This window comes from Streptomyces sp. NPDC087270, from assembly GCF_044744625.1.
GTDB lineage: Bacteria > Actinomycetota > Actinomycetes > Streptomycetales > Streptomycetaceae > Actinacidiphila.
In genome coordinates, this window is sequence record NZ_JBIUYR010000027.1 from 56750 (window position 1) to 114278 (window position 57529).

At 72.1% G+C, this 57529-nt stretch carries 39 protein-coding genes and 1 pseudogene (1 of these 40 only partly in view); 15 read left to right on the plus strand and 25 right to left on the minus strand.

From position 1 onward, the window contains the following. Positions 1 to 112, minus strand: partial view of a sensor histidine kinase gene (locus tag ACIPAE_RS36565; RefSeq protein ID WP_402451297.1) — the start only. Its footprint begins 1187 nt before the window's first position; the window shows 112 of its 1299 coding nt (coding positions 1–112); the start codon lies at positions 110 to 112; its stop codon lies beyond the left edge, outside the window. 258 nt (positions 113 to 370) lie between these two features. On the opposite strand from ACIPAE_RS36565, the gene ACIPAE_RS36570 reads away from it, so the two are divergent. The 3 genes from ACIPAE_RS36570 to ACIPAE_RS36580 all read left to right on the plus strand — a co-directional run bounded on the left by ACIPAE_RS36570 (position 371) and on the right by ACIPAE_RS36580 (position 4528). Further along, positions 371 to 1108, plus strand: coding sequence for an ABC transporter ATP-binding protein (locus ACIPAE_RS36570; RefSeq protein WP_366412780.1), 738 nt, complete (start codon positions 371 to 373; stop codon positions 1106 to 1108). Then, the gene (locus ACIPAE_RS36575; RefSeq protein WP_402451299.1) at positions 1102 to 3684 is read left to right on the plus strand and encodes an FtsX-like permease family protein; all 2583 of its coding nucleotides are present in this window, start codon (positions 1102 to 1104) and stop codon (positions 3682 to 3684) included. The genes ACIPAE_RS36570 and ACIPAE_RS36575 overlap by 7 nt, the downstream gene beginning before the upstream one ends. A 166-nt stretch (positions 3685 to 3850) precedes the next feature. Next, positions 3851 to 4528 carry a GPP34 family phosphoprotein gene (locus tag ACIPAE_RS36580; RefSeq protein ID WP_402451302.1) on the plus strand — a complete coding sequence of 226 codons (678 nt, stop codon included), beginning with the start codon at positions 3851 to 3853 and terminating at the stop codon, positions 4526 to 4528. A 19-nt stretch (positions 4529 to 4547) separates the two neighbouring features. Here ACIPAE_RS36580 and ACIPAE_RS36585 read toward each other — a convergent pair whose 3' ends face one another. After that, on the minus strand, positions 4548 to 5963 hold the full coding sequence (locus ACIPAE_RS36585; RefSeq protein WP_329368003.1) for an MFS transporter: 1416 nt from the start codon (positions 5961 to 5963) through the stop codon (positions 4548 to 4550). A gap of 433 nt (positions 5964 to 6396) precedes the next feature. Here ACIPAE_RS36585 and ACIPAE_RS36590 point away from each other — a divergent pair, with 433 nt between their 5' ends. After that, on the plus strand, positions 6397 to 7125 hold the full coding sequence (locus ACIPAE_RS36590; RefSeq protein WP_329368001.1) for a GntR family transcriptional regulator: 729 nt from the start codon (positions 6397 to 6399) through the stop codon (positions 7123 to 7125). 60 nt (positions 7126 to 7185) lie between these two features. Here ACIPAE_RS36590 and ACIPAE_RS36595 read toward each other — a convergent pair whose 3' ends face one another. Next, positions 7186 to 8244, minus strand: a complete 1059-nt coding sequence (locus ACIPAE_RS36595) for a zinc-binding dehydrogenase (RefSeq protein WP_402451305.1) — start codon at positions 8242 to 8244, stop codon at positions 7186 to 7188. 350 nt (positions 8245 to 8594) lie between these two features. Here ACIPAE_RS36595 and ACIPAE_RS36600 point away from each other — a divergent pair, with 350 nt between their 5' ends. Then, positions 8595 to 11000 carry a phosphocholine-specific phospholipase C gene (locus tag ACIPAE_RS36600; protein ID WP_402451307.1) on the plus strand — a complete coding sequence of 802 codons (2406 nt, stop codon included), beginning with the start codon at positions 8595 to 8597 and terminating at the stop codon, positions 10998 to 11000. Between the two features lie 147 nt (positions 11001 to 11147). On the opposite strand, the gene ACIPAE_RS36605 is transcribed toward ACIPAE_RS36600, so the two are convergent. Together ACIPAE_RS36605 and ACIPAE_RS36610 are read right to left on the minus strand one after the other, a co-directional pair. Beyond that, positions 11148 to 13028 carry a protein kinase gene (locus ACIPAE_RS36605; protein ID WP_402451309.1) on the minus strand — a complete coding sequence of 627 codons (1881 nt, stop codon included), beginning with the start codon at positions 13026 to 13028 and terminating at the stop codon, positions 11148 to 11150. Between the two features lie 230 nt (positions 13029 to 13258). After that, positions 13259 to 14575: an MFS transporter gene (locus ACIPAE_RS36610; protein ID WP_402451312.1), complete on the minus strand. Its 1317-nt coding sequence runs from the start codon at positions 14573 to 14575 to the stop codon at positions 13259 to 13261. A 115-nt stretch (positions 14576 to 14690) separates the two neighbouring features. Here ACIPAE_RS36610 and ACIPAE_RS36615 point away from each other — a divergent pair, with 115 nt between their 5' ends. After that, positions 14691 to 15608: a LysR substrate-binding domain-containing protein gene (locus ACIPAE_RS36615; protein WP_366412773.1), complete on the plus strand. Its 918-nt coding sequence runs from the start codon at positions 14691 to 14693 to the stop codon at positions 15606 to 15608. Between the two features lie 90 nt (positions 15609 to 15698). Here the strand turns inward: ACIPAE_RS36615 and ACIPAE_RS36620 are convergent, their stop codons facing one another. The 5 genes from ACIPAE_RS36620 to ACIPAE_RS36640 form a co-directional block, all read right to left on the minus strand. Continuing rightward, the gene (locus tag ACIPAE_RS36620) at positions 15699 to 16271 is read right to left on the minus strand and encodes an adenylate kinase (RefSeq protein ID WP_402451315.1); all 573 of its coding nucleotides are present in this window, start codon (positions 16269 to 16271) and stop codon (positions 15699 to 15701) included. Positions 16272 to 16376: 105 nt separating this feature from the next. Continuing rightward, positions 16377 to 17606, minus strand: coding sequence for a hypothetical protein (locus ACIPAE_RS36625; RefSeq protein WP_402451317.1), 1230 nt, complete (start codon positions 17604 to 17606; stop codon positions 16377 to 16379). A gap of 64 nt (positions 17607 to 17670) precedes the next feature. Next, complete coding sequence (locus ACIPAE_RS36630; protein ID WP_402451319.1) at positions 17671 to 19356, minus strand: serine/threonine-protein kinase; 1686 nt, start codon at positions 19354 to 19356, stop codon at positions 17671 to 17673. Positions 19357 to 19562: 206 nt separating this feature from the next. Continuing rightward, on the minus strand, positions 19563 to 22277 hold the full coding sequence (locus ACIPAE_RS36635; RefSeq protein WP_366412769.1) for a glycosyl hydrolase family 95 catalytic domain-containing protein: 2715 nt from the start codon (positions 22275 to 22277) through the stop codon (positions 19563 to 19565). 69 nt (positions 22278 to 22346) lie between these two features. After that, the gene (locus tag ACIPAE_RS36640; protein WP_329367982.1) at positions 22347 to 22499 is read right to left on the minus strand and encodes a hypothetical protein; all 153 of its coding nucleotides are present in this window, start codon (positions 22497 to 22499) and stop codon (positions 22347 to 22349) included. A gap of 371 nt (positions 22500 to 22870) precedes the next feature. Here ACIPAE_RS36640 and ACIPAE_RS36645 point away from each other — a divergent pair. Together ACIPAE_RS36645 and ACIPAE_RS36650 are read left to right on the plus strand one after the other, a co-directional pair. Beyond that, positions 22871 to 23044, plus strand: a pseudogene (locus ACIPAE_RS36645) (VapC toxin family PIN domain ribonuclease); the annotation flags it as partial. Between the two features lie 70 nt (positions 23045 to 23114). Continuing rightward, the gene (locus ACIPAE_RS36650) at positions 23115 to 24353 is read left to right on the plus strand and encodes a damage-control phosphatase ARMT1 family protein (RefSeq protein ID WP_402451321.1); all 1239 of its coding nucleotides are present in this window, start codon (positions 23115 to 23117) and stop codon (positions 24351 to 24353) included. A 128-nt stretch (positions 24354 to 24481) separates the two neighbouring features. Here ACIPAE_RS36650 and ACIPAE_RS36655 read toward each other — a convergent pair whose 3' ends face one another. From ACIPAE_RS36655 to ACIPAE_RS36700, 10 genes are all read right to left on the minus strand, one after another. Further along, the gene (locus tag ACIPAE_RS36655) at positions 24482 to 25756 is read right to left on the minus strand and encodes an alpha/beta fold hydrolase (RefSeq protein ID WP_402451323.1); all 1275 of its coding nucleotides are present in this window, start codon (positions 25754 to 25756) and stop codon (positions 24482 to 24484) included. Positions 25757 to 25889: 133 nt separating this feature from the next. Beyond that, positions 25890 to 26546 (minus strand): response regulator, encoded by a 657-nt coding sequence (locus ACIPAE_RS36660; RefSeq protein WP_402451361.1) that lies wholly within the window; start codon positions 26544 to 26546, stop codon positions 25890 to 25892. After that, entirely contained in the window at positions 26531 to 28537 is a 2007-nt protein-coding gene (locus ACIPAE_RS36665) for a sensor histidine kinase (protein ID WP_402451325.1), read from the minus strand. Before ACIPAE_RS36665 ends, ACIPAE_RS36660 begins: the two co-directional genes overlap by 16 nt. 154 nt (positions 28538 to 28691) lie before the next feature. Next, positions 28692 to 28889 (minus strand): hypothetical protein, encoded by a 198-nt coding sequence (locus ACIPAE_RS36670; RefSeq protein WP_328465455.1) that lies wholly within the window; start codon positions 28887 to 28889, stop codon positions 28692 to 28694. Between the two features lie 53 nt (positions 28890 to 28942). After that, positions 28943 to 31039 (minus strand): radical SAM protein, encoded by a 2097-nt coding sequence (locus ACIPAE_RS36675; protein ID WP_402451327.1) that lies wholly within the window; start codon positions 31037 to 31039, stop codon positions 28943 to 28945. A gap of 115 nt (positions 31040 to 31154) precedes the next feature. After that, positions 31155 to 31514, minus strand: coding sequence for a hypothetical protein (locus ACIPAE_RS36680; protein ID WP_329367969.1), 360 nt, complete (start codon positions 31512 to 31514; stop codon positions 31155 to 31157). A 127-nt stretch (positions 31515 to 31641) separates the two neighbouring features. After that, a complete protein-coding gene (locus ACIPAE_RS36685) occupies positions 31642 to 32616 on the minus strand; it encodes a hypothetical protein (RefSeq protein ID WP_366412762.1) in 975 nt (324 codons plus the stop codon). A 32-nt stretch (positions 32617 to 32648) separates the two neighbouring features. Beyond that, on the minus strand, positions 32649 to 33509 hold the full coding sequence (locus ACIPAE_RS36690; RefSeq protein WP_402451330.1) for an ABC transporter permease: 861 nt from the start codon (positions 33507 to 33509) through the stop codon (positions 32649 to 32651). Further along, on the minus strand, positions 33506 to 34471 hold the full coding sequence (locus tag ACIPAE_RS36695; RefSeq protein WP_402451332.1) for an ABC transporter ATP-binding protein: 966 nt from the start codon (positions 34469 to 34471) through the stop codon (positions 33506 to 33508). The genes ACIPAE_RS36690 and ACIPAE_RS36695 overlap by 4 nt, the downstream gene beginning before the upstream one ends. 145 nt (positions 34472 to 34616) lie before the next feature. After that, positions 34617 to 34979 (minus strand): hypothetical protein, encoded by a 363-nt coding sequence (locus ACIPAE_RS36700; protein WP_328465467.1) that lies wholly within the window; start codon positions 34977 to 34979, stop codon positions 34617 to 34619. 358 nt (positions 34980 to 35337) lie between these two features. On the opposite strand from ACIPAE_RS36700, the gene ACIPAE_RS36705 reads away from it, so the two are divergent. From ACIPAE_RS36705 to ACIPAE_RS36735, 7 genes are all read left to right on the plus strand, one after another. After that, entirely contained in the window at positions 35338 to 37611 is a 2274-nt protein-coding gene (locus ACIPAE_RS36705; protein WP_329367960.1) for a TOMM precursor leader peptide-binding protein, read from the plus strand. A gap of 223 nt (positions 37612 to 37834) precedes the next feature. Continuing rightward, complete coding sequence (locus tag ACIPAE_RS36710; protein WP_402451336.1) at positions 37835 to 39337, plus strand: SagB family peptide dehydrogenase; 1503 nt, start codon at positions 37835 to 37837, stop codon at positions 39335 to 39337. Beyond that, the gene (locus tag ACIPAE_RS36715) at positions 39321 to 40136 is read left to right on the plus strand and encodes an HlyD family efflux transporter periplasmic adaptor subunit (RefSeq protein WP_329367956.1); all 816 of its coding nucleotides are present in this window, start codon (positions 39321 to 39323) and stop codon (positions 40134 to 40136) included. Before ACIPAE_RS36710 ends, ACIPAE_RS36715 begins: the two co-directional genes overlap by 17 nt. Further along, on the plus strand, positions 40133 to 42505 hold the full coding sequence (locus ACIPAE_RS36720; protein ID WP_402451339.1) for an NHLP family bacteriocin export ABC transporter peptidase/permease/ATPase subunit: 2373 nt from the start codon (positions 40133 to 40135) through the stop codon (positions 42503 to 42505). Before ACIPAE_RS36715 ends, ACIPAE_RS36720 begins: the two co-directional genes overlap by 4 nt. A gap of 4 nt (positions 42506 to 42509) precedes the next feature. Continuing rightward, positions 42510 to 45626 (plus strand): NHLP bacteriocin export ABC transporter permease/ATPase subunit, encoded by a 3117-nt coding sequence (locus ACIPAE_RS36725; protein WP_402451341.1) that lies wholly within the window; start codon positions 42510 to 42512, stop codon positions 45624 to 45626. A 169-nt stretch (positions 45627 to 45795) separates the two neighbouring features. Continuing rightward, positions 45796 to 47181 carry a cytochrome P450 gene (locus ACIPAE_RS36730; protein WP_366412758.1) on the plus strand — a complete coding sequence of 462 codons (1386 nt, stop codon included), beginning with the start codon at positions 45796 to 45798 and terminating at the stop codon, positions 47179 to 47181. Next, the gene (locus ACIPAE_RS36735; protein ID WP_402451344.1) at positions 47174 to 48007 is read left to right on the plus strand and encodes a methyltransferase domain-containing protein; all 834 of its coding nucleotides are present in this window, start codon (positions 47174 to 47176) and stop codon (positions 48005 to 48007) included. The genes ACIPAE_RS36730 and ACIPAE_RS36735 overlap by 8 nt, the downstream gene beginning before the upstream one ends. Positions 48008 to 48311: 304 nt before the next feature. Here the strand turns inward: ACIPAE_RS36735 and ACIPAE_RS36740 are convergent, their stop codons facing one another. From ACIPAE_RS36740 to ACIPAE_RS36760, 5 genes are all read right to left on the minus strand, one after another. Then, on the minus strand, positions 48312 to 51128 hold the full coding sequence (locus ACIPAE_RS36740; RefSeq protein WP_402451346.1) for an AAA family ATPase: 2817 nt from the start codon (positions 51126 to 51128) through the stop codon (positions 48312 to 48314). Positions 51129 to 51622: 494 nt separating this feature from the next. Next, positions 51623 to 53491, minus strand: coding sequence for a MinD/ParA family protein (locus ACIPAE_RS36745; RefSeq protein WP_402451348.1), 1869 nt, complete (start codon positions 53489 to 53491; stop codon positions 51623 to 51625). 1004 nt (positions 53492 to 54495) lie between these two features. Next, positions 54496 to 56004, minus strand: a complete 1509-nt coding sequence (locus tag ACIPAE_RS36750) for a DEAD/DEAH box helicase (protein ID WP_402451351.1) — start codon at positions 56002 to 56004, stop codon at positions 54496 to 54498. Positions 56005 to 56345: 341 nt separating this feature from the next. Then, positions 56346 to 56549 (minus strand): cold-shock protein, encoded by a 204-nt coding sequence (locus tag ACIPAE_RS36755; RefSeq protein WP_366412347.1) that lies wholly within the window; start codon positions 56547 to 56549, stop codon positions 56346 to 56348. Positions 56550 to 57268: 719 nt separating this feature from the next. Beyond that, the coding region (locus tag ACIPAE_RS36760; protein WP_402451353.1) for a MerR family transcriptional regulator at positions 57269 to 57529 on the minus strand (261 nt) is incomplete at its 5' end.

Here is a 57529-nt window from a genome sequence, read left to right on the forward strand (position 1 = left end):
CGGCCAGCCCCACCGGAGCGCTGCTCAGCAGGTAGCCCGCCGCCCGCCAGGGCCACGAGGTCAGCAGGTAGTCGGGCCGGGCCAGGGCCTGCCAGACGTTGCGGGAGCGCATCCGCCCACCGTAGAAGAGCGGTTCGGGGCCAGGCGATCCCGCTGGACCGAACTCCGGGGTAGTGCCTGCCCTACCCCGAACCCGTCCCGCCCGCACGCCGCGTGGCCGCCGTGACCGTCAACTTCCCCTTGTTCAGGGCATGTCCGGCCCCCCAGCCGTACTACCAGCCGTACGGCCGTGTCCGGTGGGTCTGGGCCCACCCCAGGACTCGGTCCTGCCCTCCTGCGCCCCGCCGCGCCCGGCGCTTGGGTGGGAGGCATGGCGAACGAAGCGGTCCAACTGCGCGCGGTGAGCAGGACATACGGGTCGAGGGACGCACGGGTCACCGCGCTCGACGACGTGACACTGGGCTTTCCGGCCGGAACCTTCACCGCGGTGATGGGCCCGTCGGGGTCGGGCAAGTCGACGCTGCTGCAGTGCGCGGCGGGGCTCGACCGGCCGACGTCCGGGGCGGTGCTGCTCGGCGGTACCGACCTGACCGGGCTGAGCGAGACGGAGTTGACGCTGCTGCGCCGCCGGCGGGTCGGCTTCGTCTTCCAGTCGTTCAACCTGCTGCCCGCGCTGACCGCGGAGCAGAACGTCGCGCTGCCGCTGCGGCTTTCCGGGCGGCGCCCGGCGAAGGGCGCCGTGCCGGAGGCGCTGGCCCGGGTCGGCCTCGCCGAGCGGGCCCGGCACCGCCCGGCCGAGCTGTCCGGCGGCCAGCAGCAACGGGTCGCGCTGGCACGGGCGTTGATCACCCGGCCCGAGGTGCTGTTCGGCGACGAGCCGACCGGCGCGCTGGACTCGGCGGCGAGCCGCCAGGTGCTGGCCATGCTGCGGGCCATGGTCGACGACGACGGCCGGACCGTCGTCATGGTCACCCACGACCCGGTCGCGGCCTCCTTCGCGGACCGGGTGCTGTTCCTCACCGACGGCCGGCCGAGCGGCGAACTGGACTCCCCCACCGCCGAGTCGGTCGCCGCCCGCATGGCCCGGCTGGAGGCGGCGGCGTGTTGAGCAGCGCGCTGCGGACCCTGCGGGCCCGCTGGGCCACCTTCGCCGGCAGTTTCGTCGCCCTCGCAATCGGGGTGGGCCTGATCACGACGACGGGCCTGGCGCTCGCGTCCGGTGCGCACGCCCCGCGCCGCGGCCCGGAGCGGTTCGCGTCCCCCTCGGCGCCGGTGGTCGTGCACGGCGCCGACACCCTGCGGGTGCCGACGCCGATCGGGGTGCGGACCGCGGAACTGTCACAGCCCCGGCCGGTGCCGCCCGGCCTGGTCGCCGCGCTGGCGAAGCTCGGCAGGGTCACCGCGGACCGGTCGTTCGCGGTGAGCGCCGCGCGCGGCCGGGCCGGCGCCGACCGCCTCGTCCTCCCCGACGACTCCGGCAGCCCCGACAGCGCGGGCGGCGCTGACGGCGCTGACGGCGCTGACGGCGCTGACGGCCCGACCGAACTGACCGGCCACCCCTGGGCCTCCGCCGGCTTCGCCGGTTACCGGCTCACCGCGGGCCGCGCGCCGGCCGCGCCGGACGAGGTCGTCGTCTCCGGCGCCTGGGCCCGCCCGGGGCAGCGGATCGCGATACGCGCGGCCGGGAGCGTACGGACCAGGACCGTGGTCGGCACGGTCGCCGCTCTTCCCTTCGAGCGGGCGGTGTTCTTCACCGGCGCCGAGGCGGCCCGGCTCTCGCCGCGCGTCCACGACGTGGTGGTGGCGGCGCCCGCCCGCGCGGTGGCCTCCGCGGTCGCCGCGGACCCGGCGGCCGCCGGCGTCCAGGTGCTGACCGGCGACCGGCGGCGGCTGGCCGACCCCGACCGGGACGGCGACCACGAGGCGATGGTCGCCGTCTACGCCCTGCTCGGCACCGCGGGCGGGGTCACCGGCTTCGTGTCGGTGTTCGTGGTGGCGTCGACGTTCGCGTTCTCCGTCGCCCTGCGCAGGCGGGAGTTCGGCCTGCTGCGGACCGCGGGGGCGACCCCGCGGCAGGTCCGGCGGATGGTGTGCGCCGAGGCGTTCGCGGTCGGGGTGCCGGCGTCGGCGGCGGGCTGCGTGCTCGGCGGATACGGCGCTCCGTGGCTGGCCCGGACGCTGGTGACGCAGCGGGTCGCGCCGCGGTGGTTCGCGATCGGCGGGGCCGCCTGGCCGTACGGGGCGGCGTTCGGCACCGGTCTGCTGGTCGTCCTGGCGGGGGTGTGGGCGGCCGGCCGGCGGGCGGGACGGGTCGCGCCCACCGAGGCGCTGCGGGACGCGGCCCTGGACCACCGGGTCATGGCGCCCGGCCGCCTGGTGGCGGGCGGCGCGATGCTGCTGGGCGGCGGCTGGCTCCTGGTGTCGGGCCTGGTGGCCGACCCGGGCGGGGCGCTGCACCGCAAGGCGTACACCGTGCAGCCGATGGTGCTGATCACCGCGGTCGCGCTGCTCGCGCCGGCGGTGGTGCGACCGCTGGTCCGGCTGCTGGCGTGGCTGCCGGCCAGGCTGCCCGGCGCGACCTGGATGCTCGCCGGGGAGAGCGCCGCGGCGGCCGTCCGCCGCAGCGCGGCCCTCGCGGCGCCGGTGCTGATGTCGGTGGCGCTGGCCGGGTCGCTGCTGGGCGCGGCCGCGACCGTCGACGCGGCCAAGGCGGCGGAGGCGCGCGGGCAGAGCGCCGCCGACTTCGTGGTCACCGCCGCCGACGGCGCGGGGTTCGCCCCGGCGACCGTCGCCCGGGTCGCCGCGGTGCCCGGCGCCGACACGGCCGCGTTCGCCCCGTCCACCGTGCACACCCTGGAGGACGGGGTGGCCCTGGTCGCGGACCAGGCCGAGGCGGTCTCCCCGGCGGGGCTGGCGGCGGTGGCGCGTCCGCCCGTCGTCGCGGGCCGGTTGGCGGCGCTCGACGACGACTCGATCGTCGTCAACCAGGAGTGGGCCGACCACACGGTGGGTCACCGCGTGCGGGTGTGGCTGGGCGACGGCACGCGCAGGTCGCTGCGGATCGCGGCGGTGCTGCGGCAGGGCACCGGCGACAACGGCGTGTACGTCACGCCCGCGAACGGTGCGGGCTCCGCCGTGCGGCGGATCGACGTGCGGCTGCGGCCCGGCGCGGACCGCGCCACCGTCGTGACGGCGCTGCGGGACGCGGTGGCGCCGGCCGGCGGGCTGGTACGGACGGCGGACCGGTGGACGTCGGCGCGGTACCCGCGGACCGGCCGGCAGACCCTGACCGGCTTCTGGCTGGTGCTCGGCATCGCCCTGCTCTACACCGGCATCGCGCTGGCGAACACGACGGTGATGGCGACCGCCGACCGCTTCCGCGACCTCGCGGCGCTGCGGCTCGCGGGCGCGACCGTACGGCAGGTGCTGTGGCTTCTGGCCGCGGAGTCGCTGCTGGTGGTCGCCGTCGGCGTGCTGCTGGGCGGCCTGGTGACGGGCCTGGACCTCGCCGGTGTCCGGGTGGCCCTCGCGCTGCTGTCGGTACGGTCCGCCGTGGTGGTGCCGTGGGGCACGGTCGGCGCGGTGGCCGGGGCGTGCGCGGTGCTCGCCGTGGGGTCCGCGCTGGTCCCGGCGGCGGTCCTGCTGCGCCGCGGCCCGGTCGGGGCGGCCGGGACCCGCGAGTGATCCGGCGCGGGTCCGCGGGGCCTCGCGGGGGCCGAAGCGGGTGCGGTGTACCGGGTGCCGGTGCCGGGTACGCCGGATACGCCGGGTACGGCGAAACGGGTGCCGCGCGCGGCGAACCGGGCGCCCCGCGGACGGCGTCCAAGCTATTCCAGGGGAGGCGGAACAGATGGAACTGACCTTGCCGGAAGAGCTGTTGCTCCTCTCCAGGAACGAGCAGTCCGGTCGGCTCGCCGCCGGCGAGGCGGTGTCGTTCGGCGTGGCGGGGGCCGTGCTGATGGAGCTGGCGCTGGACGGGCGGATCGGGGTGCGCGACAACCGGCTGGTCGCGCTCGACGGCGGGTCCGGCGCGCTCGCCGTACGTCAGGCCGGGCCGGCCGCGGAGGAGTTGTGGAAGCGCATCCGCGAGCAGCGGCGCCCGCGGCGGGCCGCACGGTGGGTGGGCTCCGCCAGGAACGACAAGGCGTACCAGAAAGTGCGGACCGGGCTCCGCGACCGCGGCATCGTGCACGCCGAACGCCACCGCGTCCTCGGCCTGTTCCCCGCCACGCGCTGGACCGAGGCGGACCCCGTGCCCGGCGTCGAGATCCGCGACCGCGTCGCCCGGGCGGTGAGCGGCGGCGACGCCGACGAACGCACCGTCGCCCTCGTCCTGCTCGTCGACGCCTCCGAACTGTCCACGCGGGTCTTCCCGCGGATCGACCGGCGCACCCGCAAGGACCGGTTGCGGAAGTTCGCCGCGGGTCCCTGGGCGAGCGAACCGGTCGGGGAGGCCGTCCGGGCGGTCACCAAGGGCGTCACCGGCGCCCTCTCCTCGGCCCGCGCCGCCCAGGCGGCGAACAACTGACGTGCGCCGGCCGCCCGGCTCAGCTCGGTACGGGCTCGGGTTCGGGACGGCCCGAGGGCGTCTCGTCGAGGTCGCTGAGGGCCAGGTCCTTCGATTCGCGCAGCACCAGGGTGGTCGCGATGCCGAGGACGAAGCAGATGCCGGCGATCAGGGTGACCACCCGCAGCCCGTAGTGGTCGAGTGCGATCGGGGTGATGAGCGCGCCCAGGAACGCGCCGATCTTGGCGATGCCCGCGGACAGGCCGTGGCCGGTGGAGCGGACGGCGGTGGGGTAGGTCTCGGCGGCGAGCAGCATGGTGGTGTAGTTCGGGCCGAGCGCGATGCCGAACAGGGAGATCCCGAAGACGAGGGCGAACGGGACGACGGTGTGGGTGAGCCCGCCGATGGCGGAGATCAGCAGCATCGACAGGGCGCTGCATCCGAAACCGATGATCTGGAGCCGGCGCCGGGGTATCCGGTCGAGCAGCGCGAGGCCGACGATCGCGGCGGTGAGGCTGAAGCAGACCACGAGGACCGCGTTGATGGCGATGTTGCGGATGGTGGTGGCCTGCGGCGTGATGCTGGCGATCAGCAGCGGCTGGCTGACCGAGTTGCCGTAGACGGCCACGTTGAAGAAGAACCAGGCGCCGGCGGTGCCGAGCAGGGCGAGCAGGAAGCGCCGGCCGCGCAGTACCGAGGTCAGGGACGGGCGCGGCGTGCCGGAGTTCCGGGTCTCGCGGGCCACGGTGTGCCCGGAGTAGTCGGCGAGGTCGTCGGCGGCCCGCGCCGCGTCGCCGGCCACGTTCAGGGTCCAGCGGGGCGACTCGGGCATGTGCCTGCGGTTCCACAGGACGAAGAGCGAGGGCAGCGCGCCCAGCCCCAGCACGATCCGCCAGGCCATGTGGTCGGGGGTGCCGACCGCGAGGATCAGCAGCGCCACCAGGTAGGCGGCGACCTGGCCGAGCACGTAGAACAGGAAGGTCGTGCCGACCAGCCGGCCCCGGTTGCGGCGGTTGGCGAACTCGGTCATGATCACGCCGCTCGCGGGATAGTCGCCGCCGATGCCCAGGCCGAGGATCAGCCGTCCGGCCAGCAGGATCGCGAAGTTCGGGGCGAACGCCGACACCAGGGCGCCGACGATCATCAGCACCGCTTCGAGCCCGTAGATCCGGCGCCGGCCGAGGAGGTCGCCGAGGCGGCCGAAGACGAGGGCGCCGACCGCGACCGCCAGCAGGGTGGAGCTGGTGACCAGCGAGACCTGGCCGGAGTCGAGCCCGAACTGCGGCTTGACCAGCAACATCACGGTGCCGATCACGTTCAGGTCGTAGGAGTCGGTGAAGAAGCCGGCGCCGGCGACGACGGCGGCCTTCAGGTGGAACGTGCTGAGCGGGGCGTCGTCCAGGGTCTTCTGGACGCCGGCGGGGCGGGCGATGGTCGTGGTGGCGGCGGCGGTCACAGCGTGTCCCCCAGGTCATGAGCGTCCATGAGCGCGGGCAGGGCCGCCACGCTGTCGCGGAGGTGGGTGCGGGTGCGGTCGGGGCAGGCCGATGGGAGCGGAGTTCGCACAGTCGTCCTTCGTGGTGGTGTGCGCGAGGTGGTGGGTTCGCGTGCGGAGGCCGCGGACTGCGGGCGGGGACGGTCACGGGGTGCGCCGGCTCGCGGTTGAGTAGGACTGTCGCAGCGGCCCAGAAGGGCGTCAACGGCTTGTACTTACAAGTCATCGACTGTTCACCTGGAACCAACGCGATGAATCCGGACCAATCGACCCCATCGGCCCCTTGGATCACACCGATCGCACACGACGCCTCGCCCTATGATGACAAGATCGGTTACCCCGGCGATCCGGGGCCACGGATCGGGAGAATTCGCCCGCCTGTAGGGTCAGGCGTGTGAAGGAGTCTCTGCACAGCGCCATGGCAGCCGAGTTGCGTCGGCGCATCCGAAGCGGCGAGATCGGGGTCGGGGAGTCACTGCCCTCGGAGGCCGACCTCTGCGAGGAGTTCTCCGCCTCGCGCACCCCGGTACGGCAGGCGCTGGCGACGCTGCGCGAGGAGGGCCTGATCAGCGGCGGCCAGGGGAAGCGCTCCATGGTCCTGGACGCCGTGCCGTCCCAGCCGTTCGGGTCGTTCCTGTCCTTCACCATGCGCGCCGAGCTGACCGGACACGTCCCGGGCCAGCGCCTCCAGGAGATCGCCCTGCGCCGCCCCGACCCGGCGGTGGCCGCCGCCCTCCAGATCGGCGCCGACGACCTGGTGGTCCAGCTCCTGCGGCTGCGCCTGCTCAACGGCCGCCCGGCCATGCTGGAGCGGATGACCTACACCGAGTCGGTCGGACGGCCGCTGATGAGCGCCGACCTCGACGCGGGCTCGATCTACGCGCTGCTCACCGAACTGGGTACGGATCTCGCCTCGGCCCGGCACACCTTCGACGCGGTGGCCGCCGACGCCACCGACGCCGAACTGCTCGACGTGGCACCGGGGTCGGCGCTGCTGCGGGAGCGGCGTCTGACCACCGACTCCCAGGGCGTGCCGATCGAGTGGTCCGACGACCGCTACCGGCCGGACGTGGCCACCGTGACGGTGACCAACACCCGTAGTACGCGCACCGCGAGGCTCTGACCGCGCGGGTCCCCGGCTTCGGCGCCGGGGCCCCGGTTCACCGGCAAGGCGCGAACCGCCTCAAAGGCGCGGCGCCACGGCCTGCCGCGGCGCCGCGGCGCCGCGGGCGGCCGCGAGCGCGGCGTCCATCCGGTCCAGCCCGTACGTTCCCCCCACCAGGTCGGCGAACGGATAGCCGCGGTGGTGTGCGGCGAGGAACCGTACGGCGGCCGCGAGGTCCACCGGGCGGTAGTTGTGCACGCCGACCACGGTGTGCAGCCCGCGGACCACCCGCTCGGGGTCGAGCGCCACGGTCGCGCCCGGTGACACCGAACCGACCAGCACCGCCGTACCGCCCACCGCGAGGGCGTCCAAACACCGCTGCACCGCGGTCGAATGGCCGGAGAACTCCATCGCGACGTCGGCCTCCCCCGGGGTGGACGAGCCGTCGTGCACCTCGGCCGCGCCGAAGGTGAGGGCCTGGTCGCGCCGGGCCGGATCGGGGTCCACCGCGGCCACCCGCGCGCCCGCCGTGGTGGCCATGGCCACCGCCGTCAGACCGAGCATCCCGGCTCCCGTCACCAGCACCCGCCGGCCCTCCAGCGGACCCGCGGCGGCGATCGCCGCGGCGACGGTCGCGGTCGCGCAGGACGCCGGACTGGCCACCTCGTCCGGCAGGTCGGCGGGCACCGCGACGACCGCCGTGCCCGGCAGCACGACGCAGTGGGTGGCGAACCCGCCGGTCAACGGCGCGCTCTCGACCAGCGGTTCGTGCCCGTATTTCCGCAGACCCAGGCACTTGTGCGGCAGTCCCCGCGCGCAGCGTTCGCAACTGCCGCAGGACGCGGTGACCGACCAGACCACCCGCGTGCCGGGCGTCACCGGCGACCCGTCCACGCAGCGCACGCCGCCCGCGCCCACCCCGAGCACCGTGCCCACCTGCTCGTGGCCGAGCAGCGCGGGCACCGGGGAGGGACGCCGGCCCGACACCGTATGGAGGTCGCTGCCGCAGACCGTGGCCAGGTCGATCCGCACCAGCAGCTCTCCGGACCCCGGAACGACGGAGGTGCGGTCCGAGACCACGGAGAACGGGCTCCCCACCCCGTCCCAGCGGGCATAGCGGACCGGGACGGTATCCATCGAAGACGTCATGGACTGAACTTGTCATGACGGCAGGCAGAAATCAAAGACCTATAGCTACAGCTTGGCTTATTGTTCACCCTGTCAGCACCGGACCGCCTCGATCCCCCGCTCGCCCACCATGCGCCGCCATGCACCGCCGAGCCCCCGCCGCACCGCGCCCTATGGGGGAAAACCGTGCTCAGCAACGGAATTGACGCCGATCGTGGCGGCCATCCGCTCGACAGCCGTTCACCTGCCGGACAGCAAATGTGTCATGACAGGTGAAGGTGTGATGCGCCAAGTTCTGCATAGCCAGATCCCAGCAGCCGCGGGACCCCACCCCGCGCTGCCCGACGAAAGGTCTGTCCATGTCCCCGATCACCCGCAGAACCCTGCTCGGCTCGGCCGCCGCCGTCGGCGCGGGCACCGCGCTGGGCGGGCTGCCCCTCGGCGTCCAGAAGGCCATGGCGGCCTCCACCGGATCGGGTTCGCTCTCCTCGGTCGAGCACGTCGTGATCCTGATGCAGGAGAACCGCTCGTTCGACCACTACTACGGAACCCTCCGAGGCGTACGCGGCTTCGGCGACACCTCGCCGCTGCGCTTCCCGAGCGGCTCGAACGTCTGGAACCAGGACACCAAGGGCTCGGCGGGCGGCGGCGGCATCCTCCAGCCCTGGCACCTCGACACCTCGGTCTGCGACGCCCAGCAGGTCAAGGACCTCGACCACTCCTGGTCCGGCACCCACGCGGCCTGGAACAACGGCCTGAACAACAACTGGGTCCCGAACAAGTCCGGTTACGCCATGGGCTACTACACCCGCGCCGACGTGCCCTTCCACCACGCGCTGGCCGACGCCTTCACCATCTGCGACCAGTACTTCTGCTCGGTCCAGGGCCCCACCCACCCCAACCGGCTCTACCTGTGGACCGGGATGATCGACCCGGCGGGCACGGCCGGCGGCCCGGTCACCGTCAACGTCGAGAGCGGCTGCTCCTGGACCACCTACCCGGAGATGCTCCAGGACGCCGGCGTCTCCTGGCGGGTCTACCAGGAGGCGGACAACTACGACTGCAACCCGCTCGCCTGGTTCACCCAGTTCGTGAACGCCCCCACCACCTCCCCGCTGTACACCCGCGGCATGGCCCGGGTCGCGAGCATCACCTCCGCGATCAGCGCCGACATCGCGGCCGGCACCTTCCCCACCGTCTCCTGGGTGGTCGCCCCCACCGCCAAGTCCGAACACCCCGCCTACCGCCCGGCCGACGGCGCCGACTTCGTCAGCGGCGTGCTCTCCGCCATCGCCGCCGACCAGGCCACCTGGGACTCCACCGTCGTCTTCTACAACTACGACGAGAACGACGGCTTCTTCGACCACGTCGCGCCGCCCGTCCCCGCCCCCGGCACCGCCGCGGAGTTCGTCGGCAGCACCCCGATCGGGATGGGCCCGCGCGTCCCGATGACCGTCATCTCCCCCTGGTCCACCGGCGGCCGGGTCTGCTCCCAGGTGTTCGACCACACCTCCCCCGTGCGGTTCGCCGAACTGGTCACCGGCGTGCGCTGCGTCAACATCTCCGACTGGCGGCGCTCGGTCAGCGGCGACCTCACCAGCGCCTTCACCTTCGGCACCGGTCCCGTCGCGTTCCCGACCGACCTGCCCGACACCGCGGCCCTGGTCGCCGCCGCCGACCGGCAGAAGTCGCTGCCGGCCCCCACGCTGCCCGCCACGGGCGCGCTGCCCGCGCAGGAGTCCGGCGACCGCCCCGCGCAGCCGCTGGGCTACGTCTTCGACACCGCGTCCTGGACCGACACCTCGACGAACCGCGTCTGGTTCGAGACCGACAACGCGGGCACCCTGGCCGGGAGTTTCACGGCCTACACGGTCAACCACCGCACCTTCCAGGCGTGGAACCTGAACTGCCCGGTCGGCGGGAGCCTCACCGACTACTTCTCCGCGAAGACCTACGGCGGCGGCCCCTACGACATCGACCTGCACGGCCCCGACGGCTACCTCCGCGGTTTCCAGGGCAACGTCCTGACCTGGACGGACACCACCAAGGCCCACCCCGAGGCCCGCGTCGTCGACAACCAGGACGGCGCCACGCTGACCCTGACCGTCAGCAACGCCGGTTCGGTCCCCACCGACTTCACCGTCCAGCCCAACGCCGCCTACCTCGCCCCTGCCGGCGCCGCCGCCACCACCCTCACCGTGGCGGCCGGCGGAAGCTCCCGGACCACGCTGAAGGCCACCTCGGCCGGCCGTTACGACTACACCGTCACCGCCTCCACCGGCGACGGCTTCGCCCGCCGGTTCGCCGGCCGCCTCTACGCGACGTCGGGATCACCCGCCCCCGCCGCCACCCATGTGCTGGTCAACCGCAACAGCGGCCTGGCCATCGACGACCCCTCCGCCTCCAAGGCCGCCGGCACCGCGCTCATCCAGTGGCCGGTCGACGGCGGCGCGAACCAGAGCTGGAGGTTCGTCCCGCTGCCCGGCGGCGTCCACAACCTCGTCAACGTGTCCTCCGGCCTCGGCATGAACGTCGCCGGTGGCAGCAGGTCGCCCGGTGCCGCGATCATCCAGTACCCGCTCCAGGGCAGCACCAACGAGCAGTGGACCACCGCCCCCGTGGGCAACGGCTACGTCACCCTCACCAGCGTCAGAAGCGGCCTCGTCCTCGGCGTCACCGGCGCCTCCACCAGCCGGAGCGCCACGCTCCAGCAGCAGAGCAACACCGGGAGCACCTCGCAGCAGTGGCTGCTGTCACCCGTGTAGGCCCCACCTCGGCGGCGCGGAACGCACGCACGCCGTTCCGTTCGCGTTCCCGTCGCCATCGCCGCCCGCCGTGCGGTCGGGCTCCGAGGGCGGCGGGGCGTTCGGGCGGGGGGGGTTCGGGCGGGGCGGTGGCGCGGGGGCGGACGGTCAGTCGTTGGACCAGAGGAGGTCAGCGGAGCTGCCGCAGGCGGTGGTGGTCGCGTACGCGCCGACGGTGGTGTCGTTCTGCAGGCACTGGCCGGCCGAGACGTTCTGGAGGGTGGTGCCGGAGGAGGTCGAGTGGCCGAGCTTCCACCGGTCGGCGTCGGAACTGCCGCAGGAGACCACGTAGCTGAAGTTGTCCCCGCTGCCGGCAAGGCAGTTGCCGCTGCCGGCGTTCCGCAGTTCGAAGGTGCCGCCGGACACCGCGGCGTAGGTCCACTTGAAGGGGCCGCTGGAGCCGCAGCTCGCCAGGTAGGCGGAGGTGCTGTGGTTGACGTCGTAGGCGAGGCAGTGCCCGTCCAGGGCGGACACCAGCCGGTGGGTGCCGCTCGCGGTGATGGTGGAGCCCGAGCCGGACGAGCCGGTGGAACCCGAGGAAGCGCCAGCCGAACCGCCGGAGCTGCCCGAGGTCTTCGAGCCGCCGGACCCGCCCGAGCCCGACGAGGACCCGCCGGTACGGCCGGCCGAACCCGAGCCGGCCCGCGAGCCCGAGGTCCCGGTGCCGGCCGCGCCGGCGTGCGTGCCGCCCGAGGGGGACATCGCGCCCTTGGAGGGCGAAGGCCCCCTCCTGTCAGCGGAGTTGGACGCGGAGGGCGTCGCGGAGCCGGTCGACGTGCCGGTGCTGGGCAGGGCGGCCGCCGTGCCGCCGCCACCGGACGGTGAGTGCGCGTCGTGGTCCTTCGGCGTGAGCAGGTAAGGGGTGAGCGCCACCGCACCGCCGGTCGCGACGACCACCAGGGGAATCACCAGGACGCGCGGCAGCCGCGACCTGCGCCGCTCGGGCTGGGGCGCGGGCACGGGCGCGAGTTCGGGCGCGGGCTCCGGATCAGGCTGGGGTCCGGGCTTCGGGCCCGACGGGCCGGGTCCGGGCTCGGAACCCGGGGGCAGTTCAACGGCGGCCTCCGTCGCCCGCTCCCCCGCCTCCGGTTCGGGTACCCGCTTCGCCGACTCGCGGCGCGTGGCCAGCAGTTCGCGCACGCGCGGCGGCCAGGGCGGCAGGCCGGCGGCGACGTGCGACGCGGCCCGCGCCGCCAACTCTGCTGCGGTGGGCCGGTCTTGAGGCTCGCGCGCGAGGCAGTCGGCGACCACCGCCGCCAGTTCCGCGTCGACCGCACGAAGCGGCGCGAGGTCCGGCTCCTCGTGGATGATGCGGTAGAGCATCTGCACGCCGCCGCCGTCCCCGTACGGCGGCTGCCCGGTCGCCGCGTACCCCAGCAGGCAGCCCAGGGCGAACACGTCCGTGGCACTCGTCAAGTCCCGTTGGCTGGACGCCTGTTCCGGCGACATGTACGCGGGGGTGCCGATCACCATCCCGGACTGGGTCAACCGGCTCTGCTCCAGCGCCATCGCCACCCCGAAGTCGATCAGGGTGAGCCCGTCCGCGCGCAGCATCACGTTCGACGGCTTGAGATCCCGGTGCACGATGCCGACCTCGTTCACCACCGCCAGGCCCGCCGCGGCCTCCCGCAGCAGCAGCCAGACGTCCGCGACGGGCATCGGCCCGCCGTTCACCCGCAGCGCCTCGTCCAGGGTGATACCGGGAATGTGCGCGGTGGCCAGCCAGGGTGGCCGCGACTCCCGGTCGCTGTCCAGGAGTTCGGCGCTGACCCCCGCGGGCAGGCGGGCCAGGTTGTCGAGTTCGTGGCCGAAGCGCCGCCGGAACCCCTCGTCGTCGGTCAGATGCGGGTGCACCTGCTTGACCGCGGCGAACCGCCCGCCGGCCAGGCCCAGGTAGACCCGCCCCATCCCGCCCGACCCGAGCCGGCCCAGCAGCGTGAAGGGGCCGATCCGGCTCGGGTCGTTCTCCGCGAGTGGCTCGGCTCCCATCCCACTCGGACCACTTCCGTCTCCCCCGTACGCAGTCATGCGCAGCAGGCTAGTCAAGCCCGTACGCCGTGTCATGCCGGAGCCGGTGGGGCGCGGCCCCATGTCTCGTACGGCCCGGGCGCGTTCGCCGTGCGCTCGGACCGCTCCGGGACGAACGTGATCGGGACGCCCGGGCTCCCGCGTACGGCGGCGGCTCAGGCGGCCGGTCAGGCGGCGGGTCAGGCGGCCGGTCAGGCGCCCGCGGCGGTACGGCGGGCCGTACCGGCCAGGGCGGCGGCCCCGGTCATGACGGCCAGGAGCGCACCGGTGAACCAGAGCATCGCCGTGGTGACCGGCAGGGAGCGGGTCGCGACGCCGAGGCCGACGACGGGGACGATCAGCCCGAGGTAGGCGATCAGGAAGAGCCCGGCCAGGGCGGAACCGCGCTGCGCGGGAGCGGCCTTGGCGATCACGGTCCCGATCGCGGACTTGAAGAGCACACCCGCGCCCGCGCCGGCCAGCGCGCCGCCGGCCAGGAACGCGGCGAGGTCGGCCCGCTCCATGCCGGCGGCCAGGACGACCAGCCCGGCGGCCTCGCCGAGGAGGCCGACGGCCAGCCGTATGCCCGCCGTCATACGGGTGGTGGCGGACTGGGCGAGCGCCGCGGTGCCGAAGACCATGAAGACGACGACCCCGGCGAGCAGGCGGCTGGGGTGATGCAGCGGGCCGGCGACGAAGGCCGGGGCGAGCGAGGAGAACATGCCGAACACCGCGAAGGCGCTGAACGCGGAGACGACGGCGGCGAGATAGCCGGTCCGGCCGCCGGACGGGACCGAGACGGTCTGCGGCCGCCAGGCCGGCCGCTGCGGCAACTCCTCGACGGTCTCGGGGGCGGCGGCCACGGCGACGATGCCCAGGAGCAGCAGGATCGCGAAGACCAGGTACGGCGTGCGGAGCGGCTCGGTGACGAACTGGGCGAGGAAGCCGGCCACCAGCGGGCCGACCCCGAGACCGCCGATGTTCGCGGCCGTCGAGACCACCTCGAAGCGCCCGCGGCCGGCACCGGGACGGCCGGCCGCGTGCAGTTCGTGCAGGTGGGCGGTGGCCGTGGCGGTGATCATGCCGACGCCCAGTCCGGTGACGAACCGCGCCACGATCAGGCCGGGCAGCGCCGGCCAGGACAGGAACAGCACGGCGGCGACGGCTTCGAGGGCCAGCGCCGGGATCAGCACCCTTTTGCGGCCCACCCAGTCCGAGATGTGCCCGGCCAGCATCAGGCTCGCGACCACACCGACCGCGTAGACCGCGAACACGACGGTGATCGTGAAGGTCGAGAAGCCGTCGCGCCGCTGGTAGAGCGGGTAGAGCGGGGTCGGCACCGTCGAGAAGGCCATCGAGGTCAGGAACACGGCGGCGATGAGCCAGAAGCCGACGGAGTGCCGGCGGGAGCCGCGGCCGGCCGGATCGGCTTCGGGGTACGCCTCCGGTGAGGGGGCGGGCCCGGGCGCCTTGCCGGTCGTACGGGTCTTCGTCTCGGGTGCCGTCTGGGGTGCCGTCTCGGTCGTCATGTCTGTCCTCCGTGGCTCGACGACACCACGGTGCGCCTCGCGGGTCCATCACGTCCAACAATCGTTTCTGCTGGCAATCAGCATGCTGGACGATGGATATGAGAGGATCGCGGCCATGGAGCTCAGGCATCTGGAGTACTTCGTGGCCGTCGCGGAGGAGCTCAGCTTCACCCGGGCCGCCGAGCGCCTGCACGTGGTGCAGTCCGGGGTGTCCGCGACCGTGAAGGCACTGGAGAGGGAACTCGGCGTCCCGCTGCTCGACCGCACCTCGCGGCGGGTGGAGCTGACTGACGCCGGGACCGCGCTCCTGCCCAAGGCCCGGGCCGCGCTCGACGCCGTCGAGGACGCCCGCGACACCGTGGGCGAGGTGACCGGGGGCCTGCGCGGCACCGTGCGGATCGGCACGCTGACATCCGTCGCGCTGATCGACCTGCCCGGCCTGCTCGGGCAGTTCCACCGCCGCCACCCGGACGTGGCACTGCGGCTGACGGCGGCCCCGACCGGCTCGGGCGGTCTGGTCGCCTCGCTCGCCGAAGGAGCCCTCGACCTCGCCTTCGTCTCCCTGCCCGGGCCGCCCCCGGCGGGCGTGCGCCTGCACGAACTGACCTTCGCCCCGCTGGACCTGGTCGTGCCGGCCGGGCACCGGCTCGCCGAGCGGGCGTCGGTGGCGATGGCCGAACTGGCCGACGAGCGGTTCGTGGACTTCCCCCTCGGCTACGGCAACCGCAGCGTCACCGACCGGGCGTTCGCCACCGCCGGGCTGAGCCGGCAGGTGGCCATCGAGATCACCGACATCTCCACCGGCGCGGCCTTCGTCCGGCAGGGCCTGGGCATCGCCCTGCTGCCGCGGTTCGTCATCCCCGCGCGCGACGACATACGGCAGCTGGCGGTCACGGACGCCGACCTGCGCTGGCCGGTGTCGCTGGCCGTCTCCGACACCCGCCGGCTCGGGTCCGCCGCTCGGGCCCTGGCCGCGATGGCGACCGTAGCCGCCGCGGTGGACCCGCCGCCGCGGCGCCCGTCAGCCGGCTGAGCGGGCGGCGGGCGGCTCCGTTCGGACGGCCGCCTCGACGATCGAGAAGACGGTCGAGAGGACGATCGGGGTGGGGGCACCTCAACCCGCCTACGGCACGCGCCCGTTGCCTTCCGCCGGTCCGCCGCGTGAGGCGCCGCCCGGTCGGGGCGACGCCAGCCAGGCCGCGGTGTCCTTGGGGTGGCCGAGGCGAATGACGTCGAGAGGCGCGAAACGGGGATCGCGGGCACGGCGCCCGATCTCGCGCCGCCGGGGCGCGTGTTGGGACCACGCCCACCACGCCGGGTGCTCCCGGCTCAACCAGCCCGCCCACGTCTCCCTGTTGCCGCCGAAGAGCACCTCGCGCGTGACCGTACGCCGCAACGAACGCCACAGGACGCGGGGCATGACGACCCGCCGGGGATAGTCCAGCCACACCACGGTGCCGGCCCGGTCCCACAGCAGATCGCGGACCTCCGGATAGCCGAGCGAGTCGAAGACCCAGCCCGGCTCGGCGACAAGGCTCGACACGTCCTCGGCCAACCTGCCGTTGACCGCCCAGCCGGGTCCGTTGAAGTACAGCGCGTCCATCTCGTGGCAGGGCAGCCCGAGTCGGCCGCCCAGAGCCCGCGCGAGCGTCGTCTTCCCGGCACCGGTGACCCCCACCACCAAGATCCGCCTCACGACGCCACCGTCCCCCTTCTCCCCGAAGGCTTCGCGCCGGTAGCCGCGTTGACCAACCCGTTCCTCAACTCGGCACCCTGAAGCGGCACTCCCGGGTCCCGCGGGTCATCCGGGGACGACGGGCGTGGCGAGTTCCGGGCAGCAGAGGTGGACCGTGCCGGCGGGACGGGCCGGGAAGGAGTGGTCGAGCCGCCATCCCTGCTCCGCCGCCACGCGCAGGACGGCGTGCGCGCCCGCGCCGCGGAAGTGCCAGGGGCGTACCGCGATCCGGCGCAGGACGCGGCCGGACTCGTCGGCCTGGTAGCCCCTGGCGGGGTTCCTCTCGGTCTCGGTGCGGATCTGCTCGGGCAGGTACGCCCGCAGGTGGGCGAGGTAGGCGTCGGCGCTGCCCCGCAGTTCCAGGGCGCGCAGCCGCGGCAGGAAGACGAAGGTGAGCAGCGGCATCGCGAACCGGCGCGGCAGCGGCCCCCACGGCGTTCCCGGGTACGGCGCGGGCCCGTACGGGTCCGGCACACCGGTGTGCTGCGGTGGCGGGATCAGCCGGAAGAAGTGCACCGCCTCGGCCGGCTTCCTGGTGGCGTCCCAGTCCATCGACCAGCCGCGTCGCCGGGCGAGTTGGTCGAGCGCGGCCGAGTCCAGGCCGCGGTAGTGCTCCACCGGCAGTTCGCACTTCGCGCGCCGTACGCCGCTGGGCGGGAGTTCGGAGACGGCCCAGCCGCTGCTCTTCTCCGCCTTCGTGAAGCGCTCCGCGAGGCGGGAGTCGGTGAACGGCGCCCAGCTCTCGGCCCGGCCGCTCCACTCCGCGCGCAGCCGCCGCCAGGAGATCCCGGCCTTCGTGAAACCGAACACCCCTTCCGACAGGCCGACGTTGGCGCTGGAGCCGGTGTCGATCCAGATCACCAGGGCAAGCAGGGCGAGCGCGATCAGCGCCCACACCGGTATGTAGAGGAACTGGAACACGAACTGGGCCACCAGCCCGAACCGCGAGCGGCGCGGCGCGGCGTCGAACTGCCGTATGGCGGGCGGCTCTTGCTTGCGGTACGCCTCGGCGCCGCGCGGCTGCCAGCCACCGCTCCCGGGTGTACGGCCGTCGTCCTGCGGAAGCGCCCCGCCCTGCCCCGGCCCCGGCCCCGGCCCCTGGGGCGGGTATCCGGTGGTAGGCGGCGGCCCGTACCCGCCGGGTTGGGCGCCATACCCGCCCGGTGGGGCACCGTATCCACCGGACTGGGGCCCGTAGCCGCCGGGTTGGGGCCCGTAGCCGCCGGCGACTCGGGGGTCGGCTCCGGCGCCTCCGGGGTTGCCGTAGGGGCCCGGTCCTCCGGGAGGTGTGGTCATGACTCTCCTTCTCGCCTGCCGGGACGATCCTTCGGTGCGCGGCCGCCACGGGCGACGGGCGCACTCACAAGGTGTGGATCGTCAGATGCTTCTTGACCTGGTCGAAGATGCGCTGGCCCTGCGCGGACTGGGTGGCGGCCGCCGGCATCACCACATCCAGCGTGTACAGGTCGCCGTCCCCGCTGACCACGTCCAGTTCGAGTTCGCGCGCGGCCGTGTGCGCGTCGACCGACAGGTCGGTGTAGTGGACGTCGAGCCGGGCCGCGGCCTGGCCCTGCTGCGTCGCCTCGACGACCCGGCCGTCGGCGTCCTGCACCGTGTCGGAGTACTTGATCTGGCCGCCGTCCTTGTACCACTGCAGGTTGGCGTTGGCGACGCCCGCCGCGCTGTCCTTCTCGCCCTGCTTCTTGGACAGCGTCACCGTGAAGACCCCGTGCGGGTCGGTGTACGTCACCTTCTTGTCGGCGATGCTGCGCACGTAGTCGCCCGGCACCGCGACCGTGGCGTCCACGCCCCGCTCCTGGTACGACTTCCAGCCCTTGGGCAGGCCACCGCCGAACGGGGAGACGATCGCGATCACCGCCCCCGCCACCGCGACCGCGACCACCACCGCGGTGACCGCCTGCGCGCGGCGGCTGCGGCGCAGTGCCCGTACCGCCCGGCCGGCGGCGGGCTCGACGGCGCCGCCCCCGCCGGCCGAACCGGCCCCGACCACCGCGCCGGCCCCGCCGATCCCGCCGACCGCGGTGGCCACGGCCGTGCCCCCGGCCTGGGACGGAACGCGCGGCGGGTCGAGGACGGAGCGCAACTCGTCGCCGAACCGCGCCGCGGTCGTACGCGCCGACGACTCCTTGCGCAGCACCCCCAGGATCGGCCCGGCGAGCGGCCCCGCCGCGCGCGGCGGCGGCAACTCCGCGAGCAGGACGGCCTGGAAGGTCGACGGTGTGGCCTGCCGGCGGAACGGCGACACGCCCTCCACCGCCTGGTAGAGCACGACCCCGAGCGACCACAGGTCGGACTCGGGCCCCGGCCGCTGCCCCAGCACCCGCTCGGGGGCGATGTACTCCGGCGACCCGATGAACGCCCCGGTCTCCGTCAGCGGCTCCTCGCCCTCGACATGGGCGATGCCGAAGTCGGTGAGCACCACCCGGCCGTGCCGGCCGAGCAGGATGTTCGCGGGCTTCACGTCGCGGTGCAGCACTCCGGCCTCGTGCGCGGCGACGAGGGCGCCGAGGACCGCCAGCCCGATCCTGGCCGCCTCCCGCGCCGGGACCGTCCCCTCGGCGAGCACCTCCGCCAGCGACCGGCCGCGCACCAACTCCATGACGATCCAGGGCCGGTCGTCCTCGACGACCACGTCGTGCACGGTGACCACGGAGGGATGGTCGATCCGGGCGGCGGCACGCGCCTCGCGCTGCATCCGCAGATACGCGGTCTGCCGCTGGGCGTCGGTCATGTGCTCGGGGACCCGCGGCTCCTTCACGGCCACGTCGCGGTCCACGACCTCGTCGTGCGCCCGCCACACGGTGCCCATGCCGCCGAAGCCGAGCCGCTCGACGAGGCGGTAGCGCTCACCGACCAGCCGCCCGCCGCCCGTACCACCGGCACCGGTCGGAGCGGGGGCGGACGGCGCTCCCACGGGTGGCGTGGCCGCGGCCTCCGACGCCCCCGGCGGGCTGAGTTCGTAGCTCGTCACGGTCCGTGTGGCCTCGTCTTCGGGCTGCCCGCCCGTGCCCCCGTTGGTTGCCATACCCGCATCATCCCAGCCCCGCCACCCCCCGATACGGGTCCTCCCGCGCCCGTGGCAAAGGTGTGACCGACCCGCCGCGCCGCTCCCGTCGCACCACCTCCACCAGGCGGCCCTCCTGCTCCACGCGACACGTGGAGCAGGAGGTGCACGCGACCCCTACAGCACTGACCGGCCTTCGGCCGTTCGCCGGGCTCGCCCCGGGACGATCACCCCGCCGCGCTTCCGGTGATCTTGAACGAGGAGATCGTGTCGTTGGCACCCAGGCCCGTCAGGTCCGCGTTGTCCGCCGTGAACGTCCACGAGGCGCCGGTGAAATCGCCGTCGGCGTAGGCCACCACCGTGAATCCGGCCGGCACCCGGATCGAGGAGATCGCGTCGTTGGTGATGCCCGCGGCCTCCATCTGGGAGATCGTGTAGCTGCCGTCGCCCAACTTCACGCCGGTTCCGCCGTAGTTGGTGTTCGGGTAGAACGTCGGCCCGGCCACGCCGCCGGCGCCGTCCAGCCCGATCTTCACCCCGCCCAGGTGCTTGGCGGTGGTCGCGGCGGTTCCGGTCACCTGGGCGTAGGGCAACGACGTGGTGAGTGCCGAAGGCTGCTCCACCAGGTAGCTCTGGCCGGCGGTGACCGGGACGCTGAGGGTGCCGGCCGTCGTGGCGGCCACCACCACGGCGCCGGTCGACCCGTTGACGACCTCGGCCGACTTCCCGGACCACGGGTTGCGCACCTTCATGGTCTCGGTGGTGCCGGCGTGGATCGCGGCCGTGGCGAGCGTGCCGCCCTCCATCTGGACGTCGACCTTGCCGCCGTCCTGGATGAACACGGTGCCGGCGGCGTCCCAGCCGCTCGGCCAGGCGGGAGCGAACCGGAGCAGGCCGTCGTAGTCCTGCACCAGGGCCTCGTCGACCCCGGCCGCCACCCCGGCCGCCTGCTCGATGTACGACTCGGTGCCGACGGTGCTGCCCAGGTCGGCCATTCCGGAGATGTACACCTGGTGCGACTCGGTGATCCCGACCAGCCGGTTCTGCACCTCGCCGGCCAGGCCGAGTCGGGCCGCCTGGATGGCGTCCAGGCTCCAGTCGTTCCCGCCGGTGACCGGCCGGTACGTGTACGTCCGCTTGGCCAGCGCCAGCATGCTGGAGGTGTCGCTGATCACGTTCCAGGGCCAGACCGGCTCCAGCCCGATGTTCTCCGAGTTCCTGATCGTCGCCGCCGGCTGGTACGAGTCGGCGATCACGTCCGCGCCGGCCGCGTCGTCCGCGGGGGTGAGCAGTTGGGTCCTGGTCGCCTCGTCCGTGCGGGCGTAGGGCGGCAGTTCACCGAGGGCGGTCTGCAGTTGGGACACCAGCGAGGCGTCGGTGCCCAGCTTCTGCGCCGCGCTGATCACCGCCGGGAAGAGCGCCTGGTCCGCGACGATGTCGGTGGTCGGGTCGGTGACCGCCCACTGCGTCTCGTGCGCGTTCGCGGTGGCGTGCAGCAGGCCGTCGGAGCCCTTGGTCTGGTAGCCGAGCAGGAAGATCGCCGACTGCTGCATCAGCGGGTAGTACTTGGTGAGGAACGCGGTGTCACCGGTCGCCTGGTACTGCTGCCACACGTACAGCGAGATCTCCGCCCCGCTGGTGATGTCCAGGGCGTTCCAGTTCGGGCTGCCCGGCTCGCTGCAGGCGGCGTTGGCTCCCGCGGACGGGTCCCCGCCGTTGCCGTTGAAGCGCATGACCTCCGGCACGCAGGCACCGGCGTGCCCGCTCATCTGCGCCTTCGTCCAGGTCTCGATCGCCGCGAGGTTGTTCAGGTAGAGGTCGAAGATCGGGGTGTTGAGGGCGTAGTTGCCCGACGTCATGTTGGCCGATATCTGGGTGCGCAGGTTCCACAACCAGGTCGACGACGGAGTCCAGTTCTGCTGGTCCTGGCCGAAGTTGAACATGTCCGTGACGCCGGCCTGGCTGCCCGGGTAGGTGCCCCGCATCGAGGCCGCCTCGGTGTAGAGGTAGATCGTCCGCAGCGCCTCCATGTACTGGGCGGAGCCGTCCGAGGAGTTCAGCTCGATCAGGCCGCTCTTCGCCCAGAACCCGTTCCACCAAGTGGACTGGCTGCTCAGCAGGGTTGACTCGGCCGCGGTCGCGTCGCCGCCCAGCAGAGCGGCCGCCGTCGTGGCGGCGTTGCCCCCGGTCCAGCTGGGCGCGCCGACCACGATCCGGTACGACCCGTCCGCGTTGGGCTTGAAACTGACCTGCACCGTCGTGGAGTTCACCACCGAGGTGCTGACTCCCTGCCCGCCGGCGGTGATCGCGGCCAGCGAGCCGAAGGTCCGACCCGACGGCTCCTGCTCGGCGTTGTCCACCCAGGTCTCCGCCAGGGTGCCGATCGTGCCGGACGTGGCGGCGGTCGGGTTGCGGCCCGACCACAGGTGCACGTCGGCGGTCTGCGTGGTGTTCGGGTTCGCGCCCGTCACGTCCACGATCAACTCGTCCTTGCCCGAAGGCACCCACGCCTTCAGGGTCTGGCCGCCGCCGGACTCCGTGAGCACCCCGTTGTAGAGGTCCAGCCGGCCGGTGAAGTCGGACGCCGAGGTCATCGTGCTCAACCCCGGGATCTGCACCTGCCCGGGCGACTTGCGGTCCGGCATGGTGTCGGTGCGGTTCAGCTGGGCGGTGAACCCGCCCGCCGCCCAAGCGGCCACCCCCAGCGAACCGTTGCCCAGGCCGAGCGACTGCGCGGCCTGCGTGTTCGGCGTGCCGAGCACGATGTCGGAGCGGCTGACGACCCCGCCGGGGTTCAGGTTGAAGTTGCCGTTCTGCCATGCCGTCGTGGTGGTGGCCGCCGACGCGGTCGGCGGATCGACGAGCACGGACAGGAACAGAGAGATCAGGGAGAGCACCGCGACAAGCGGCGTCCACCTCAGGATGATTGGACGTGACGACACAAGACCTCCTCGGCCGGGCCAACGTGACCCTGATTTCGGGCGGTGCTGTCCTCGTTCAGCGCTCAGCGCTCAGCGCGGGCGCGCCGGCGGCGCGCAGAGCCGGCCGCCGATACGGCGCTCGGCGCGGTCGGGGAAGTGGTCGGCGAAGTCGGCGCCGATCGTGGCGACGGCGCCGACCGCCGTCGCCCCTGGGTGCCGTGAGCCTCTGGGGAACCCGTGCATCGAATGCTCCTGGGACGTGGGGGGTGTGTTCGGCGCTCCGTGGGGGCCGGCATGCGGGTTGACACATACATGACGCGAGCGCGAATCGCACCGACCGTACAGAGCCGGATACCTGATCGCAAGGTTCGACTTTGCACAAGAAAAAACAAAAACACTCACCGCAAGAGAGCGTTCCCAGGTCGGCGGGCTGCGGTGATAGATCCTACGAATCTTCCCTCATTTTCCAGCCGACCAGACTTCTGCGCCACATCTGGACACGGAGACGCCCGCGCGCTAAAAAGACATCCGACCTATCCACCGACGCCCACATACCCCGACGCAAGCCTTGCGTCCGGCAGGCGCCACGCCCCTTCGCGACCCCGTCTTCATGAGCTCTCAACGCCGGCTTCCACCGGGCCCCGTCCCTCCCGGACCTGCTGATCGCCGCCACCGCCGAAGTCAACCGGCGGACCGTCCTCCACTACGACGGCGACTTCGACATGATCGCCTCGCGCACCGGCCAGCCCACCGAATGGGTCGTCCCGCCCGGCAACGCCGATCGGTGAACATGCGGGCAGGACGGCACCGGCGCCACACTGTCGTGGGGGTACGCCGAGGAGAGGGACGAGCCTGAACATGCCCACCGCACCCACCATCTTGAGCAACACCCCCGGCTCCTTCGCCTGGGGTGTCTTCCACGAGCGGCACCCGAAGCTCGTCCGGCAGGTGCTCGACGCCCTGCCGTACGGGCCGGTCGAGCGGGCGGCGGTCGAGGAACTCCTCGTCGAGAGCACCGACGGCGTGCTGGAGCCGCTCGGCACGGGCGCCCACGATCAGCGGCAGTGGCGGGAGTGGGGCGAGGGCCTGTTCGGGCGGCCGTGGGACGAGGCGCCGTTCCTGTGGGCCGAGAGCTACTTCTACCGCAGGCTGCTCGAAGCCACCGGCTACTTCCGGCCCGGGACCTGGCAGGGCATCGACCCGTTCGCGCCGTTCAAGAACGCCGAACTGTCCGGCCCGGCAGTCACCGACGAGCTGGCGGCTCTCGGCCAACTGCCCTCCCTGCCCGCCGAGAAGCGGGCCGAGGTACTGCTCTCCTCAGCGCTCTGGGGCAACCGGGCGGACCTGGGCTTCCAGATCACCGGCTCGGCCGGGGACGCCGGGGACGCCGGGGATGCCGGGGACGCCGGGGATGCCGGGGACGCCCACCCCGCCGCTGCCGCCCTGGTCGCGGACGACAGCCCGCTCCTGTGGTCGACGCTCGCCGCTTCGAGCAACCCGACGGTCTGCGTCCTCGCGGACAACGCCGGCCGGGAGCTGCTGCCCGACCTCGTCCTGATCGACCACCTGCTGACCAGCGGCCTGGCCGCCGAGGTCGTCCTGTACGTCAAGCCCGCCCCGTACTACGTGTCGGACGCGACCACCGCCGACGTCCTCGCGACGCTCGACCGCCTCCGCAACCAGGCGGGCCAGGAGGCGGAACGGATCGGCCGCCGGCTCTGGCAAGCGATGAACAGCGGCACCCTCGCGATCCGCACGCACCCGTTCCTCTGCGCACCGCTGCCCTTCCACGACATGCCGGCCGACCTCGTGGCCGGGTTCTCCGGCGCCACGATGACGATCGTCAAGGGCGACCTCAACTACCGCCGTCTCGTGGGCGACCGGCGCTGGGCCGCCACGTCATCGTTCGCCGAGAGGGTCAGCCACTTCCCGTCCCCCGTGGCGGCCCTGCGCACCTTGAAGTCGGACGTCGTCGTCGGCCTCGACCGACCGGTGGTCGCCAGGCTCGACGCCACGGGCGAGCGATGGCGCACCAGCGGCACGTACGGCCTCGTCCAGGTCCACGCCACGCGGCCGATCCGAAAGACGGCGATCTGAAGGACAACCCCGCGGCGTCCTCGGTTCGGGTCTCGCTCGCGTCGGTGCCGTCGTCCGGCACGAGGTTCGGCACCGCCGTCCGGCACGACCGTTCGGGCGCACGCGCGACGGCCGGCCGGGCAGCGGGTTCACGACGCGGGTGCCGGCAGGGGGCGGTCGAGGAGGAAGGACCGCAGGAGGGCGGTGTAGAGGGCGGGTCGGCTGTGGGAGATGGCGTGGCCGGCGTCCTTGATGTGGACGATGCGGGAGTCCGGAAGGGTCTGCCGGTATTCCTGGGTCACGGCGGGCTTGATGAAGTCGCAGTCCCCTCGCATGATCAGGGCGGGGACGTGGACCGCGCGCAGCCGGGGGCGCGGGTCGGGGAGCCGCTCGAAGTCCTTGACGGTCATCTGGTTGCTGTAGAAGCCCTGGGGGTTGGCGTGCGCCTCGGTGGGCGCCGCGTCCGCGCACGAGGTGGTGTCCTTGCCGAGCAGGGCCATCTCGTGCATCCAGTGGTCGACTTCGCGGTCGCCCACCAGGGCGTGCGCGGCGTTCGGGTTGACCTGGAGCAGGAGGTCGGCGGCGATCAGCCGCGGCTTGCTGTCGAGCCGGTCACGGTCCGAGCGCTGAGCCGCCGTCAGGTGCTGCCAGGGGTCTCCTGCCGCGGAGCCGGGGTATTCGTGGCCCCACAGCGCGCCCGGCGAGGTGAACACGGCCTTGGCGACGTGCGTGCCGTGCGCCAGCAGGTACTGGGCGGCCAGCGAACCGCCCCACGACTGGCCGACGACGATGATCCGGTCCGCGCCGATCGTGCGGCGGATCGCGTCGAGGTCGGCGACCTGGCGGGCCACGGTGTACTGCGTGATGTCGGAGAGCCGGGTGGAGCGTCCGGCGCCCACCTGGTCGTACGAGTAGACGTCGAAGCCGGCCGCGGCCAGTTCCCTGCCGCCCGTGGGGATGCCCTCGGTCGGGGTGCCGGGGCCGCCGTGCAGGAAGACGACCGGGGTCGGCTTCGGGGTGCCGACGGCGGGCGCGTGCACGTAGGCGATCCGTGAGCCGGTCGGCAGGTTCCAGAAGCTGACGCCCGGCGGGGCCGGGGCCGCGGCAGAGGTCGGCATCGGGCGCAGGATCGTACCGGCGGCGAGCGCCGAGACGGCGAGGAGCAGCACGCCCGTGAGCACGCACGTCGCCCGCACGCCGCCCTTGCCGAGCAGGGCGAACGCGCCGCGGCCGAGCAGCGCGGCCGTCCCCGCGGCAACCACCAGGCCGCACAGGGCGAGCAGGGGTATGTTCGCGGTCGCGAACGCCGCCGCGAGGAATCCGGCCGCGGCGGTGACGGGCGTCAGCACCACCGTGCCGACGAGGAGGACGCCGCCGAGTACGCGGCGCGCGAGCGCGGGAAGCGCGGGAAGTCTCAGTGCCATGCCGCTGAGGCTAGGTAGGCCTCGGTCACCGGGTCGTCGTGCGACCGGACGACCGGCCCGCGCCGGAATCCGCTGGTCGGCGGGGTGTCGACCCCCGCCGCACGGCGGGGGTGCCCGGCCGCGGGCCGGGGATTCAGCCGACCCCGGGGCGGATCAGACCCGTCTCGTACGCGGTGATCGTCGCCTGGACCCGGTCGCGGACGCCCAACTTGCCGAGGACCACCGCGACGTGGTCCTTGACGGTGGCCGGGCTGATGCCCAGCGCCGCGGCGATCTCCGCGTTGGCCAGGCCGCGCGCGACGTGCCGCAGCACCTCGGTCTCGCGCGGGGTGAGCCGCGCCAGCCGCGCCGGGTCGGCCGGGACGGGCCCGGCGGCGTACCGCTCGATCAGCCGCCCGGTCACCGCGGGGTCGAGCAGGGCGGCCCCACCGGCGACCACCCGTACGGCGTCGACCACCCGTTCCGGCTCGGCGTCCTTGAGCAGGAAGCCGACGGCCCCGGCGCGCAGCGCCGCGAACACGTACTCGTCGAGGTCGAAGGTGGTGAGGACGATGACGCGGGTGGCGGGGGCCGCCGCGGTGATCCGGGCGGTGGCGGCCAGACCGCCGGTGCCGGGCATCCTGATGTCCATCAGCGCGACGTCCGGGCGCAGTTCCAGGGCGAGCGCCACGGCCGACTCCCCGTCGCCGGCCTGGCCGACGACCGCAAGGCCCGGCTCCGCGTCGATGATCGCCGCGATGCCCGCGCGTACGACCGCCTGGTCGTCGGCGACAGTCACCCTGATGGTGATGGGAACACCTCCGGCAGCCAGACGCGTACCGCGTCGTCGTCGGTCCTGGTGAGCGTACCGCCCACGGCATCGGCCACCGCCCGTACCTGCCGCAGGGCGCCGGGGCTCCCGGGCGGCGGCGCGGTGAGTTCGACTCCCGCGTCCAGGCGCAGCACGGTGAGCGTGATGTCCTCGGCGAGCAGCAGCGCGGCGATCCGGTACGCGGCCACGCCCACGACGACGGTCACCGCCCGGTGCGGCCCGCGGTAGCGGACGGTCGCGCCGTACCGGCCGGCCAGCGCGGCGATCCCGGCCACCGTGGGCGGCGGGGTGCTCGCGCCGTCCGGGCCGCGCAGGTCGCGGAGGAGTTCGCGGAGCGCGCCCAGGGCCGCACGCGCTTCGTCGAGAACGGCGTCGAGCCGTCCCGCGTCGGCCGCGTCCGCCACGTTCGCCGCGTGCTGCCGGGCGGTACGCAGCAGGCCCGCCGCGATCAGCCGGCGCTGGTCGCGTACGGCCGCGTCGGCGTCCCGTTCGAGCAGTTCCCGCCCCCGCGCGGCGGCGGCCGCGCGCCGCTCCCGCCGCCGCGCGGTGACCAGGCCCAGCCACCACAGCGCGAACGACGGCACCGCCAGCAGCCCGGTCAGCGCGGCCCAGGCCGCCGCCCTGTTCCCGGTGATGCCGTCGGCGCTGGCCAGCGCGAGACCCCCGGTCGCGGCCACCGCCACCGGAGCCACCAGGCCGCGCCGCACCGCGAGATACGCGCCCGCGCTGTAGAGGAACGTCAGCTCGACCCACCAGTAGACCAGGAAGATGTCGCTGACCGGCGGCCTCGTCCACCCGGCCCGGTCGCAGCCCCACCACAGCACCAGCGCCGACAGCACCGCCACCAGCCCCGCACCGGGCGCCCGTGACCGCCAGCCCAACGGCACCGCGTGCAGCCCGGACAGCACCACCACCGGCACGCTCGGCAGCACCCCGCGAAACGCGTCGGGCACGTCGTCCGACAGCAGACTCGCGCCGAGCGACAGCGCGACGGCGAGGACCACCAGCGCCCAGTCGAGCGCGGTGGGCCCCCGCCACAGCGGACGGCGACGGGGGCCGGATGTCCCGCCCGGTGTCCTGCCGGGCGGGCCCGGTGGGAAGGGGAGTTCGGCCCGGACGGTCCAGCCGGGGCCGTGCGGACTGTCGGCGCCGTCGGGGCCGTAGCTGAGGACGCCCCCGGCCGCGGCGACGGTCGTACGGAGGCCGAGCAGGCCGTGGCCCGTGCCGAGGTGGGGTTCGAGCGCGGTGCCGCCGCTGTCGCCGACCGTGACGGTGAGCAGGCCGGGCGCGGCCTCGACGGTCACGCGCATCGCCGAACCCCGGGCGTAGCGGGCCGCGTTGGTCAGGGCTTCGCGCACGACGCGGTGGGCGAGGGCGGCGGTCGACGGGGGGACCGCGGTCGCGGTGGAGCGGTAACGGGCACCGGACTCGGCGGCCAGGGCGGCGATGACGTCGAGGTCCGCCTTGTCGTGGTCGGTGAGGACGTCGAGTTCGGTGATGGCCTGGCGGGCGGCGGTCGCCGCGTGGCTCAGCGCGGCGGCCGCGCGCCCGGGGTCGGCGAGGCGTCGCGCCGCCGCGGCGGAGACGACGATCGCTGTCAGGCGGTGGGCGGCCACATCATGCAACTCGACGGCGAGCCGGTCCCGTTCCGCGAGCGCCGCGAACCGCGGGATCTCGGGCGCGCCCGTACGGTACGCGGCCAGCGCGGACCGCTCGGCGCGCCTGCGCCGCCGGGACCGGCCCAGGACCCACGCGACGGCGGCGGCGCCCGCCGCCACCAGTGCGGTGCCCGCGACGTTCCACGGCCGCAGGCCCGCCGCCGCGGCGGTCGCGGCGGCCACCGAGACGGCCAGGGCCGCCCCCGCGGCGGCCAGACCCGCGGTGCGCCGCAGCGCCAGCACGTACAGCCCGATCAGCGCCGCTCCCGACGCGGCGACACCCCCGACCGCACCGAGCGGCACGGCGGTCATCGTCCCGGTCGGTACGTGTACGGGCCCGCCGCCCCGCGGCGCACCTCGTCCCCGGTCCCCCCTCGCATGGCGGCAGGATAGCGAACGGGGGCAGCCGGACCGGGCCCCCCGAACCCGCCCTTGCCGGCTGCCGACCGCACCGCCCCCCGCGGGCTCAGCGGCGGTTGCGCTGCCGCGGAGCCCGGCGCGGCGTGCCCTCGGCGCCACCACCCCTGGCCATGGTGTACACCATGCTGGTGAGCACGCCGCCGACGATGATCACGGCGATCCCGACGGTGGTGTTGATGAGGAAGCCCCCGAGGATGAGCAAGGCGTAGATCGGCGGGGTGGCGTTGCGGACGTTTCGGTTCACGGCAGGGGTCCTTCTTGGGGGGTGGGCTCGGGGGGCGGAGTCGACGGGGGTGGCTAGGCAGTGTGGGGAACCGCGATCGGCTGAACCGTCTCGCGTTGCGGCAGGCGTTGGACATCGAGACGCATGCCGACGTCGTGGAGAGGACGTCCGCTGCCGTGCCAGACCGAGAGCGAGTACGGGCTGAAGGGGTAGCGGGTCCTCGACTCGGGTACCTCGATCCGGCCGTGCACCAGACTCTCGCCGGAAACGGCGGCGGGGGCACCGCCCGGCACGTCGCCGTACGACCTCAGCAGGTCGAACAGCGCTTCCGGCAGGGCGAAGTCGTGTTGCTCCGCCTTCCCGTGGATTCCCGCGCGGAAGACCGCCGCCGCCGCCAGGTCCAGGCCGGTGACCATGTCGAGGTCGCTGCGGTCCGGCAACGGGCGCCCCTGGGAGGTGAGCTCTTCGTACAGGAAGTCCACGGCACTTCGAGCATAGCGGGCGGCGCGGTCCGCATCGCCGACCATGCGCCGCAGGATCGCCTGGTAGTGGAGCTCCTCGTGGATCACGGGACGCCCGATGTTCCGGTACAGCAGGTCGCGGTCGAAGCTCTCGGGCTCCCGCCAGACACGGTCGTAGTCGGCCATCAGGAAGGAGATCAGCGGGTCTTCCACCGCCCCCTCGCGCAGGAAAGTGCCGAGCAGTTCGATCAGGTCCACCGTGCGCGCACCCGAGGTCTCGGCGAGGACGCGGATCGTCGAGCGGAGCAGGCACTTGTGGAAGAGCGTCAGCGGAATCCGGAAGGCCATCCCGCTCAGCCAGTCGTCGAACGTCACCCGGGAGTGCTCGGTGACGACGTCGGCCATCAGGTCCGTGTTGCCGGGGTCGCAGGGCAGGTGCCTGGTGCGCAGGCCGTGATCGTCCCGGAAGCGGTCATGCGTGTAGTCGGTGTTGTTGAGCAGCAGCAGCGGGTAGATGACCGGTGAGCCGCCCGAGGTGATCGCCTCCTCGATCCCGGTCATGTGGGTGGCGCGGGACTCGCCGGGCAGACCCCAGATGAGGTCGGTGTAGGTGGGGATGTTCTGGGCCCGGAACTGGGTCTGCATACGGCGGTAGTTGTCGACGCGGATGTTGCGGCGGTTGGCGATCTGCAGGACATCCGGGTCGAAGGACTGTGCCGACAGGGTGATCGCCCCGGTCAGCCCGGCCCGGTAGAGGATTCCCGCGATCTCCACCACCCGGCCGTTGGTGTTCTTCGCCCAGTTCGTCATCACCAGCAGACGCTTGTTGTGGCGCCGGCACAGCTCCACGATGTGGCGCGCGATGTCGACGTCGCGCGCGACGATGCCGAAGTTGGCGTCGGCGATGAACAGTTGCGTGCCGTTGGCGGCGACCCGGACGATCCGATCCAGCTCGCTCAGGATGCGGTCCATGGGGAACTGGCGGATCTTGGAGTTGGTGGCCCCGCCCCAGTAGCAGAAGGCGCAGGAGTAGGGGCAGCCCCGGTTGGTCTCGTACACCAGCATCCGGGACTGCGCGATGTCCTCGTCGGCCCAGGTGTTCCCGAGCAGCGGCGAGGGCAGCTCGGCGAGGTCCTCGATCCGGGGGGCCGCGGCGGTGGTGACCACCTCGCCGTCGGCGCAGCGGTAGCTGATGCCGGGCAGGGCGCCCAACTCGCTCTCCGCGCTGGCCGGTTCCTCGTGGCGCAGGAAGACGCGCAGCAGGTCGCGGAAGCGCATCTCGCCCTCGCCGTGGACGAGGACGTCCACCCAGGGCGCCTCGTCGAACACCACCGGCTGGTGCGTCACGTCGTTGCCGCCCACCACGATGCGGCAGCGCGGCCAGCGCTCCTTGATCCGGCGGGCCAGTTCGAGCGTGCCGGGCCGGTTCCAGAAGTAGACGGTGAACGCGACCGCCAGGGGATCGTCCAGCGCGTCCAGCACCTTGGCGCAGGCGGTCTCGAAGGCGTCCCCGCCCTGCATGTACACGTGTTTGGCGAAGGAACAGGCTTCGGCGAGGTCCGGGGCCGCCTCGGCGGCGGCCTGCAGGTAGCCCAGTACGGCGCTGTAGCGGACACCGGGCATCACGGTCAGCTCGACCAGGTGCACTTGGCGCCGTGCAGCCGCGGCAGGGGGCGCACCGGGCCCGGCAGACAGGTCGGCTGACGTCATTTCTCGAACCCTTCTCGACGTTCGGTTGCGTTGACCGGCACCGCCGGAATCAGCCGGCCGGACCGACGAGGAACTCGTCCGTCGCGGCCGACTGATTCCGGCAACCACCTTCGGATCAGGTGCAGGTGCAGCAGGGCGAGCAGCAGCAGCAGTAGCTGTCGCCGCCGGCCACGGCCTCAAGGTCGGCCTCGGACAGCTCGCGGTCCTCGATCTGGGGCGAGGTCGGCACCCGCAGCTCGTACACACCGGTCACCTTGCCGGCGCCCCAGAGGTCCACCTGGGCCTCCAGGTCGGGGTCGCCCCCGATGTCCCGGACGATGCGCACGGTGGCGTCCGCCGGCAGCTCCAGGCCCTGCTCGGCAAGCGCCGTACGCGGGTTCGCCTCCAGCCGGTTCACGTAGTCCTCGTCCGACCACGCAACCGTCAGCACCTTGGTGTAGGCGCTGACGAACGCTGACCTTTCTCGCGGTTCCATGGATCTCCTTCTTGATCAACTACCGGGCGTCACAGTCGACGTCCGGGGCGTCCCTGCCGGTGAGGCCGGGACGATCCCTGCCGGGAAGGCCGGGAATTCTGGGGTGCGGGCCGCAAGGGCGGGGAACCTATCCGTCGACCGACAGCAGGTAGTCGCTGAAGCCGAGGAGTTGGACCCCGGGGCCCGGTGTGGAGGCGGGCGGGATGACGCTGAGGTACACCTCGAGCCGGTCGATCACGTACTGCGAGGAGTGCGCGCCCTGGGGGCTGCCCGCCATGGCCGCCTCCGGGCTGCCCGGGTCGAGGGCGACCGTCCCGTAGCCGGAGGAGGAGGTCATGGTGTCCTGCACCTTGACCGCGCTGAACGCCAGTACCCCTCCGTCCCGGGTGCGCAGCATGTAGGACGGGTACTCGTGCGACAGCAGGACGCGGTTCAGCACACCGCCGCGGGACTTCAACTCCTGTGCGTTGGCGTTGAAGGTCCCGGCGAGATCGACGGTGAGCGCCTGACTCGGAGCCAGCGGCACGTCGGCGTCCTTGTGGCCCTGCGCGAAGTCGTTGTATGCCTTGGCCAGTTCGCTGGGCGGTGCCAGCAGGCCGTCGCTGCTGGTGACTTCCGGCGCGCCGTCGGCGCTGTCCTCTTCCAGCGTCGGCGGCCCGGTGGTGGTGTCGGTGGCCAACGGGTAGTAGGCGACCTTGTACTTCGCCGACGGCTGGTCCTGGACGAACAGCGTGTACACCGGCTCCGGGGTGACCCGGTCGGACTGGAGCATCGGGGCGATCGCCAGGAAGTAGTGCGGGTAGCTGGTGACTCGCGGGAAGACGAACCTGGGCGTGACGAAGCTCCGGTCCGTCACCTGGATCTTCTGCGCCTTCGCGACCGTCAGAGCGGCCTTGCTCGCCACGGAAGCCGGCGGCTCCTCGATGGTGGACAGCGTCTTGACGTTCTTGAGGGTGATCGCGTTGCTGGTCGATGAGTACTGCTCCAGCAACTTGGTCGCCAGGGGCACTCCGACCGGCGGGGGGGCCGCGGGAGAAGCGGTTGCCTTGGGCGTGGACGATCCGCTGCCGCATCCGGCGACGAGCACCGCGAGACCTGCCACGGCCGTCCACGTTCTTATCCTGCCGAGTGCGTTCACTTTCTGGCCCGCCCCCACTTGAAGGTCGCCAGGCTCAGCAGGAGCCCGGCCAGGCACCACCCGCCGAGAACCAGGGCCGTACGCCCGTGCTCCCAGCTGCCGGCCGCCTCGGATTGCTGGAAGGAGTCGGACAGGAACGCCGACCGCAGTCCCTGGGCCATCCATTTGAGCGGGAAGCATCCCGCTATCACCTGCATGAAGCCGGGGAGGGAGGTGAACACGAAGAACACGCCCGAGATGAGCTGCAGCCCGAGATAGGGCAGTTGCACCACCGGTGCCGCGGCACGCGCGTTGGGGGCCACCCGGCTGTAGGCGATGCCGAGGAAGGAGCAGGCGACGATACCCAGGACCACCACCCACACGAAGGTGAACCAGCGCGCCCCGGTGTCCGGAAGGTGCAGGCCGAACAGGCCCACGCCGACCGCCAGCAGCACCACGGTCTCGAGCACCCCGATGACGAACGCCTGGACGACCTTGCCCAGGAAGTACGACACCGGCGACATCGGCGTCGCGGCCAGCCGGCGCAGCGTGCCGTCGTCGCGCTCGACCGCGATGGCGACGGCGAGGCTGGAGAAGGTGGTGCTCATGATGCCGGAGGCGATGATCCCGGCGATCAGCACCTGCTTCATGGGGGTGTAGGTACCGGGGGCGTTGCCCGAGTAGATGGCGCCGAAGATCAGCAGCAGCACGAGCGGCAGGGCGAAGGTGAAGACCACCGCTTGCCGGTTGCGGAAGTAGCTCCTCAGCTCGATGCCGGCGCGGGCCGCCGCCACCCTGCCGATCGAAGGCGTCCGCCGCTCGCGCGCGCGGGGCTCGGACCGGTACTCCAGGGCCGTGGTTTCCGTTCCACCGGTCATGCGACGTGCTCCAGTTCGGGTTCGGGCGCCGGGGCCGCGGTGTCGGCCGCGATCATCCGGAGATAGACGTCCTCCAGCGTGGGCCTGGTGACGGTCAGTCCCGGCAGGTCGTCGCTCCCCAGCCGGGCCGCCCAGTCGAGCAGGACCCGCAAGGTGGCGGCCGGTGCGGCCGTGCCGATCCGGACCTGGCCCTCCGCCCGTCCGAGCGGTGCCGCGCCGGCCGGTTGGACGGCCGGCAGTTCGGCTCCGTGCAGGGCGCCCGCCGCGTGGAACTCGATGACGGCCTCGCCGTCGGCGCGCCCGCCGATGTCCGCGGGTGCGCCCTCTTCGGCGACCTTTCCGCGCAGCAGGATGGCGACCCGGTCGCAGAGCACCTCGACCTCGTCGAGGTAGTGGGTGGTGAGCATCAGCGTGGTGCCGTCCGCCGCCAGCGCCCGGATCAGGTCCCAGGTGACGCGCCGGGCCTGCGGGTCCAGGCCCGTGGTGGGTTCGTCGAGGAAGACCAGTTCGGGGCGCCCGACGATGCCGAGCGCGATGTCCAGGCGGCGCTGCTGGCCGCCGGAGAGCCGGCCGGTGCGTTCGTTCGCCTTCTCGCCGAGTCCCGTCCGCTCGATCACGCTGCCGACGGGCAAGGGGTCGGGGTACAGGGAGGCGAAGTGGGAGACGACCTCCTTGACGGTGAGCTGGTCGAACGAGCCCATGTCCTGGGGGACGATGCCGATCCGGGCGCGCCACTGCGGCCCCGCGCCTGCGGGGTCCTGGCCGAGGACGCTGACCGACCCCGCGCTGCGGCTGCTGAAGCCCGTGAGGATCTCCTGCGTGGTGGTCTTCCCCGCGCCGTTCGGGCCGAGCAGACCGAAGATCTCGCCGCGTCCCACGTGGAGGTCGACCCCGTGCAGCACGGGTACGGCTCCGTAGGACTTGCGTAGTCCGGACACCCCGATCACTTCCGGTCCGGGCATGGGTATCACCTCGAGGTTCCGCGGGTCTGCTCTGTCTGGTGCTGTGCGCGATCGAAGACCGAAGGTGGATCGAAGGCCGAAGGTGGATCGAAGCCCGAAGGTGGAGAGCGCCGCGGCTCCACCGGTCGCCGCGACGCCCAACCTGTCAGGTGCAGGTGCAGCAGGGGCAGCAGCAGCAGCAGTAGGTGTTGTCGCCGCCGGAGACCGCTTCCAGGTCCGCCTCAGACAGTTCGCGGTCCTCGATCTGGGGCGAGGCGGGCACCCTCAGCTCGTAGACGCCGGTCGCCTTGCCGGCGCCCCAGAGCGAGACCTGGGCCTCCAGGTCGGGATCGCCGCCGACATCCCGGACCACGTGCACCGTGGCATTCGCGGGCAGTTCCAGACCCTGTTCGGCCAGCGCGGTACGCGGGTCCGCCTGCAGCCGCGACACGTAGTCCTCGTTCGACCAGGCAGCTGTCAGCACCTTGGTGTAGGCACTGACGAATGCCGACCTTTCCCTGGGCTCCATGAGCACCCCTTACTTGTCGATTTCGGTATCAAACCAGCTTCGGGTTGATGCGGAAATCATCCAGAGCTGACCCCCCGCAAGTCAACTGCGCTCTTCTGCATTTCGACCCGATTCTTTTTGCGGCCTTCCCCGCACCCGCAGAACCCGCCACCTCGTACGGTTGCCGCAGCTCAGAGTGGTCTGAAGTAGGGGACCCTTAGGACTAGTAGGGGACCCCCCTACAGATAAGAAGACCCCCCGGCGGGGGGAAGTCGCGAGCACCGAAAAGATAGCCGACGGTCGTCTCGACTTCCTTGCTCTACCCATCCCGGCGGGTATTAAAGTGTCCGATCAAGTCGAATAATTTTTGGAGGTCGCGGTGGATCTGCCCCGCTTCAAGGCACACCTTGTCCCGCAGGCCGTCGGCTCGGACCGGGTCTTTCTCGTTTCGGAGGAAGGCCACTACCTGGTCCAGGGAAAGGCCGTGGCCGAGGTCGTGCCTTTCCTGGACGGAACCCACACGATCGCCGAGATAGCCCAGAAGCTCTCCGACCGATTCACGCTGGGTGAAGTCGTCTTCGCCATCAGCAAGTTCCAGCGGTTCAACCACCTCGCGGAGGGTCCGGTCGGGACCGACCGCGCCGCGGTGGCCGTCTGGGAGTCCCGGGGAGTGGACGCCGCCGAGGCCGCCCGTCGACTGGACGAGGCCCAGGTGGAGATCACCTCGGTGGGCGCGGTGGACGAGGCGGAGGTGGTGTCCGCGCTGCGGACCACCGGCATCAAGGTGCGGCCGGTCACCGCCGCCAAGGCCGGTGCCGCCGCTCCCACCATGGTCGTCGTACTCGCCGACGACTACTGCAACCCCGAACTCGAGGCCGTGGACGCCCGCCTGCGCGAAGCCGGCATCCCCTGGCTGCTGGCCAAGCCCAACGGCGCCGATGTCTGGACCGGCCCGTACATGGTGCCGGAGGCCACCGGATGCTGGCGCTGCCTGGCCCAACGCCTCGACGGCAACCGGCAGGTGGAGGCGTACCTCAAGCGCAAGCGGGGCGACGACGCTCCGCTCCTCACCTCGCTGGCGGCCTCCCCCTGGTCGGTGGGGCTCTCGGCGCAGCTGGTCGCCAGCGCCGTGGCCAACATCATCGGGGCCGAAGCGTCCGACCACCAGGGCGTCCTGGTCTCGGTGCACGTCCCGACCATGCGCACCGAGCGCCACCAGCTGATCCGGCAGCCGCAGTGTCCCGGCTGCGGTGACCCCGCGGTCCTGCACATCGACCCCCGGATCGAACTGACCGAGCAGACCGTGCAGTTCAGCGCGGACGGCGGGCACCGGACGATGCGCCCCGACGACACCTACAAGCGGCTGGAGAAGCACATCAGCCGGCTGACCGGCGCGGTCAGCTCGCTGCGGCTGCTCAACGACGTCGACAACGGCGTCACCTACAGCTACTCGGCCGGCCACAACTTCGCGATGCCCGGCGACAACCTGGCCATGCTGCGCCGCAACCTGCGCGGCCAGAGCGGCGGCAAGGGCCGCAGCGACATCCAGGCGCGCGTCAGCGGAGTGTGCGAGGCCATCGAGCGGTACTCGGGCGTGTGGCGCGGTGACCGCCGCACCCGCCGGGCCAGCTTCGACGCGCTCGGTCCCGACCTGGCGGTGCACGCCAACGACCTGCTGCAGTACTCCGAGGCGCAGTACGCCGGCCGGGAGGTGTGGAACCACACCGGCGCGGGCCGGCTGCACATCGTGCCGGACCCGTTCGACACCAGCCGCGAGATCGAGTGGACGTCGGCCTGGTCGCTGACGCACGACCGGGAGCGCCTGGTGCCGGCGGGATACGCCTGGTTCGGCCACCCCGACCTGGTGGACAACTTCTACTGCTTCAGCGACGGCAACGGCAACGCCGCCGGGAACACCCTGGAGGAGGCGATCCTGCAGGCGTTCTACGAGATCTCCGAGCGCGACGCGGTCGCCCTGTGGTGGTACAACCGGGTGCTGCGACCCGGCTTCGACCTCGACAGCCTGGGCGAGCCGTACATCGACACCCTGCGCGACTTCTACACCGGCATGAACCGCAGCCTTGAGGTGGTGGACATCACCACCGACCTGGGCATTCCCACCTTCGCCGCGGTCTCGCGCCGGACCGACCACCCGGTGGAGGACGTGCTCCTGGGCTTCGGGGCACACCTCGACGTGCGGATCGCCGTCCTGCGGGCCCTGACCGAGGTCAACCAGTTCCTTCCGGCGGTGATCAACCGCAACGCGGACGGTTCCACGGACTACTGGGAGGACGACCCGGACACCCTCGCGTGGCTGAAGGAGGTGACGGTCGCCCAGGACCCGTGGGTCGCTCCGGCCGCGAACCTCACCCCCACGTCGGCCAGTACCTACGCCGGCCTGTTCTCCGGCGACCTGGCCAAGGACATCCGCAACGGTGTCGAGCGGGTCGAGAAGGCCGGCCTCGAAGTGATCGTCCTCGACCAGAGCCTGCCCGACCTGGAGTTGAAGGTCGCCAAGGTCATGGTCCCGGGCATGCGCCACTTCTGGCGCCGGCTGGCTCCGGGCCGACTCTACGACGTGCCGGTGAAGCTGGGCTGGCTGTCCGAGCCGACCGCCGAGGACCAGATGAACCCGCGCAGCGTCTTCTTCTGATCGGCCGGTCCGTCGATCAGCCGGTCCACCGTTCCTTTGATCCGTTGATCCGCTGATCCGCCGGCCTCCCGGTCCGCCGGTCCGCCGCTCTGCCGGCCCGCCGGTCCGTTGATCCGTCTCTCATGCCGTCGTCCCGAGCGGACCCCCGCCGGGGCGGCGGCCTGAACGTCATGGCCTTGCCCAGTGACAGGGCTTTCCCCACCGCAGTCTCCCTGGAGATGACATGACTGGTCCCGACGCTTCCGGCGTCATCAGCAACCACCCACCCGCACCCGGTCCGGTGCGGGTCGGTGAACTCCTGCGGCTCCACCCGGGCGCTCGGGTCGTCCCCGTCCCCAGCGGCGCGACCCAGATCTTCATCGGGCAACGCGGCACCTCGCTGGGTGCCCTGTCACCGGGACTGGCGGCGGCCGTCGAACTGCTCGGCACCAAGCCGGTCGACAACGACGAGCTGCTGGAGGTCGTCCGGAGCCACGAGGGCGAGCTCGGCATGCTCAAGACGCCCAAGCTGCTGCAGCGGCTGCGCGCGGGCGGCTGGCTCGCGGTCACCCTGGAGGCCGCGGGGAAGCCGCTGTTGACGTTCCGGCCGCTCGGCCCTGCCGTTCCGCCCGTTCTCAAGCACGACGGTGACCCGGCCGAGCTGCGGATGTCGCGCTTCGCCGTCCTGCGCGCCGAGGGCACCGGCATGGTGCTGGAGTCGCCGCTGGCGCACGTCGCCGTCGAACTGCACGATCCCGCACTCGCCGGGCTGCTGGCCTCGCTGCCCGCGCGGCAGGACCCGGGGCAGGCTCCCCAGGACGCCGAGAGCGCGCGCACCCACCTGCCGGAGCAGCCGGAAGTGGTCTCCGCGCTGCTGAGCGCCCTGGCCCGGCACGGCTTCCTGGTGCCGCGCAGCGGCGCCGCCGAGGAGGACTTCCGCTTCGCCCAGTGGTCGCCGCACGAGCTGTGGTTCCACAGCCGTACCCGCGTCGGACGCCACGACATGCCGTACGGCGGCACGTACTGGGCCAAGGGCACCGCCGAGCCGCTGCCCGCGGTCCGGCCGTCCTTCGAGGGCGTCTCGGTGGAGCTGCCCCGGGTGGACCTGGAGGCGTTGCGCGCGAGCGACCGGACCCTCACCGAGGTACTGGAGGACCGGCACTCGCTGCGGCTGCACGACAGCTCCTCGCCGCTCACCGCCGCGCAGTTGGGCGAGTTCCTGTACCGGAGCGCACGCAACCGGGCCCAGTACGACGACGGTTCCCAGCAACTCGGCGACCGGCCCTACCCGTCCGGCGGCCGGGCGTACGAGCTGGAGATCTATCCGCTGATCGACCAGGTGGACGGTGTGGCACCGGGCCTGTACCACTACGACCCCGAGGGGCACCGGCTGGAACTCGTCGCCGAGCCCGGGCCGGCGCTGACCCGCCTCACCGAGATGTCCCGCGCGACCGCGCAGATGTCCGCCGCCCCGCAGGTGACGCTGCTGATCACGGCCCGCTTCGGGCGGGTGATGTGGAAGTACTCCACGATGGGTTACGCCCTGGTGCTCAAGCACGTGGGCGTGCTGTACCAGGTGATGTACAGCGTCGCCACCGCGATGGGGCTCGCGGGCTGCGGGCTCGGCGGCGGCGACTCCGACGCGTTCGCCGCTGCTTCCGGGGTGGCCTGGGAGAGCGAGTCGACCGTCGGCGAGTTCCTGCTCGGCAGCCGTGGAGAGGAGGACGGCAGTGGAGTTCCGGCGTAAGGCACTGGAGAACCTGCGCGCACCCGACGACCTGGACAGCCCCCTGCGCCTGGCCCGGCCGCGGGCCTGGGCGGTGCTGGCACTCGTGGCGGTGCTCATCGCGGGCGGCCTGGTGTGGTCCTTCAACGGCTCCCTGGCCCGCAACGTGAACATACCGGGCATCCTCACGCACCCGCTGGGGGTCTCCAAGGTCGAGAGTCCGCAGAGCGGACTGGTCTCCGACGTCTTCGCCCAGACCGGGAACCCCGTGACCAAGGGCGCCCCGGTGCTGTCGCTGGTCGACGCCCACGGTGCCACCCAGATCGTCCGGGCCCCCTTCTCCGGCCGGACCATCGCCCTGCTGGTCGACAACGGGCAGTACGTCAACGCGGGCGCGACGTTCATGACGGTGGAGCGCACCGACAGCAAGAACGACCGGCTGGTGGCCGTCCTGTTCGCCCCCGCGGACAAGGCGGGCCAGCTGCAGATCGGCGACGACGTGGACATGGACGTGTCGTCGGCTCCCGCGCAGGCGTTCGGCCTGATGCGCGGCCATGTCACCGCCGTGGACGCGTTCCCGCAGACCGAGCAGCAGGTGCTGGACTTCCTGGGCGGGAACCAGCTGCTGTCCAACCAGCTCCTGAAAAAGGGCGGCCCGGTCCGCATCACCGTCGACCTGGAAACCGACTCCAAGGTCTCCAGCGGCTACCGCTGGACCTCGGCTTCGGGCCCCCCGTTCCGGATCAACTCGTGGACCCAGGTGACCGGTTACGGCCGGCTGCCCGGTGAGCGTCCCATCGATTGGCTGTTGCCGAAATGACGACTCAATCCACGCCCCCACTGCCCGCACCCGGCCGGAGGGCCGACTCGAAGACGCCGGGCGGACCGTCCCGTGGCCGCGGTCGCCGGCGCGATCGCAGCGAACGCGCCAGGAACCGGATGCGCGTCAAGACCCCCACCGTGATCCAGCTGGAGGCCGTCGAATGCGGCGCGGCCTCGCTGAGCATGGTGCTGGGCTTCTTCGGGCGCTTCGTCCAGCTGGAGGAGCTGCGGACCGCCTGCGGCGTCTCCCGTGACGGCGCCAAGGCCGTCAACCTGCTGCGAGCGGCCCGGAGTTACGGCCTGCTGGCCAGCGGCCGGCAGATGGAGGTGGAGAAGCTCAAGAAGCTGCGGCCGCCGACGATCCTGTTCTGGAACTTCAACCACTTCGTGGTCTACGAGGGCATGGGCACGCGGCTCGGGCGCCCGGTGGTCCACCTCAACGACCCGGCCTCCGGCAAGCGCACGGTCAGCATGGAGGAGTTCGACAAGAGCTTCACCGGCGTCGTCCTCACCTTCGAGCGCGGGCCCGACTTCAGGCGCGGCGGACGCCCCCCGCGCATCTCCACCGACCTGTACTCCCGCTACCGCCGCAACGGCGGGGCGCTGATGCTCGCGCTCCTGGCCAGCATCCTGCTGATCATCCCCGGCGTGGCGGTTCCCGCGTTCACCCGGGCCTTCATCGACCGGGTGCTGAACAACGGCGACCACTCCTTCATCACCCCGCTGATCGGCGCGATGGCCGCGGCCTCGGTGCTGACAGTGGTGCTGACCCTGCTCCAACAGACGCATCTGCTGCGGGTGGAGTCGTCGACGGCGATCCGAAGTTCCGCCCGCGTCGTGCGGCACCTGCTACGACTACCCGTGGTCTTCTTCACCCAGCGCAACCCGGCGGAGATCTCCCAACGGGTCGCCTCCAACGACCGGATCGCCGAGATCCTGTCCCGGGACGTGGCGACCGCGGCGGTCAGCGCGCTGCTCGTGGTCTTCTACGCGATCCTGTTGTGGACCTACGACGTCCAACTGACCCTGATCGGCGTCGGGGTGGCCCTGCTGAACATCGTGGTGCTGCGCCTGGTGGCCCGGCTCCGCAGCGACGCGGTGTCCAAACTCCGGGCGGACCGCGCGCGGTTGACCGCCGCGTCGTTCAACGGCCTGCAACTCATCGAGACGATGAAGGCGTCGGGCTCGGAGAACGACTACTTCGGCCGCTGGGCCGGCTTCCAGGCCAAGGTGGCCTCGGGATCGCAGGTCCTGGGCACTCCCACCGCGCTGCTCGCCGTCGTACCACCGTTCCTGGCGGCGGTGGACAGCGGCTGCATCCTGCTGATCGGCGGGACCAAGGCGATCGACGGGCACATCTCGATCGGTCTGCTGGTCGCCTTCCAGACGCTGGTGACGAACTTCACCCGCCCCGTCTCCCAGTTGAGCAACCTGGGGCCGCGGGTGCAGGACGTGGCCGCCGACATCAACCGGCTCAAGGACATCGAACGGTTCCCGCTGGCCTCCGACTTCACCAACAAGGTGATCGACACCGGCTCGGCCGCCGCGCCGGCCGGCGCGCCCGGCCAGCCGCCGGTGCCGCAGGACCCGCACGGGCAGCCCGGCACGGGCCGGCCCGCCTCCCGCAAGTCCTCCCGTCGGCCCACCAGCGTGGCCAGCGTGAAGATGATCGATGTCACCTTCGGCTACAGCCCGTTGGGCGAACCGCTGCTGCGCGACTTCGACCTGACCGTGCTGCCCGGCCAGCGGGTGGCGCTGGTGGGCGGCTCGGGCAGCGGAAAGTCCACGGTGAGCCGGCTCATCGCCGGCCTGTACGAGCCGCGGTCCGGTCAGATCCTCTTCGACGGCCGGGAACGCCGGACCTACACCCGCGACACCCTCGGCAACTCGGTGGCCTTCGTCGACCAGGACATCTTCCTCTTCGAGGGAACCGTCCGGGAGAACGTCACCTTGTGGGACACCTCCATCCCCGACGAGAGGATCGTCGCGGCGCTGCGCGACGCGGCCGTCTACGACGTCGTGGCCTCCCGGCCGGGCACCCTCAACAGCCTTGTCTCCGAGGGCGGCACCAACTTCTCGGGCGGTCAGCGGCAGCGTCTGGAGATCGCCCGCGCCCTGGTGCGCGGGCCCAGCGTCATGGTGCTCGACGAGGCCACGAGCGCCCTCGACGCGGAGACCGAGAAACGCATCGACGACAACCTCCGCCGGCTCGGCTGCGCTTGCGTGATCATCGCCCACCGGCTGTCGACGATCCGGGACAGCGACGAGATCCTCGTGCTCGATCACGGCCGGGTCGTGCAGCGCGGCACGCACCACGCCCTTGTCAAGGCAGAGGGACTGTACGCCGACCTGATCCGGGAGCAGTGAAGCCGTGAGCACATCCCACTTCTCGATCAACTACGGCCCGGACGCGATGGATCTGTCCGAGCTCGCAACGGTCCTCAGCCCCCGGACCGACGGCGTCTTCGCGCTGGCCGACCCCGGGCGCATCTGGTTCGTCACCGAGGGCATGCTCGACCTCTTCGCCGCCAGCGAGGAGGAGGGCGGACGCTGGACCTTCCTGTGCCGGGTCGGGACCGGCAGCGTACTGTGCGGCGCCCGGCTGGACGGGCCGACCCTGGTCGGCAAACCGCTGCCCGGGGGCGCCGTGCAGTCCTGCACGCTGGGCGAGGCGCTCAACGTCGCGCTCCCGCGGGTCGGATACGGTGCCGGCGCGCCGGCGAGCCGGCTGGCGAAGCTGCTGGCGGACGGACTGGACGCCGGGTTCGTGGCACTGGCCGACGCGGTGCGGACCGAACTGCCGCCGCGGGAGTTCGTCCCGCTGGAGACGGACAACGCCGACGGGTCGCGCCGCGCCCTGCTGCCGCCCGGTGCCATGGCACGCTCGGTCGACGGTGTGGTGTGGATCGAGGTGATCCGCGGTTCCGTCGCACTGGCGCTGACCGACTTCGACGAGTCCGGCGGGTCCTCCCGGCCCGCCCCTGCCCCCGCCCCGGCTCCCGCCCCCGCGCAGCCCCCCGCGCAGCCCGCACCGCCCGCCCATGACCCGTTCGCCACCATGGGCTGGCCCGGCCGGGGCGTCACCAAGCGGTTCCTGGTCACCGAGTCGGACTGGGTGCGCTCCGCGGACGGCGCGACGGTGGGCGTACTGCGCACCCCGGAGGTCATGGCAGACCCGGGCTTCGCCGAGGAGGTGCTGTCCCAGCAGCGCCTTCTCATGCGCCGGTTGACCGATCGGATGCACAGCCGGCGGTCCACGGCCCGCCGGGAGATGAACCAGCGGCGGAGGCTGGACGCCGAGACGCTCCAGCGTTCCTCGCAGGCTCTGGCATCGGTGCTCGACCCGTTCCGCCTGTCGGGGAGCGGCGACTTCGACCCGGCCGACCAGGACACCTATCTGGCGGTGGCCCGCGTCGTCGGGCACGCCTCGGGCGTCGAGGTCACCCGCACCTCCACGTCGGAGGCATCCGACTCCCGGCTGGGCCCCGTGGAGCGGATCGCGGTGTCCTCGCGCTTCCGCACCCGCGAGGTCCGCCTGGACGGCGACTGGTGGAAAACCGACCTGGGGCCGCTCTTCGCCCACCTCGGTTCGGATGCCACCGAAGGGCCGGGCGGCCCCTCGGACATCAACGTCAGCAAGCGCACCCCGGTGGCACTGATCTGGCACCGTGGCCGGTACCAGGTCCGCGAGCCGGGCGGCAGGACCACGAGGGTCGGCCGCTCCTACGCCGCCCGGTTGGAGCCGATCGCGTGGATGTTCTACCCGCCGCTGCCGGACGAACCCCTGGACCGGAACGCGTTGATCCGCTTCGGGCTGCGCGGCAGCGCCCGCGACGCGGCGATGATGATCGGGCTCGGACTGGGCGCGGCGCTGCTGGGCCTGCTGGTCCCGGTGCTCACCGGTAAGGTGCTCGGCGTCCTGGTGCCCCATGCGGACCGGGGGCCCCTGACGCAGGTGTGCGTGGTGCTGTTCGCCGCGGCCCTGCTCTCGGCGGTCCTGTCGGCGGTACAGAACCTGTCGCTGCTCCGGCTGGAGGGGCGCTTCGAGGCGCGGGCCCAAGCCGCGGTGTGGGACCGGCTGTTGCGGCTTCCCACCTCCTTCTTCAACAAGACCTCCACCGGCGAGTTGAGCAACTCCGCGATGGGCATCAGCACCATCCGGGACGTGCTGTCCGGCATCACCACCCAAGTGGTGCTGGGCTGCCTGATGTTCATCACCAACATGAGCCTGCTGTTCTTCTACAGCGTCCCGCTGGCCCTGATGGCGCTGGCCCTGGCACTCGGCGGCGGCCTGATCTGCCTGATCGTGGGGATCAAGCAGACCAAGTGGCAGAAGCTGCTGACCGAGCACGACCACAAGTTGGCCGGCATCCTCTTCCAGATGCTCGGCGGCCTGTCCAAGCTGCGCGTCGCCGTGGCGGAGGACCGGGCGTTCTCCCACTGGGCGCTGGGATTCGCCGGATCGAGGCGGCTGTCCTCCCGTGCCCGCCGCCTGCAGAACGTGGTCACGATCTTCAACTCCGGCTATCTGCTGGTGTGCTCGTTGCTGCTGTTCGCGCTCGTCGGCGGCCCGGCCAGCCACCAGCTGTCCACCAGCGGGTTCCTGACCTTCAACAGCGCCTACGGCATGATGCTGGCGGCCTGCATCCAGATCACCGGAAGCGTCACCATGGCATCGGCCGTGGGACCGCTCTTCGACGGCCTGCAACCGGTGATCTCCGAGGTGCCGGAGGTGTCGGCGGCCAAGGAGTCGCCCGGCGACCTCTACGGCGAGATCGAGGTCAGCAACGTCAGTTTCCGCTACCACGACGACACGCCGCCGGTGCTGCACGATGTCAGCTTCCAGGCCCGGCCCGGGGAGTTCGTCGCCATCGTCGGTCCGACGGGGTGCGGGAAGTCGACGCTGCTGCGGCTGCTGATCGGTTTCGACGAGCCCACCACCGGCGCGGTCCTCTACGACGGCATGGACCTGTCGTCGCTCGACGTGACGGCCGTCCGCCGGCAGTGCGGTGTCGTGCTGCAGAACGGGCAGCTGTTCGCCGGCAGCATCCTGTCCAACATCTGCGGCATGGGCAACTACTCGCTCGACGAAGCCTGGGAGGCCGCCGAGATGGCCGGCCTCGACGAGGACCTCGGACGGATGCCGATGGGCATGCACACCGTCCTGTCCGAAGGGGCGACGACGCTGTCGGCCGGCCAGCGACAGCGGCTCATGATCGCCCGTGCGCTGATCGGCCGGCCCCGCATCCTCTTCTTCGACGAGGCCACCAGCGCGCTGGACAACCGCACGCAGGAGATCGTCACCCAGAGCATGCGGCGGCTGAACGCGAGCCGCATCGTGATCGCCCACCGGCTGTCGACGGTGATGCGGGCCGACCGGGTGCTGGTCCTGGACGCCGGCCGGCTCGTGCAGTCCGGCAGCCCGGACGAACTGCTTCAGGACAAGGACGGCATGTTCTACCGCCTCGTCCAGCGGCAGATGTCCTGACCCGCTGCCACCTGCGGCCTGCCCGGCCCCGCCGGCCCGGCCCGCCGGTGCGACGGGCGCCGGCATGCGGCCTCCGAGCCGTCATGCCGGCGCCCGGCACCGCCCGGTGCCGTGGCCGGTCGTGCCGGGCGCGTGATCCCCGACCTGCCCGTTCCGAAGGAGATTTGTCATGCCCCGCCCCTCCACGTCCGGCGTCATCCCGGCAGCCGGCTCCGACGATCGTCCCCCAGGACCGGCAGAGGACCTGGAGCTGGCCGGCATCCGCGCGGACCCGCTCGCCTTTCTGCAGGACCTGGTCAGCGAGTACGGCGACCTGTGCAGCCATCGCACCCGCGGCCAGAACGTGTGGTTCGCCAACTCGCCCGAACTCGTCCAGCACATTCTCAAGGACAACTACACCAACTACACCAAGGCCGGCACGCCGGACGACTTCATGCTGACCCCCCTGCTCGGAAAGGGGCTGCTCACCAGCAACGGCGCGCAGTGGGAACGCCAGCGGCGGCTGTCCGCGCCGTCCTTCCGCCGCGTGGCGGTCGAGTCGTTCGACGGCCTGATGGTCGAGGCGGCCGTCGATCTGGCCACCGCCTGGGGCGAGGCGGCCGACCGGGGCGAGGCCGTTCGCGTGGACCACGACTTCACGGCGCTGACGCTGCGGGTGGTGGCCTCCGCGCTGCTCGGCTCCGAACTGACCGCGGCCGGGCGCGGGTTCGGGCAGGCCGTCGACGACATCAACCGGTTCATCGGCCACTTCGACGGGACCCCGCCCCAGGACGCGGACTTCCGGGCCCGGCTCCGGGCGTACACGGGCGCGAAGGGCTTCCTGGACCGGGTGGTCGGCACCATGATCGGTGCCCGGCGGCTGACCGGCCCCGACGAGCACCCCGGGGACCTGCTGGACGCGATGCTGGGCGCCCGGGACGAGCACGCCAACGCCTTCTCCGACCAGGAGCTGCACGACCAGGTCCTGACCATGGTGATGGCCGGTCACGAGACGACCGCCAAGGCCCTCAGCTGGACGCTCCACCTCCTCGACCGGCACCCCGAGCACGCGGCGCGGGTCCGGGAGGAGATCGACCGGGTGGTGGGTACGCGGCTGCCGACCGCCGCGGACCTGTCCGGACTGGTCTACACCAGGCAGTGCCTCGACGAGGCCATCCGTCTGTTCCCGCCGGTGTGGCTGATCTCCCGGCTCGCGGTGGAGGAGGACACGCTCGGCGGGCTCCGTATCCCCGCCGGCACGCTGGTGTGCGTCAGCCCCTGGACGCTGCACCGGCATCCGGACCACTGGGAGGCGCCGGAGGAGTACCGGCCGGAGCGGTTCGAGGCCGAGCAGCAGCATGCCCGCGCGGGCCACTCGTACCTGCCGTTCGGCGGGGGTCCCCGGGTCTGCATCGGGCAGGCGTTCGCCACGACCGAGGCGATGCTCGTGCTGACGGTCGTCCTGCAACGGCTCCGGCTGACCCAGGCGCCCGGCACCACGGTGGTGCCCGAAGCGCTGGTGACCCTGCGGCCGCGTGACGGCCTGCTGATGCAGGTGGAGCGGCGCCATGGATGACGCGGCACAGCAGGTGGGACCGGCCGCTCGCAGCTACCGCCCCGAAGAGGAACTGGGCGGCTTCGAGCAGGAGGTCACGCGGCTGGACCACCAGGCCGCGCTGACCTGGGCCCACGAGTGGCGCATCCTGCGGCCCCTGGCGCCTTCCGGCGGTGGGGCGGTGCTGGACGCGGGCTGCGGAAACGGCGCGGTGACCGCCGAGTTGAGTGCCGCGCTGCCGGGGACCCGGGTCGTCGGCCTGGACGCGCACCCCGGACTCCTGGAGCGGGCGGGTGCCCGCGGGGCGGGCGGACCGGAACCGGAGCTGTTCCTGGGCGACGTCGGCGACACCCCGTTCGCGGACGAGACGTTCGACCTGGTGCTCTCCCGGTACGTCTTCCAGCACCTGCCGGAGCCGATCGGCGTCGCACGGGAACTGCGCCGAGTGCTGCGGCCCGGCGGGCACCTTGCCGTGATCGACGTCGATGCCGGACTGTGGGGGACGGCGGAGCCCGATCTGTCCGGCTTCTCGGAAGAGGCGTACCGCGCCCTCGGCGCCGCGCAGTCCGCGGACGGCGGGGACCGGCTGATCGCCAGGCGACTGCCCCGCATCCTCAGGGACGCCGGGTTCACGGACGTGACCGTGCAGCCGTTCGCCTACACCAGCGACGAAGTGGGGCTGGACGCCCTGGCGCCGCAGCTCTCCCCCGAGCGGCTGCTGCCGCTGGTCGAGCGGGGCGCGCTCAGCCTGACCGCGTATCTGCGGGCGATGACCGCCTGGCAGAACTTCGTGGCACGGGACGGCTTCGTCCTGCTGCTGGGGTTCGCCGTGGTGGGACGGCGGTAGACCCGAGAAGGCCGCCGGGCGGCGTCAAGGGGCGCGCAATCTCCCACGATCCAGGGGTCCTTGCGCCCGCCGGCGGTCGGGAAGGGCCCGGCCGGCGGCAGGCGCGAGCCGGTCGGGAGGGCCCCGGCCGGCGGCAGGCGCGAGCCGGTCGGGAGGGCCCCGGCCGGCGGCAGGCGCGAGCCGGTCGGGAGGGCCCGGCCGGCGGCAGGCGCGAGCCGGTCGGGAGGGCCCGGCCGGCGGCGGGCGCGAGCCGGTCGGGCCTACACCGGAAGATGCGGCCGGCCATGCCACGGACCGCGTTCCGTCAGGACTTGACGCGCTTGTTCCCGCTCCCGGCGCAGTTGACGCCGAGGGCGTCGGCCAGGGCGGTCCGTCCCGGTATGGACAACTTGCCGTAGACGCGGGTGAGATGGACCTCGACGGTGCGCGGGGTGATGTGCAGCAGGTCGGCGATGCTCCTGTTGGTCCGCCCCCGGGCGGCGTGCATGGCGACGCGGTGCTCGGTCGGCGTGAGGGCCGGCACTCCGGACGCCGGGGTGCGCCGAAGCCGTCCCCCCGCGGCGAGCAGCGATTTGCGCGCCTCGGTGGTGAGCGAACGCGCCCCCGACTCCTCGGCGAGCAGCATCCCCCGGTGCAGCGCCCGCCTGGCCTGTGCGAGAGAGCCGTTGCGCCCGTGCGCCTGGCCCGCCGCGACGAGCGAGAGCGCCAACTGGAGCCGGGCGTCGGTCTGTTCGAGCAGGGCCACCGACTCGGCGAACGCGCGCTCCGCCGCCGCCCCCGAACTCACCTCCCCCAGCGAGCGCAACGACCGGCCCACCACCGCGAGATCGCCCCAGCGGCGGGCCAGTTCGACCTCCGCCTCCGCGAGCTCGCGAGCCTCCTTGTCGTTGCCGAGCTGTTTCCACGCCCGCGCGGCGAGGCTGCGCCAGTCGCTCAAGGCGGGGTTGACGATCCCCAGCGCCTCCAGCCGGTGCCCGCACTCCATCAGGTCGGCGAGTGCGCCCCGCAGGTCACCCAGGTGCAGGCGGAACATCCCCCGCACGCCCAGGGTGCTCGCGGGCAGGTCGTGGAGTCCTTGCAGGAGGTCGACGGCCCCCTCGTAGTGGCCGATCGCCCCGCGCGCCCTGGCGACCTCGGTCACCGCGACCGCACGGCAGCTCTTCACCTCGTGATGTTCGGTGGTGAGCGCCAGCGCCTGCTCCGCCTCGGCGAGCGCCACCGGAAGGTCGCCCATCCGCACCGCGATCTTGGCGCGCTGGCAAAGGGCGATCACCCGCGGGAAGAGCGCGTCCGTGGCCAGCGCTCCGGTCAGCATGTGATCGGCCCAGCGCTGCGCTTCCCGCAGATGGCCTGCCCACGTCAGTATCGTGATACATCGCAGCAGCAGCACCATCGAAGCGCTTCCGGACGGCCGCTCGCCCGCCAGCGCCCGGTGCACCAGCTCCAACGGGACATCGCAGGGCTCGGATCTGCACGCGAGATCGCCGGCGATGGAGGCGAGTAACTCCCGCTCGCCGGGGGTGACTCCGAGGTTGATGCTCAGGGTGGGACCGCCGAGCGCCTCCAGGGCCGCCGCCCGGCCCTCGGCAGGGACCGTGTGGGTCAGGGACTGCACGCTCAGGCGCAGTTCGGAGTCGCCGAGCTCGGCGAACGCCTTGTGGTCGACGTGGGCGAGCACGGTCCGGGACGGACGCAGAGCCGACTCGGCGCTGCCCGGCCGCAGGACTCGCGCGTGGGCACGTTCCACGATCGCCCCCGCCTGGAGCGCGGGATCGGAGAACAGCCGGACGGCCTCGTCGAGATGGCGGTCGGCGGCCGCGGGCGCGAAGAGCGCCTCAGCGCGGCCCAGCAGCCAGAGCACCTCCGCGCGCTCCTCGTCCGGAATCCTGTCCCGGAGGACCCGCCGCGCGTACTTGGCACACGTCTTGGGGTCGCCGGTCTTCAGGGCGTCGTCCGCGGCTTCCTTCAGCACGCTGCACGCCCACGCGTCGTCGGACATGTCGGCCTGGAGCAGGTGCTCGGCGACCTGCGCCAGCGGGGCCCCCAGATCGTTCAGCCGCCGGGCGGTCCGCATGTGCAGGGAGCGCCGCGCATCGGCGGACATGTCACGGTGGATCAGGCTCCGCAGCTCCGCACTGCTGAAGCGGTACCGGCCGGAGACGCCCGTCTCGCGAAAGATCCCCACCGGGGTGAGCTCCGCTATGAGTCCGCTGATCGCGTCCCCGTAGAGGTTGAGCATGTCCGCGATCACCGCGCAGTCGCCTTCTTCACCGAGCACCGTCGCGACCTCGGCGACCTCCCGGAGGTGGACGGGCTGGCGCAGCAGCCGGTCGGCGGCGGCCTCGGCCTCTATTCGTGCACCACAGCGCCGTATCTGCTCGACCTGCGACGCCCGAGGGGGCACGAAGTCGGCGGTCAGGGACGCCAGCAGCTTGTCCAGGCGGGAGGGGCGCCCGCGGGACGTCTCGGCGCAGACCTGCACGAACTCGTCGTCGCACCCCTGCCCGGAGTAGGCGGCCTCCACCACTTCGCGTACGCTGTGCGACGAGAGCGGGCTGAGGGTGAGGGTGAAACACTGGTCCCGCTTGGATATGTCGTCGGTCAGCTTGCGGTCGACCGCGGTCTCGTCGGTCCGGTAGGCCAGGACCAGCAGGACCGGCAGATTGTTCAAGTGCCGTACCAGATAGGCGAACCAGCGCAGTGAGGTCTCGTCCATCCACTGGATGTGATCGACGACGACGACCAGGGGCTGCCGGCGCGCGCCTCGCGCGAAGACCTCCCGCAGGGCTTCGAAGAGCCGATGGTCGAACGGGCCGGCGCCTTCGAGCACGCCGTGCAGGAACTCCTCGTCCTCGGTGGCCCGGTCCCTGTTGGCGACCTCGAGTGCGGCGGCCACGAGCTGGCGGACAACCCCGAGTTGGCTGTGTGCGTCCGAAGGGGAACAGGACGTGCTCAGCACCACGCTGCCCAAGCGCCGTACCCGTTCGGCCACTTCGGCGAGGAAGGTGGAACATCGCATGCCCGAGACGGACCGGACCAGAACGGTGTTGCCCTTGCCTGCCCTGGCACTGCGCGCACGGGTCAGAAGGTCGGAGAGTTCCGACACACGTTCAGGCTGCACGGAGCCTCCTCACCTCAACCCCTGTTGCTCCGCATGCGATGCGGGGACCGGCCGCGATGTTCTTCACTCCGGCAGTACAGCGGGCCGCGACGGGGAACTCGCGCCATGTCGCCTTCATACGGAGGGTGTTGCCGGTCCACAGGAGAGAGTCGTCGTCAGCGAATGCGAGGTCGCGAACATGGTGCAGGGTCTCGATCTTCCAGTGGTCACGGACGAGTTCGTCGAGCTGAAGCGGGTGGCCTGCACGGCTGTCAGGCCGGCCTCTCACCATAGGTTGTCTTCGTGACGGTCCGGCCACCCCATCGTCATGCACTCCACAACTTCGCAAAATCTCCTTGATTTGATCACGAGATGATCGTTTCTGGCGATGGCGGCGGGGAGCGCCGGCTCCGCCCGCCGCCGGCCCAAAGGGTGGACGATCTCCCAACACGTGAAAGGCCGCCCCCGTGCGGACGGCACGGGGACGGCCTTTCACCGGCTTCGGCGGCGGGTGGCTACTGCTGAGGTGGCGGGTAGCCGTAGCCCTGTTGCGGGTTGGGCGGTGGATACTGGCCGGGTTGACCGGGTTGACCGGATTGGCCTGGCTGCTGGCCCTGGTAGCCGGGCTGCCCCGGCATCGACGGCGCCTGTACGGGCGGCGGATTGCTGCCGTCCTGCGTCCACAGGCCCTGTGCCTGCTGGGCCCGCACGAAGTCCTCGGCGACCATGGCGGAGAGGTTGAAGTACGCCTCTCGGGTCTTGGGCCGCATCATGTCGAGGTCGACCTCGGCGCCGGCGGCGAGGTGTTCGTCGAAGGGGACGACCTGGACTCCGCGGCAGCGGGTCTGGAAGTGCGCCACGATGTCGTCGACCTTGATCATCTTGCCGGTCTCGCGGACGCCGGAGATGACGGTGATGCTGCGGGCGACGAGTTCGGCGTATCCGTGGGCGGACAGCCAGTCGAGGGTGGTGCTGGCGCTGGAGGCGCCGTCGACGGACGGTGTCGAGACGATGATCAGCTGGTCGGCCAGGTCCAACACCCCGCGCATGGCGCTGTAGAGCAGGCCGGTGCCGGAGTCGGTGAGGATCACCGGGTACTGGCGGCCCAGCACGTCGATGGCGCGACGGTAGTCCTCGTCGTTGAAGGCCGTGGAGACCGCCGGGTCCACGTCGTTGGCGATGATCTCCAGACCGGAGGGCGCCTGCGAGGTGAAGCGGCGGATGTCCATGTAACTGTTGATGTAGGGGATCGTCTGCACCAGGTCGCGGATGGTCGCGCCGGTCTCCCGGCGCACCCGGCGGCCCAGCGTGCCCGCGTCCGGGTTGGCGTCGATCGCCAGGATCTTGTCCTGCCGCTCACTGGCGAGGGTGGAGCCGAGCGCGGTGGTGGTCGTGGTCTTGCCGACCCCGCCCTTCAAGCTGATGACCGCGATCCGATAACACGCCAGCACCGGCGTACGGATCAGCTCCAGCTTCCGCTTCCGCTCCGCCTCCTCCTTCTTGCCGCCGAGCTTGAACCGGGACGGCTGCGCGTTGGCACCGGGCTTCTTCGGCCTCGGCTGGTTGCGCAGCAGCCGCTCCGAACTCAGCTCGACGGCCGCGGTGTAGCCGAGAGGCGCGCCGCCCTGCGTGGTGCGCTGGCGCTGGTCGGGCGTCACCGTCGGCCAGCCGCCGGCCCGCGGGTCGACGGGAGGGCCGAATCCCTGCGGCACTCCGGGTTGCTCGGTCCGTGGGTCGCCGGGCGTGACACCCGGCTGCGGGGTACCCGTCGGTGGTTCCGGCGGGCCGGAAGTCGCGGGTGCCGCCGGCACGGCGGGGGTCGCGGGCGTGGGCGCAGCGGGTGCCGCGGGCGCAGCAGGTGCAGCGGGTATCGCGGTCACGGGCGCGGGCGCCACGGGAGCCGCGGGAGCCGCGGGCGGGCCGGACGCCACGGGAGCCGCGGGCAGGCCGGGCGCCGCGGGCTGGTCCGACTGCGGGAACCCGTATCCACTCCGCGCGGGCAGCCGCTGCGGCGCTCCCGCGGTCCCGGGCTGCGGCTGCTGGTTCTGCGGTAAACCGGCACCGCCCTGGAGGACGGGCCGACGCAGAATCTGCGTGCGCGGCTCTTCCTCTTCTTCCTCTTCCTGCGACTGCTGCTCCTGCGGTGCGGCCGCCGGCACCGACGCCGCCGCCCCGGCCGTCCCGGACGTCCCGGCCGCGGCTGCCGGCCCGGGCACCGCGTCCTCGGGCTCCGCGCTGTCCGGCTCGGCGGCGTCCGGCGCGCTCACCATGTACCAGGTGGGCAGCCGCGATCTGATCGTCAACTCACTGGTGCGGTCGGACTCTGACAGGTCGTCGCCAGGACCGGCCCCGCCCGCGCGGTTGTAGTCCCGATCGCTGCTCACGCTGCCTCCTGGTCTGCTGTCCTCAACCGCTCCGCACCCTTCCAAACAGTCCGTCGCCGCCCCCTGCCCCGTTCAGGGAAAGCCTAGGCAACCGATCGTGAACCTCACAGGCCCGCGCATCGCCGTTTGTGTTATAGCGGACGATCATGTGGGAGGGAAGCGCCCTACGGCAGCTGCGAAGTCTTGATCGTTGGGGTGTCTACGCAGGTCGGGTGAGTTGCTGGGGGGATGCGGACGGCGACCGTGATCATGAACGTATCTGACGACGGTCAAGAACAGGGGGCCGTGCAGCCCACGATAGCCGGGTAGAGGTGGACGAGGGCCTTCGGGGCGTTGAACTCCGCGGTCTCCGGGCGCTTTCCGCGACGCGGCCCGCGACCACGATGTACTGGTGGACCCCACTCCGTCCACAATCCGGACCTCGTCACCATGGTCTTTCGCGTGACACCACCAAACGGGGTGTGGTGTTCGACCTGAAGGTACGGCGACCGGCAGACGATCTGGATGTCGAGGTGCAGGGGTTCTGCTGTCGCCGTGCAGCGTCGGATCACAGTGGGCGTGGAGGCGACGCTGGACAGCGGCATGCTCCGCCGGCCCCGGATGCCCCCGTTCCCGGCTTCCCACGACCACGAACACCGGCCTTCCGCGCCCAACCGGCCGCCGTGTGACGGCTCACCCCGACTGCTCGGGCCGCACCCGCGACACTGCCGTCCTCCCGATCCAGCGCCTCGAAGAACCTCGCCGCCAAGCCCTCAAAATCCGCGATCCCCGCAACTCCCTGAGTCCAGGATGTTGCGGGGATCGCCAGGACCCGCCTCAGCGGTGGCGGGGGCTTCCCGCGGTTGCCGGGGGTGTCGCGTCGCTGGACCTGGTCCGGGTACGCGGAGTTGTCCCAGATGGCGGGTGACCGGCCAGGTCTGGGTGACGGCGCGGTGCACATGCCGTCATGGCAGGAAATGTGCCTCGTCGAAGAGACGCGGCGGCTTCCTCAGCACGGAGAGATTTCAGGCTGCCGCGTCGAAGGAGGACTTCCGGGCGGTCGCACGTCGGGCGGCCGCAGCGGGGCGGCGCCGACCGCGGGAGGCCGGGCCGCGCCTGCCACGCTCAGCCGCCGGCGCGGTGATCGTCACGGGAACACCCGAGGGGGCCTGGGCGCCGGTGATCCGGCTCAGGTCCTCCCCGCCGGGGCACACCTGCGTGGTCTGAGGGGCGATGCCGGCGGCTGCCATGAGGCGGGCCATGGCGCGGCGCTGGTTGGGGGTGATCAGCGTGACGACGCTGCCGGACTCGCCGGCCCGCGCGGTGCGGCCGCCGCGGTGGAGGTAGTCCTTGTGGTCGGTGGGCGGGTCGACGTTGACGACGAGGTCGAGGTTGTCGATGTGGATGCCGCGCGCCGCGACGTTCGTCGCGACGAGCACGGTGACGTGCCCGGTTTTGAATTGGGCCAGGGTCCGGGTGCGCTGCGGCTGCGACTTCCCGCCGTGCAGGGCTGCGGCCCTCACCCCGCTGTTCAGCAGATCCCGCGTCAGCCGGTCGACGGCGTGCTTCGTGTCCAGGAACATGAGCACCCGGCCCTCGCGCGCCGCGATCTCGGTCGTCGTCCGGTGCTTGTCCGCGCCGTGGACGTGCAGGACGTGGTGTTCCATCGTCGTGACCGCGCCGGCTGACGGGTCGACGGAGTGGACGACCGGGTCGGTGAGGTAGCGGCGGACCAGGAGGTCGACATTGCGGTCCAGCGTGGCGGAGAACAGCATCCGCTGGCCCTCGGGACGGACCTGGTCCAGGAGTGCGGTGACCTGGGGCATGAAGCCCATGTCAGCCATCTGGTCGGCCTCGTCCAGCACGGTGATCGCGACCTGGTCCAGTCGGCAGTCCCCACGGTCGATGAGGTCCTTGAGGCGGCCCGGCGTCGCGACGACGACTTCCGCGCCACCGCGCAGTGCACTGGCCTGCCGGCCGATGGGCATTCCACCGACGACGGTGGCCAGACGCAGCCTCACCGAGCGGGCGTAGGGGCTGAGAGCGTCCGTCACCTGCTGTGCCAGTTCGCGTGTCGGCACGAGGATCAAGGCCAGTGGCTGGCGGGGCTCGGCGCGCTGCCCGGCGGTACGGCCCAGCAGGGCCAGGCCGAAGGCGAGGGTCTTGCCGGAGCCGGTGCGCCCCCGCCCGAGAACGTCACGGCCCGCGAGGGTGTTCGGCAAGGTCGCACCCTGGATCGGGAAGGGGACGCTCATGCCGTGCACGGTGAGCGCGGCCAACAACGGTGCGGGCATGTCGAGTTCGGCAAAGGTGTCGACGGCAGGCAGCGCCGGAGTGGTCGTCCTCGGCAGGGCGAACTCGCCTGAAGCCGCTGCGGGCCGCCGGCCCTGGCCGCCCGGGCGACTCGGCCTCGCGGATCGGCTCGAAACGGGTGCGCCGAAGCGGCTGCCCCGGCCCGAACCTTCGCCGGAGCCGTAAGCGGACCTGGCGGTACGGCTACGCGAGGCGCGGTAATTCGTACGTGTGGAGTTCAATGGAAACCTTCCTTGATACGGGCCAGGCCACGTATCAAGGAATTCTCGCAGCGGAAGAGAGCGGCGGGGAATCTCAGGAACGGGCCGAACAAAATACGAGAGGAGAGCCGGTGCTGAATCCGACTACGGGTGCAGGCGATTCAACGGGGTCACATCACGGGACGTGAAACAAGACGTCGCCGCATGCGGATTCAAGGTTTTGCGTTCCTCGAAAGACATCCGCGGACACCTGCCCACACCAGCGAATGAAAACCCCGGGAGATGGAGGAATGACGGGGGAAGCCCCGCTGGGGCCCGCGGCCCCTTGGGATGTGGGCCCCGGCTACGACGTACGCGTCGGCTCAGACGGGAACGATGTTCTCGGCCAGCGGGCCCTTCGGGCTCGACGCGATGTCGAAGGTGACCTTCTGCCCTTCGAGCAGCTCGCGGAGGCCGTAGGCGGCGATGTTCGAGAAGTGGGCGAAGACATCGGCTCCGCCATCGTCCTGTTCGATGAAGCCGAACCCCTTGGCCGCGTTGAACCACTTCACAGTGCCAGACGCCACGTCATTATCTCCTCTGGGGCAGTACACCGGTGTCCGCGATCCACGGACACCGGGTCGCCGCGATGATGCCCCACCCGGAAGATGACCGGAAATACAAAATGCTTCGCGCGGCCGAAGAAACCGACCGGGCGTTGAAGCTTCGGGAACCACAACTGCAACTGAGATCGACAGTAGCACACGGAAATGGCGTGCACCCGGATCGTGACAGCACTCTGTTCACACCCGTAGAACACTCCTCGCGCGGCACGTCAAACCCTCATCCAGCGGTTATAGATATTGATCCATCCGAAGCGTCGCCTTTCATAAGTTGCCGGCGAACACCTCCACGATGTCCGGCGGACGGAGAGGATCGCTCCGGGGCCTGCCGCACAGCAGAACGTCCACCCCGAAAACGTGGGGAGAGGAGAACCGCCTCCCCACGGCCGGTCTTCTCCGCTGCGGCCGTTGGGCCGGTGGCCCTCCCGGTCATGTGGCTGCGCGGAGGATGACGGTGTCATGCGAGGCGAAGGCGGCGATGGTGGACGGTGGCCGTCCTAGCGGTGGCCAGCCGGCCGGTGGTGCCCACGGGCGAATCGAGCGCGGTCGTGTGGAGGGCGCCGGGCGTGGCTCCGGGGGTGGTGGAACTCCTGCCCGCGCGCCGGCAGTTGGGCATCTTCACCATGGCCACGTATGACGAATTCGGTGGAAGGGTGCAGCCTTGAGCTTCCGCGGAATGCGGGTCACTTGCCGGTCGGCTCCTGGGACGCGGCCTGGCGGTACGCCTCGTTGAGGCGTTGGGCTTCTTCAAGTTGGTCTTCGAGGATGATGATCCGGCAGGCCGCCTCGATGGGGGTGCCCTGGTCGACGAGTTCCCGTGCGCGGGCGGCGATGCGCAGCTGGTAGCGGGAGTAGCGTCGGTGGCCGCCCTCGGAGCGGAGCGGGGTGATCAGGCGGGCTTCGCCGATGGCGCGCAAGAAGCCGGGAGTGGTGCCGAGGAGTTC

Coding starts and splice junctions, on each gene's coding strand:
- ACIPAE_RS36570 (WP_366412780.1), top strand. CDS start 371: ATGGCGAACGAAGCGGTCCAACTGCGCGCGGTGAGCAGGACATACGGG.
- ACIPAE_RS36580 (WP_402451302.1), top strand. CDS start 3,851: ATGGAACTGACCTTGCCGGAAGAGCTGTTGCTCCTCTCCAGGAACGAG.
- ACIPAE_RS36595 (WP_402451305.1), bottom strand. CDS start 8,244: ATGGATACCGTCCCGGTCCGCTATGCCCGCTGGGACGGGGTGGGGAGC.
- ACIPAE_RS36600 (WP_402451307.1), top strand. CDS start 8,595: ATGTCCCCGATCACCCGCAGAACCCTGCTCGGCTCGGCCGCCGCCGTC.
- ACIPAE_RS36605 (WP_402451309.1), bottom strand. CDS start 13,028: ATGGGAGCCGAGCCACTCGCGGAGAACGACCCGAGCCGGATCGGCCCC.
- ACIPAE_RS36610 (WP_402451312.1), bottom strand. CDS start 14,575: ATGACGACCGAGACGGCACCCCAGACGGCACCCGAGACGAAGACCCGT.
- ACIPAE_RS36615 (WP_366412773.1), top strand. CDS start 14,691: ATGGAGCTCAGGCATCTGGAGTACTTCGTGGCCGTCGCGGAGGAGCTC.
- ACIPAE_RS36625 (WP_402451317.1), bottom strand. CDS start 17,606: ATGACCACACCTCCCGGAGGACCGGGCCCCTACGGCAACCCCGGAGGC.
- ACIPAE_RS36630 (WP_402451319.1), bottom strand. CDS start 19,356: ATGGCAACCAACGGGGGCACGGGCGGGCAGCCCGAAGACGAGGCCACA.
- ACIPAE_RS36640 (WP_329367982.1), bottom strand. CDS start 22,499: ATGCACGGGTTCCCCAGAGGCTCACGGCACCCAGGGGCGACGGCGGTC.
- ACIPAE_RS36650 (WP_402451321.1), top strand. CDS start 23,115: ATGCCCACCGCACCCACCATCTTGAGCAACACCCCCGGCTCCTTCGCC.
- ACIPAE_RS36655 (WP_402451323.1), bottom strand. CDS start 25,756: ATGGCACTGAGACTTCCCGCGCTTCCCGCGCTCGCGCGCCGCGTACTC.
- ACIPAE_RS36665 (WP_402451325.1), bottom strand. CDS start 28,537: ATGACCGCCGTGCCGCTCGGTGCGGTCGGGGGTGTCGCCGCGTCGGGA.
- ACIPAE_RS36675 (WP_402451327.1), bottom strand. CDS start 31,039: ATGACGTCAGCCGACCTGTCTGCCGGGCCCGGTGCGCCCCCTGCCGCG.
- ACIPAE_RS36680 (WP_329367969.1), bottom strand. CDS start 31,514: ATGGAACCGCGAGAAAGGTCAGCGTTCGTCAGCGCCTACACCAAGGTG.
- ACIPAE_RS36690 (WP_402451330.1), bottom strand. CDS start 33,509: ATGACCGGTGGAACGGAAACCACGGCCCTGGAGTACCGGTCCGAGCCC.
- ACIPAE_RS36695 (WP_402451332.1), bottom strand. CDS start 34,471: ATGCCCGGACCGGAAGTGATCGGGGTGTCCGGACTACGCAAGTCCTAC.
- ACIPAE_RS36700 (WP_328465467.1), bottom strand. CDS start 34,979: ATGGAGCCCAGGGAAAGGTCGGCATTCGTCAGTGCCTACACCAAGGTG.
- ACIPAE_RS36710 (WP_402451336.1), top strand. CDS start 37,835: ATGACTGGTCCCGACGCTTCCGGCGTCATCAGCAACCACCCACCCGCA.
- ACIPAE_RS36720 (WP_402451339.1), top strand. CDS start 40,133: ATGACGACTCAATCCACGCCCCCACTGCCCGCACCCGGCCGGAGGGCC.
- ACIPAE_RS36730 (WP_366412758.1), top strand. CDS start 45,796: ATGCCCCGCCCCTCCACGTCCGGCGTCATCCCGGCAGCCGGCTCCGAC.
- ACIPAE_RS36735 (WP_402451344.1), top strand. CDS start 47,174: ATGGATGACGCGGCACAGCAGGTGGGACCGGCCGCTCGCAGCTACCGC.